Source organism: Asticcacaulis sp. AC402 (assembly GCF_000495835.1).
Taxonomy (GTDB): Bacteria; Pseudomonadota; Alphaproteobacteria; order Caulobacterales; family Caulobacteraceae; genus Asticcacaulis.
On the sequence record NZ_AWGC01000001.1, the window covers coordinates 111,688 to 169,358 of the forward strand.

At 62.4% G+C, this 57,671-nt stretch carries 40 protein-coding genes and 1 pseudogene (1 of these 41 running past the window's edge); 6 read left to right on the forward strand and 35 right to left on the reverse strand.

Features of this window, described 5'->3' with window-relative positions; translation table 11 throughout:
- Positions 1–121: 121 nt before the first annotated feature.
- The 11 genes from ABAC402_RS21710 to ABAC402_RS0119550 all read right to left on the reverse strand — a co-directional run bounded on the left by ABAC402_RS21710 (position 122) and on the right by ABAC402_RS0119550 (position 12,653).
- Positions 122–2,764, reverse strand: coding sequence for a PAS domain S-box protein (locus ABAC402_RS21710; RefSeq protein WP_235079886.1), 2,643 nt, complete (start codon positions 2,762–2,764; stop codon positions 122–124).
- Positions 2,765–2,825: 61 nt separating this feature from the next.
- A complete protein-coding gene (hemN, locus tag ABAC402_RS21715; RefSeq protein WP_023447709.1) occupies positions 2,826–4,202 on the reverse strand; it encodes an oxygen-independent coproporphyrinogen III oxidase in 1,377 nt (458 codons plus the stop codon).
- Between the two features lie 155 nt (positions 4,203–4,357).
- Positions 4,358–6,544, reverse strand: coding sequence for a heavy metal translocating P-type ATPase (locus tag ABAC402_RS21720; RefSeq protein WP_023447711.1), 2,187 nt, complete (start codon positions 6,542–6,544; stop codon positions 4,358–4,360).
- Complete coding sequence (gene ccoS, locus ABAC402_RS21725; protein WP_023447712.1) at positions 6,541–6,690, reverse strand: cbb3-type cytochrome oxidase assembly protein CcoS; 150 nt, start codon at positions 6,688–6,690, stop codon at positions 6,541–6,543. The genes ABAC402_RS21720 and ccoS overlap by 4 nt, the downstream gene beginning before the upstream one ends.
- Positions 6,690–7,196, reverse strand: a complete 507-nt coding sequence (locus ABAC402_RS39025; protein ID WP_023447713.1) for a FixH family protein — start codon at positions 7,194–7,196, stop codon at positions 6,690–6,692. The genes ccoS and ABAC402_RS39025 overlap by 1 nt, the downstream gene beginning before the upstream one ends.
- A complete protein-coding gene (ccoG, locus tag ABAC402_RS21735; protein WP_023447714.1) occupies positions 7,171–8,583 on the reverse strand; it encodes a cytochrome c oxidase accessory protein CcoG in 1,413 nt (470 codons plus the stop codon). The genes ABAC402_RS39025 and ccoG overlap by 26 nt, the downstream gene beginning before the upstream one ends.
- Positions 8,584–8,670: 87 nt before the next feature.
- Positions 8,671–9,567 carry a cytochrome-c oxidase, cbb3-type subunit III gene (ccoP, locus tag ABAC402_RS21740; protein WP_023447715.1) on the reverse strand — a complete coding sequence of 299 codons (897 nt, stop codon included), beginning with the start codon at positions 9,565–9,567 and terminating at the stop codon, positions 8,671–8,673.
- Positions 9,560–9,712: a cbb3-type cytochrome c oxidase subunit 3 gene (locus tag ABAC402_RS39600; RefSeq protein WP_023447716.1), complete on the reverse strand. Its 153-nt coding sequence runs from the start codon at positions 9,710–9,712 to the stop codon at positions 9,560–9,562. The genes ccoP and ABAC402_RS39600 overlap by 8 nt, the downstream gene beginning before the upstream one ends.
- On the reverse strand, positions 9,709–10,458 hold the full coding sequence (gene ccoO, locus ABAC402_RS21745) for a cytochrome-c oxidase, cbb3-type subunit II (protein WP_023447717.1): 750 nt from the start codon (positions 10,456–10,458) through the stop codon (positions 9,709–9,711). The genes ABAC402_RS39600 and ccoO overlap by 4 nt, the downstream gene beginning before the upstream one ends.
- Before the next feature lie 10 nt (positions 10,459–10,468).
- Positions 10,469–11,926 (reverse strand): cytochrome-c oxidase, cbb3-type subunit I, encoded by a 1,458-nt coding sequence (ccoN, locus tag ABAC402_RS21750; RefSeq protein WP_023447718.1) that lies wholly within the window; start codon positions 11,924–11,926, stop codon positions 10,469–10,471.
- A gap of 19 nt (positions 11,927–11,945) precedes the next feature.
- Positions 11,946–12,653 (reverse strand): sulfite exporter TauE/SafE family protein, encoded by a 708-nt coding sequence (locus ABAC402_RS0119550; protein ID WP_023447719.1) that lies wholly within the window; start codon positions 12,651–12,653, stop codon positions 11,946–11,948.
- Positions 12,654–12,966: 313 nt separating this feature from the next.
- Between ABAC402_RS0119550 and ABAC402_RS21755 the strand changes: the two genes are divergently transcribed.
- Positions 12,967–13,617, forward strand: coding sequence for an OmpW family protein (locus ABAC402_RS21755; protein WP_023447720.1), 651 nt, complete (start codon positions 12,967–12,969; stop codon positions 13,615–13,617).
- Positions 13,618–13,901: 284 nt separating this feature from the next.
- Here ABAC402_RS21755 and ABAC402_RS39605 read toward each other — a convergent pair whose 3' ends face one another.
- From ABAC402_RS39605 to ABAC402_RS21770, 5 genes are all read right to left on the reverse strand, one after another.
- Entirely contained in the window at positions 13,902–14,324 is a 423-nt protein-coding gene (locus ABAC402_RS39605) for a DUF2752 domain-containing protein (protein ID WP_031235002.1), read from the reverse strand.
- A gap of 17 nt (positions 14,325–14,341) precedes the next feature.
- Positions 14,342–14,749 carry a CD225/dispanin family protein gene (locus tag ABAC402_RS0119560; protein ID WP_200862113.1) on the reverse strand — a complete coding sequence of 136 codons (408 nt, stop codon included), beginning with the start codon at positions 14,747–14,749 and terminating at the stop codon, positions 14,342–14,344.
- 657 nt (positions 14,750–15,406) lie between these two features.
- The gene (locus ABAC402_RS39035) at positions 15,407–16,927 is read right to left on the reverse strand and encodes a DUF885 family protein (protein ID WP_082179818.1); all 1,521 of its coding nucleotides are present in this window, start codon (positions 16,925–16,927) and stop codon (positions 15,407–15,409) included.
- A 364-nt stretch (positions 16,928–17,291) separates the two neighbouring features.
- Positions 17,292–17,774: a hypothetical protein gene (locus ABAC402_RS21765; protein ID WP_023447725.1), complete on the reverse strand. Its 483-nt coding sequence runs from the start codon at positions 17,772–17,774 to the stop codon at positions 17,292–17,294.
- A gap of 194 nt (positions 17,775–17,968) precedes the next feature.
- Entirely contained in the window at positions 17,969–18,358 is a 390-nt protein-coding gene (locus tag ABAC402_RS21770) for a hypothetical protein (protein ID WP_023447726.1), read from the reverse strand.
- A gap of 118 nt (positions 18,359–18,476) precedes the next feature.
- On the opposite strand from ABAC402_RS21770, the gene ABAC402_RS21775 reads away from it, so the two are divergent.
- The 3 genes from ABAC402_RS21775 to ABAC402_RS21785 all read left to right on the forward strand — a co-directional run bounded on the left by ABAC402_RS21775 (position 18,477) and on the right by ABAC402_RS21785 (position 20,333).
- On the forward strand, positions 18,477–18,779 hold the full coding sequence (locus tag ABAC402_RS21775; protein ID WP_031235004.1) for a YciI-like protein: 303 nt from the start codon (positions 18,477–18,479) through the stop codon (positions 18,777–18,779).
- Between the two features lie 243 nt (positions 18,780–19,022).
- Complete coding sequence (locus tag ABAC402_RS21780; protein WP_023447728.1) at positions 19,023–19,541, forward strand: hypothetical protein; 519 nt, start codon at positions 19,023–19,025, stop codon at positions 19,539–19,541.
- A gap of 96 nt (positions 19,542–19,637) precedes the next feature.
- Positions 19,638–20,333, forward strand: a complete 696-nt coding sequence (locus ABAC402_RS21785; protein WP_082179821.1) for a peptidylprolyl isomerase — start codon at positions 19,638–19,640, stop codon at positions 20,331–20,333.
- Between the two features lie 21 nt (positions 20,334–20,354).
- On the opposite strand, the gene ABAC402_RS21790 is transcribed toward ABAC402_RS21785, so the two are convergent.
- Together ABAC402_RS21790 and ABAC402_RS40765 are read right to left on the reverse strand one after the other, a co-directional pair.
- Positions 20,355–20,807: a response regulator gene (locus tag ABAC402_RS21790; RefSeq protein ID WP_023447730.1), complete on the reverse strand. Its 453-nt coding sequence runs from the start codon at positions 20,805–20,807 to the stop codon at positions 20,355–20,357.
- 337 nt (positions 20,808–21,144) lie between these two features.
- Positions 21,145–25,899 (reverse strand): S-layer family protein, encoded by a 4,755-nt coding sequence (locus ABAC402_RS40765; protein ID WP_023447731.1) that lies wholly within the window; start codon positions 25,897–25,899, stop codon positions 21,145–21,147.
- 315 nt (positions 25,900–26,214) lie between these two features.
- Between ABAC402_RS40765 and ABAC402_RS21800 the strand changes: the two genes are divergently transcribed.
- Complete coding sequence (locus ABAC402_RS21800) at positions 26,215–27,321, forward strand: hypothetical protein (RefSeq protein ID WP_155847260.1); 1,107 nt, start codon at positions 26,215–26,217, stop codon at positions 27,319–27,321.
- A gap of 32 nt (positions 27,322–27,353) precedes the next feature.
- Here ABAC402_RS21800 and ABAC402_RS21805 read toward each other — a convergent pair.
- From ABAC402_RS21805 to ABAC402_RS21855, 12 genes and pseudogenes are all read right to left on the reverse strand, one after another.
- Positions 27,354–29,876: pseudogene (locus ABAC402_RS21805) on the reverse strand (polynucleotide kinase-phosphatase).
- On the reverse strand, positions 29,873–31,264 hold the full coding sequence (locus ABAC402_RS21810; RefSeq protein ID WP_023447736.1) for a 3' terminal RNA ribose 2'-O-methyltransferase Hen1: 1,392 nt from the start codon (positions 31,262–31,264) through the stop codon (positions 29,873–29,875). Before ABAC402_RS21810 ends, ABAC402_RS21805 begins: the two are co-directional and overlap by 4 nt.
- Before the next feature lie 210 nt (positions 31,265–31,474).
- On the reverse strand, positions 31,475–31,705 hold the full coding sequence (locus ABAC402_RS21815) for a hypothetical protein (RefSeq protein WP_023447737.1): 231 nt from the start codon (positions 31,703–31,705) through the stop codon (positions 31,475–31,477).
- 4 nt (positions 31,706–31,709) lie between these two features.
- The gene (locus ABAC402_RS21820) at positions 31,710–33,026 is read right to left on the reverse strand and encodes a TROVE domain-containing protein (protein ID WP_023447738.1); all 1,317 of its coding nucleotides are present in this window, start codon (positions 33,024–33,026) and stop codon (positions 31,710–31,712) included.
- A gap of 890 nt (positions 33,027–33,916) precedes the next feature.
- Entirely contained in the window at positions 33,917–35,071 is a 1,155-nt protein-coding gene (locus ABAC402_RS21825) for a VWA domain-containing protein (protein WP_023447739.1), read from the reverse strand.
- On the reverse strand, positions 35,068–37,314 hold the full coding sequence (locus ABAC402_RS21830; protein WP_023447740.1) for a DUF5682 family protein: 2,247 nt from the start codon (positions 37,312–37,314) through the stop codon (positions 35,068–35,070). The genes ABAC402_RS21825 and ABAC402_RS21830 overlap by 4 nt, the downstream gene beginning before the upstream one ends.
- 14 nt (positions 37,315–37,328) lie before the next feature.
- A complete protein-coding gene (locus tag ABAC402_RS21835) occupies positions 37,329–38,411 on the reverse strand; it encodes an AAA family ATPase (protein WP_023447741.1) in 1,083 nt (360 codons plus the stop codon).
- The gene (locus ABAC402_RS39045; RefSeq protein WP_155847261.1) at positions 38,404–39,816 is read right to left on the reverse strand and encodes a DUF5691 domain-containing protein; all 1,413 of its coding nucleotides are present in this window, start codon (positions 39,814–39,816) and stop codon (positions 38,404–38,406) included. The genes ABAC402_RS21835 and ABAC402_RS39045 overlap by 8 nt, the downstream gene beginning before the upstream one ends.
- Positions 39,813–41,195 (reverse strand): SWIM zinc finger family protein, encoded by a 1,383-nt coding sequence (locus ABAC402_RS21845; protein WP_031235009.1) that lies wholly within the window; start codon positions 41,193–41,195, stop codon positions 39,813–39,815. Before ABAC402_RS21845 ends, ABAC402_RS39045 begins: the two co-directional genes overlap by 4 nt.
- 401 nt (positions 41,196–41,596) lie before the next feature.
- Entirely contained in the window at positions 41,597–42,592 is a 996-nt protein-coding gene (locus ABAC402_RS21850) for a family 43 glycosylhydrolase (protein WP_235079887.1), read from the reverse strand.
- 163 nt (positions 42,593–42,755) lie between these two features.
- Positions 42,756–48,980 (reverse strand): Calx-beta domain-containing protein, encoded by a 6,225-nt coding sequence (locus ABAC402_RS39050; protein WP_023447745.1) that lies wholly within the window; start codon positions 48,978–48,980, stop codon positions 42,756–42,758.
- Between the two features lie 256 nt (positions 48,981–49,236).
- Positions 49,237–51,249 carry a TonB-dependent receptor gene (locus ABAC402_RS21855; RefSeq protein WP_023447746.1) on the reverse strand — a complete coding sequence of 671 codons (2,013 nt, stop codon included), beginning with the start codon at positions 51,247–51,249 and terminating at the stop codon, positions 49,237–49,239.
- Between the two features lie 76 nt (positions 51,250–51,325).
- Here ABAC402_RS21855 and ABAC402_RS21860 point away from each other — a divergent pair, with 76 nt between their 5' ends.
- Positions 51,326–52,315 carry a LacI family DNA-binding transcriptional regulator gene (locus ABAC402_RS21860; RefSeq protein ID WP_023447747.1) on the forward strand — a complete coding sequence of 330 codons (990 nt, stop codon included), beginning with the start codon at positions 51,326–51,328 and terminating at the stop codon, positions 52,313–52,315.
- A gap of 1 nt (position 52,316) precedes the next feature.
- Here the strand turns inward: ABAC402_RS21860 and ABAC402_RS21865 are convergent, their stop codons facing one another.
- From ABAC402_RS21865 to ABAC402_RS21885, 5 genes are all read right to left on the reverse strand, one after another.
- Complete coding sequence (locus tag ABAC402_RS21865) at positions 52,317–52,586, reverse strand: hypothetical protein (RefSeq protein WP_023447748.1); 270 nt, start codon at positions 52,584–52,586, stop codon at positions 52,317–52,319.
- 238 nt (positions 52,587–52,824) lie between these two features.
- Positions 52,825–54,924 carry a PQQ-binding-like beta-propeller repeat protein gene (locus ABAC402_RS21870; protein ID WP_023447749.1) on the reverse strand — a complete coding sequence of 700 codons (2,100 nt, stop codon included), beginning with the start codon at positions 54,922–54,924 and terminating at the stop codon, positions 52,825–52,827.
- The gene (locus tag ABAC402_RS21875) at positions 54,921–55,907 is read right to left on the reverse strand and encodes an alpha/beta hydrolase (RefSeq protein ID WP_023447750.1); all 987 of its coding nucleotides are present in this window, start codon (positions 55,905–55,907) and stop codon (positions 54,921–54,923) included. Before ABAC402_RS21875 ends, ABAC402_RS21870 begins: the two co-directional genes overlap by 4 nt.
- 184 nt (positions 55,908–56,091) lie before the next feature.
- Positions 56,092–57,150: a sugar phosphate isomerase/epimerase gene (locus ABAC402_RS21880; RefSeq protein ID WP_155847268.1), complete on the reverse strand. Its 1,059-nt coding sequence runs from the start codon at positions 57,148–57,150 to the stop codon at positions 56,092–56,094.
- Positions 57,151–57,155: 5 nt separating this feature from the next.
- Positions 57,156–57,671 carry the end of a Gfo/Idh/MocA family protein gene (locus tag ABAC402_RS21885; RefSeq protein ID WP_031235012.1) on the reverse strand. 582 nt of this gene lie beyond the right edge of the window, so only the last 516 of its 1,098 coding nucleotides appear in the window; its start codon lies beyond the right edge, outside the window; the stop codon is at positions 57,156–57,158.

A 57,671-nucleotide genomic window follows, 5' to 3' on the forward strand; every position in this document is an offset into this window, starting at 1 on the left:
TCTCCTCGTCACCGCCAGGGCAGGATGGCTTTAGGTAGAATCGCCATCCCGCTCGAGGTTTTTGTTTTGTCGCGCAATCTATCCGAAACGTGCTGAACACTTTATCGGATTGCGCTGAAGCTTAACCGGCAAGGGCGATTTCGACGCTTTCACGCGGCAATACGAAGGTCAGGCGCGCACCCCTGGGTGCCAGGTTTTCTGCCCAGATCGTGCCGCCGTGGGCGTCAATGATCTGGCGGCAGATCGACAAGCCGAGCCCCGTCCCGCCCGCGCCCGAACGCGTCTGGCTCGACTGGACGAAGGTCTCAAAAATGTGCTCGAGTTCACCGTCCGGGACGCCGGGCCCCTCATCGCTCACAGAACACACCAGCCCATCAGGCGTATCTTCGACGCACACTGTCACATCGCCGCCCTCCGGCGAAAACTTGATGGCATTGGACAAGAGATTGACCAAGACCTGGATCATGCGTCCGCGATCGATCGTCACGACCGTATCGGCAGTCTTCCAGGCCACCGAAAGATTGAGGTGGCGCGCCTTAACCAGCGAGTCCAGTTCCATGCAGCTGTGTTCAATGACGTTGCGCAGATCGTTCGACGCCAGGTCAAACGTCATCTTGCCCGATTCCAGTTTCGCCAAGTCCAACAGGTTGTTGAGCAGGCCGAGCAGGCGCGATCCGGCGGTCTGGATATTGCCGAGATACTTTGCCAGCTTTTCGCTGGCATCGCCCGCCGGCAAGCTGACCAGGCGCTTCTCTCCCATAACGGCGTAGTTCAGAATGGCGTGCATCGGCGTGCGTAGTTCGTGCGACATGTTGGATAGAAATTCCGACTTGGCGCGCACCGAGGCCTCCGCCTGTTCCTTGGCCTGCCTCAAGTCCGATGTCTGCGCCTCGACGAGTGATTGCAGGTGATCACGGTGCTGGGTCAGCTCACCCTCCAGGCGCTTGCGCTCGGTGATGACCTCGGTGAACATGATGATGCCCATGACCATGTCGTCCTCATACCACGGATGGAAGGCGTAGCTGATCCATTCCTCCCCTCCGCCCGGCATGGGCACCAGAGCGCCGGCATTGGTAACGATCTCACCGGACAGGCAACGGCGATGCTCGTCATGCCAGAACTCAGCCTGCTCCGGCGCAACCTGATACAGCGTCCGCCCGATCGGATCGCTGTCGTGCAGGCCGTAGTCACTGCGCCAGCGCTCAGACACCATCAGGTGGCGCAGTTCGATGTTGAAGACGGCGATGGCCGCGGGGGTGTGACGGAAGAAGATCTCGAGATGCTGCGCGGTACGTTTCAGGCGGGTCTCGAAGGCCTTTCGGTCGGTAATGTCGGTGGCCGCCATGATGAAGCCCTCGCAGCGCCCGGCGCTGTTGATGCGTGGTGTGGCATTGGCCAGCATCCAGCGATAGTCGCCATCGACGCGTCTCAACCGGAACCAGCACTGGAAGGCCCTTTGCTGCGCGACACCTTCCGCAAACTTGTCGGCACAGGCTGCGACGTCTTCGCCATGCACGTTCGCCAGCCAACCGGCGTCCATTTCCTCGGTCAGTGTCTGGCCGCGAAAATCAAGCCAGGTCCGGTTGAAGAAAATGCAGTCTCCGTCGAGATCGGTGATCCACAGCAGGTTGGGCGTGCTGTCGGCCAGGGCGCGAAACTGCTTTTCGCTATCAGCCACCTTGGCCTCCGTGGCCTTGCGCAGGGTAATGTCCTGCATGAAGCCCTCGATGGTAATGACGCCATCGCCGTCTCTCGATTTGACGTGGCCGTTGACGCGGACCCAGACCGGCCGGCGCGAACTACCGTCAGGACCAGAGCGCGGCTGGAGGCGGAATTCGATTTCGAACCGGTCGGCGGATTCCAACTGGCGTCGCAACCCCTGAAGCACAGCCGCGCGCTCGGCATCGGGGATCAGGTCGGCGAAATGCCGCTCCCTGCCTTGGACGAAGTCGGAAGCCGGATAGCCCGTCAGAGCTTCGATATGGTTATTGACGAACTGGATGGTCAGATTGTCATCCAGCCGGCATTCGAAAATGACGGCGGATATGTGCGTGATAATCGAACGGTATTTTCCCAGCAGCTCAGCATTTCTGCGGCGCAGAACGGCTATCAGAGCTGAGAAAGCCACAGCAAACAGCCCTGCCAGGGCCAAACCCACCTCAAGGGCGCCGCGGATAAGCGCTACCTTGGCCTGATATTGCCGGACGCTCATATCGACACCGACAATGCCGGCCTGGACGCCATTGCGATAGATCGGCGCATAGGCGCTCAGGAAGGTGCCGTATTCGTCGGTATAGGGCTCACTCTCAACGATGGCCTGCCCGGATCGAAGCGCCTTGACCAGGGTCGGCGAAGGCTCTTCATACACTTGCATGACATCTGATGGAATGACCGTTTCGCCCGCCCGTGGAAGGGCCGCGTCGAGAACGATGCAGGTCGCTTTGCTGCACGGCACGACGGTATAGACATAGATGAGGTCGTCATTCGCCTTGAGGATGCTCAGGTAAGGCGCAATCAGGCGCCGGTAGTCCGCGTCCGCCTTCTGTTCCGGTCGGACCATGGTGGCGTGCAGATCCACATCGGTCATATCGGCTGCCATAACCGCCAGATTGCGCAACCGCCCGTCGACAATCGCGTCGAGTTGCTCGACGGTTTGGTGATAGATAAATCCTCCCGCCACCACCGATCCGGCAAAGATTGTTACCCCGACGCCGAGGGCGAGGGGATCCAGCCAGGACTTCACTTGCTTAAAAAGCCGCTTCACAGGCAATCCCCGATTGATTTTCGCAAAGGATTGCAGCAGCGTCTTAAAAATTCATAACCGGTCACGCCACTCTTGAGTAGCGCTGCGTGCCATCTTCACGGCTGGCGTAGCGGTCAAAAACGCACGCGACCGGTCGCACCAACATTTTCAGCGGATTGTCGAAGGTCACAACCCGTTTGTCGATCGTCACCAGGCCCGCCTCTGCAAAGGGGGCCAGGGCGTCCAGTTCCTGATCCAGATCATCAAGGGCGCGGCCGAGACGGGCGAGTATTTCCCCCAGGTCGACGCGGAAAAAACACATGAGCTGGCTGATGATTTCGCCGCGGACGCGATCATCGCCACGGTACGCCCATCCCCGGACGGTGGGCAGAACGCCGCTCTTCACCGCCGTCTGGTAGCTGGTGGCCTGGGTGATATTCTGGGCCAGACCCTGATCCAGACCGCTGATGGAAGAGGCGCCCAGACCAATGAGACGATCATTGGGCAGGTCGGTATAGCCCATGAAATTGCGCCGCAGCGTGCGGTCGCGGACTGCCCGGGCCAGACCATCGTCCGCGCGTGCGAAGTGGTCGATGCCGACGGCGACATAGCCCATGGCCTGCAGTTGCGAAGCGATCTGAAGATATTGCCGCGCCTTCTCCCCCGTATCGGGCAGCGCGGCCGCGTCGATCAGACGCTGGTGCTTTTTCACCCAGGGAACGTGGGCATAGGAGAAGGCGCTGATCCGGCTGGGGGCCAGTCTGGAAACGTCTTCAAGGGTGCTTTCAAGGGTGGTTGCCGTCTGATGCGGCAGGCCATAGATGAGGTCGATCCCGAGGTCTGCGATATCGTGCGCATACAGCAGATCACAGGCTTTCCTGACCTCGTCCATGGGCTGGATGCGGTTGATCGCCGCCTGGACCTGCGCCTGTGTATCCTGCACGCCGAGACTGACGCGGTTGAAACCCGCCAGGGTGTAGGCCAGAACCTTATCACGGCTGACGCGGCGCGGATCCAGTTCAATTGAAATCTCTGCCCCCGCCTCAATATCGAAGGTCTGATGCAGAACGGTCATCAACCGGGTCAGGCTGGCCGGCGTCAGAATACCGGGCGAACCGCCGCCAAAATGCAAGGCGTGGACGCGCGGTCGGAACGCCAGGACATCAAAGATCAGGCGGATTTCGGCGATGAGGTTGTCGACATAGGCTTCGACCGGGTCGTAACGGCGCGTTATCTGGGTGTTGCACCCGCAGAACCAGCACATCTGTTCGCAAAATGGCACATGGACATAAAGCCCGACGCTCGTCTGCGGTGTCAGAGCCTGCAGCCAGGACGCATAGGTCGTCGTGGTAACGGGCGCAAAATGATGCGCCGATGGGTAGCTGGTATAGCGTGGCGCTTCCCTGCCCAGCCATTGCAGATGATCGTGTTCCTGCCAGGACCGTTCGTTCGAATGCATCTCAGCTTTCCTTGCCTGCACGGGACGGAATCGTGAGTCACAGCCGCCCACAGATCCGCACTAACCCATCTGCTCCGGCCCGCCTTGTCGCAGATCAAAAAAACGCGAAATTACGCCCCGCCGGGCGGTCTTGCCCCGGCGCGGATTGAACCTGTTCATGCCGGCGTCCGCCATTTCAGCCGTAAGGCATTCAACACGACAACCAGCGACGAGGCCGACATGGCGATCGCGGCAATCAATGGCGTCACCAGTCCCAGAATGGCGGCCGGTACGGCGACCAGATTGTAGGCCAGGGACAGGAAAACGTTCTGACGCACCAGTCGGCGCGCGCGCCTCGCGACGTCAAAGGCCGTAACAACCGACGAAAGGCCATCTCCGCGATAGACAAAATCTGCAGCGGTCTGGGTGATGTCGACGCCGCTGGCCGGCGACATCGACACCGTCGCCGCCGTCAGGGCCGCGGCGTCGTTCAGACCGTCGCCGATCATCACCACCCGCTTGCCGGCGTCGGTCATGGCCTGTATTGCTGCCACCTTTGCAACCGGATCCAGTTCGGCGCGGACATCGGAAATGCCCAGACGCGCGGCCAGAGCGGCGGCAACGGGCCTGCGATCTCCCGACAGCATGACGATATGCAGCCCGCGCCCGGCCAGCCTGAAGATCGTATCCTGGGCGTCCTCACGCTCGAGATCGGAGAACTTCAGACGCACGAAGGGCGCGTTGCTGCGCCGGTACCATAGTTCCATGGCGGTGTCGCTGCTGGCCGCAATGTCCAGCCAAGCCGCCTTGCCCAGTTGGATACGTTCACCGTCAAACTCAGCCTCCAGCCCGGCGCCCGGATGATCGCGGACCACAACGGTCGGCAGGTCGAGACCTTCGCCATGGCGGGCCAGCGCCTGTGACAGGGGATGACGTGACTGCGCGGCCATGGCTGTAGCCAGGGCAAGATCCGCACCCGTAAGGACATGGGTATTGACCCATTGCGGCTCTCCCCGGGTCAAGGTGCCTGTCTTGTCAAAGACGACGGTATCGACTTCGGCCAGGGCCTCGAGCGCGTCGCCCGACTTGACCAGGATGCCACGTGAGAACAGGTGCGACGACGCCAGCACATGGACCACCGGCACGGCCAGGCCGAGCGCGCAGGGACAGGTGATGATCAACACGGCCATGGCTTTCAGAAGTGCCTCTTCCCAACGCAGGCTCGACCCCATGAGCGCATCCCAGACGAGCCAGCCGATGAACGTCGTCAGAGCAAGACCGTGGACCACCGGCGCATAAAGCTCGGCGACGCGATCAGCCAGGCGGCGAAAGGGGGACTGCGACTGCTCGGCTTTTTCCATCAGGGCGACGATGTTCGACAGCAGGCTTGAGTCCGCTGCCGCTGCGATGGCAACCGTCAGGGGCGCCGATTGGTTGATCGTGCCGGCATGGAGCTTATCGCCCACAGTCACCGGGCGAGGGACGGTCTCGCCGGTCACCAGCCGCGTGTCCAGCTCGGACGTCCCGGTCAGGACCACACCATCGGCGGCAACCTTTTCCCCGGCAGCGACCAGCAGGGTCTGGCCCGGTTGCAGATCACGAATACGGACGCAGCGGATGCCGGCTTCCTCGATGACACGAGCCGTGCCTTCGAGCATGGCCAATAGCCCCAGTGCTGCGTCTCGCGCAACGGCTCGGGCCTTGACGTCGAGATAGCGCCCGATGAGCAGGAAAAAGAGCAGCATGATCGCGGCGTCGAAATAGACATACTGCCCGTGGCGTACGGTTTCGAACAGCGACAGCGCATTGGCCAGGATGACGGCCAGGGAGATTGGCACGTCCATGTTTGTGCGGCCGTGACGCAGGGCCGAAAGGGCCGACCGGAAGAAGGGGCGGCCACTATAAAGGGTCGCCGGCATGGCAATCAGCCCCATGACCCAGTGCATCAGATCGCGCGTCGCCCCGTTCAGCGAAGCTTCCGGCAGGAACCACAATGGGTCGACGAACAGCATCACGGCAAGGGTGGCAAAACCGGCGACGGCCAGGCAGGCCAGCAAAAACCGTTCCTCGGCCCGCGCTGCCTGCGCCTTGCCGTCGGGATCGAACGGGGCGACATGAAAGCCAAGAGATTCCAGCTCTTGCGCGAAAGAATTGGCCCGGTCAGGACCCGATAGCCTGGGCCAGGTGACGCGCAGGCGCTGGGTCGACATGTTGACGCGCGCCTCGACCCCGGCATGCGCCATAAGCGCCTGTTCGATCTTCCAGGCGCACGTGGCGCAGCGCATGCCTTCGACCTGCATGTAGGTGGCCAGACGGTCGTTCTCGTCGCGAGCAAAACAGCCGAAATCGATCGCCGCCGTCATGACACATCGTCATCCGGCTTCAGGATTCGCGCTGCGTGGTCCTCCAGATCCTCGAACTGACCGTTGTGCAACGCCCACAGGAAGGCCGCCAGTCCAGCCAGGCCGAGGACAATGGCCAGCGGAATGAGGACCAGCATGATAGCCATCAATCGACCTCGATCTGAGCGGCCGCCTGGTACTGGCGATCCTTTTGTTCGGCTGTCACATGGACGTTCCACAGGCCTTTCGTCGGCAGCGGCGCCTCGACTGAATAGGCACCGGCGCCGTCATGGCGCAGATCGAAACCGCGATCCAGCGTGCCGTTGGACGGATGAACGAACCAGGCGCGAACGCGCGCGCCTTCGATTGCGTCGCCAGCGTGATCCCTCAAGCGAAAGATCAGGCGGCCGTCAGCATAGGCGATGTCCGATTGCCAGGCCATCTGAGCCTGAGCATTTGCCTGCGCCAGGGTGTCATTATAGGCCAGGCCCTTTTCATAGGCGTTTTCGGTAACCGCGTGGGGCGGGTGGCTATAGGCGATGACCACGAAGCCAATGAAGGCCGACATGAAGGTGACGTAAAATGCGGCAATCAGCCAGGGCACGATTCGGCCGCGCTGCCGGTCACGTTCGGCGCTCGGGGCCGGGTCAGGGCTGGATAAAATAGCTGACATGCGAGGCTGCCTTTCCGGAGTCGCGGTCCATGAGATGGAAACTGATGGCTTTACGCCCAACCTGGCCCGACCGGGCGACAAGCTGGACGCGGAATTCGCCGACGCTGTTGGCCGGAACGCGAAGTGACGGCACGACGACATCGCCGGCGGCCAGAAGTTCCATCGATCTGACGGCGATGCCTTCCGCCGTCACGACATAGTCACGGTCGAAGTGCGTCTTGTTCAACACCTTGAACTGATACGAGTTGCGGATGTCGCCGTTCGACAGCCGGACATACTGCGGCGACCGGCTATGGATGATATTGAGGTCGGTCTGGGTGCGCGTGACGATGGCCCCGAACATCAATGCGCCGACCAGCGAGATGATACCAGCGTAGAAGACCGTCCGTGGCCGGATCCATTTCATCTGACCGCGCGTGGCTGGCTCGCCACGGGCAATTTGGCCGGCTCGACGTTCCTGATTGGTTTCCGTGTCATAGTGAATGAGGCCCTTTGGCAGCATCAGCTTTTGCATGACGTGGTTGCAGGCATCGATGCACAGGCCGCACGAAATGCACTCGTACTGCAGACCATCGCGGATATCGATCCCCATGGGACAAACCACCACGCAGGAGTCACAGTCGACACAATGACCGCGCCCTTCCCAGCTCTCCCCCTGCTTGTGCCTGCCGCGCGGTTCACCGCGCTCCTGGGCATAGGAGATGATCAGGGTGTCGCGGTCAAACATGGCCGATTGAAATCGCGCATAGGGGCAAACATATTTGCAGATATTCTCCCTGGCGAATCCTGCCATGAAGTAGGTCGACAGGGTCAAGGAGACGATCCACACCCAAACGTCGGAACTGAGTGTTCCGTGCACAATGCCGTCGACCAGCGCCGGTGCATTGTTGAAGTAGAAGACCCAGGCGCCGCCGGTCAGCAGGCCGATGATCAGCCAGACGGCATGGGTCAGGGTCTTCTTCCACAGCTTTTCCAGGCTCCACGGCGCTTCGTCCAGACGTTTGCGGGCATTGCGGTCGCCCTGGACGAAGCGTTCGACCCAGACAAACAGATCTGTCCAGACCGTCTGGGGGCAGGCATAGCCACACCAGGCACGGCCCAGCAGCGAGGTGACGAAAAACAGGCCGATGGCTGCGAGTATCAGGATGCCGACCAGGAGGTAGACTTCCTGTGGCCAGATTTCGATGCCGAAGAAGTAGCCGCGCTGACCTGTCAGGTCGATCAGGATCGCCTGATCCGGGACGTGCGGTCCGCGGTCGTAGCGCAGCCATGGTGCGCCGTAATAGATGCCTAACAGTCCCAGCATCGCCGCCCACTTCAGGTTACGAAACAACCCCGCAACCCGGCGCGGATAGATCTTTGGCGCCTTTTCGAACAGTTGGGCCATTGGACCAGGTTACTCTCGTGAACGGACGTGAACATTAAACGGAGGCGGCGACGCCCGCCTTGACGCGGGTCAAACCGGGCAGTCAGACTATTCCCCCCCGCCCAGACCATGGACATAGATCGACACCATGCGCTGGTCGTCGGCACTGAGACGGTGTTTCCACGACGGCATGACGCCGGCGCGCGCCCGTGTGATGGTTTCGACCAGAGCTTTCTTGTCGCCACCGTAAAGCCAGATGGCATCGTTGAGACGCGGCGCACCCAGGGTCTGATTGCCCTCACCGGCGGCGCCATGGCAGGAGACGCAGTTTGTCGCAAACAGGGCCTGACCGCGGCTCCAGGCGGCGGACGGCGCCGCCGGAACCCCCTGGGGAAGCTGGCCGGTAAAGTCGGCCAGATCGTCAATCTCCTGCGGCTGAAGAATGGCGCCAAAAGCCGGCATAAGGGTAGAATGGGTGTCGGGGTCTACCGACCGAATTCCGACCTGGATCGTCGTATGGATATCGTCGATACTGCCGCCGTATAACCAGTCGTCATCGTTGAGGTTGGGATAGCCACGACGCCCTTCCCCGCCTGCACCGTGACAGGCGGCACAGTTTTCCTTGAACACGACGGCGCCACCTGCCCGGGCAAATTCGTAGAGCGCCGGGTCGTCCTTGACCTGTGTGAAGCTGGCAACGTGAAAGCGCTGCAGATAGACGCCCTGACGCCGGGTGATCTGCGCCTGATCCTGCTGCAGTTTGTTGTACTGAGTCCAGCCCGCTACGCCCTTGCTGTGTCCGTCCAGGGTCGGCCAAGCCGGGTAGACCACCCAATAGCCGACCGCAAAGATGATGGTCATGAGCCAAACGATCAGCCACCATCGCGGCGCCGGATTGTTGAGCTCCTTAAGGCCATCCCATTCGTGACCGGTGGTTTCGACACCGGTCGCCGCATCGATCTCGCCGGCGGGTTCGGACTTCGGGGGTTTGGGAGATTTAACCATTGTCCTTATCGTCCTCCTGCAGGGGAATGAGGCCATGGGCCTTCATGGCCTCACGGTTGCTGGGCCACAGGACCCACACACAGATAGCCGAGAAGCTGAGGGTGAAGACGACCAGCACGGTCAGGCCGATAAAGGTGGTGTTCATCTCACGGTTTCCGCTTTTTTCTTGAGCTCGTAGTCAGGGTTGTAGGTAGTAAAATCGACCTGCGTGCCCAGTTGCTGGAGATAGGCCACGAGGGCGTCCATCTCCGTGGGTGTGCCTGCGCTGCCGCCATACAGTTGCGGCGACACCTTTGGACCGTAGCGCTTTTGCAGCTCGGTAGGGTCCTCATCAGGCATGGTCTGGATCTGCAGGTCGATGACGGCATTGGCGATATGGTCACGGCTATAGGGCACACCGACCGCGGCCAGAGCCTTCATCCGGTCCGCCATGTCCCACGTACGGACTTCGGTCCTGGCCAGGAAGCCATACCGCGGCATGATCGACTCCGGCACAACCTGGCGTGGGTCGGTCAGGTGTTCGATATGCCAGGTGTTGGAGTATTTGCCGCCGACTCTGGCCAGGTCCGGACCGGTCCGCTTCGATCCCCATTGAAAGGGATGATCGTACATGCTTTCCGCGGCCAGGCTGTAGTGTCCGTAACGCTGAACCTCGTCGCGCAGCGGACGAATCTGCTGCGAGTGACAGGTGTTACAGCCCTCGCGCAGGTATATGTCCTGACCCGCCAGTTCCAGAGGCGTCAGGGGACGTACGCCCTTGACCGGCTCGATGGTGGTTTCCATTCGAAACAGGGGCACGATCTCGACAATGCCGCCAATGGAGACAGCGACGACAGCGAAGATCAGAAGCAAGATCGAATTGCGTTCGAGTTTTTTGTGCGATTCCAGCATGTCGCTCTCCTTATTCGGCGGCCGCGAGCGCGGGCTGTGCGGCGGCTCCGGCCGTGGGCGATGGCAGCTTGATCGTACGCCACATGTTGTAGACCATGATCAGTGCCCCGATCAGGAACAGCCCACCGCCGACCGCACGGATGATGTAATAGATGTGCTTGGCCTGGACGGTTTCGACGAAGCTGTAGGTCAGGAAGCCCATGTCGTCGTAGGCACGCCACATCAGGCCTTCCATGATGCCGGCCACCCACATCGAGGCGATGTAGACAACGATACCGACCGTCGATATCCACAGGTGCAGGCTGATCAGGCTCCTGGAATACATGCCGGGCTTCTTCCACAGGTGCGGCACCAGGTAATAGATGGCGCCAAACGAGATGTAGGCGACCCAGCCCAGAGCCCCGGCATGAACATGGCCGATGGTCCATTCGGTATAGTGCGACAGGGAATTGACGGTCTTGATTGACATCAGCGGACCTTCAAAGGTCGACATGCCATAGAAACTCAAGGCAATAATCATGAACTGCAGGACGGGATCGTCGCGCAGCTTGTGCCAGGCGCCCGACAGGGTCATCATGCCGTTGATCATCCCGCCCCACGACGGCATCCACAGCATGATCGAGAAGGTCATACCGAGCGTCTGAGCCCAGTCGGGCAGAGACGTGTAAAGCAGATGGTGAGGCCCCGCCCAGATGTAGATAAAGATCAGCGACCAGAAGTGGATAATCGATAAACGGTAAGAATAGACCGGTCGATCGGCCTGTTTCGGGACGTAGTAGTACATCATCCCCAGAAAACCGGCAGTCAGGAAGAAGCCCACGGCATTATGGCCGTACCACCACTGGATCAGGGCTGATTGCACACCGCCCCAAAAGGAATAGCTCTTCACGGAGACCAGCGAGATCGGCAAGGAGATGTTATTGACCAGGTGCAGGATCGCTACGGTGACAATAAAGCTCAGGAAGAACCAGTTGGCGACATAGATATGCTTTTCTTTGCGCATCGTCAGGGTCATCAGGTAGTTGACGAAATAGACCACCCAGACCACGGTCAGCCACAGGTCGGCATACCATTCCGGCTCGGCATATTCCTTGCCTTGCGTGACTCCGAACAGGTAGCCCAGGCCGGCCATCAGGATGAAGGCCTGGTAGCCCCAAAAGTGAAACCAGGCCGCCTTGACGCTGTAGAGCCGGGTATGGCAGGTGCGCTGGACGACGTGATACGAGGTGGCGAAAAGGATATTGCCGCCAAAGGCGAAGATCACCGCAGAGGTATGCAGTGGCCGCAAACGGCCGAAGTTCAGCCAGGGCTCGAGGTTGAACACCGGCCAGGCCAGTTGCAGGGCCAGCAACAGACCGACCACGAAACCCGCGATCGCCCAGGCCATGGCGGCGATGGTGAAATATTTGATGATGGTTTCATCGTACCGTGGTGCCGCCTGAGGCGAAGCCGGACTGGTTGTTGTCACTGTCGTGCTCCGTTGCGCGTCATGTGGCCGAAAGGGCCAGCAGGACCACGCCGTTGATACCGAGAGCCGCTAGGCTCAGGCCATCGCGCAGTCGCGGATGGCTATTCAGAATTTGACCGCCGGCCAGGCCTATCCCCATCAATGCGGGCATTGTGCCCAGCGCAAAAGCGAACAGGCCGGCGGCACCCAGCCAGGGGTCGCCATGGGCCGCCGATGCCATCAGGGCGGCGAAAACCACGGGACAGGGCAGCAGGCCGAGCGCCAACCCAAGTCCAAAGCGGCCGGCCGTCCCGCGCACCTTCGTCAGGCGGGCCATGGCTGAGACCGCACAGGACGGCCGTGGCAGGGGCAGGGCCGGCAGAGAGAGCCCGGCCTTGCGCAGAAATCGTTCGGCGAAGACCGCCAGAAAAGTAAGGGCCACCAGCACCAGCAGCAGATGGCGAAGGACGACAAAAACCTCACCCGACGCGACCAAGCGCAGGCTGATCCCGCTGACGGCGCCAAGCGCGGCGTAGGTTGTCGCGCGGCCCAGATGGTAGGGCAGCAGCAGACGGGCAAAGCCGCCCTGATCCCGGACCTCAGCTGACTGGCCCAGAACGAATCCCGAGCACATGGTCGCACAGTGGGTGAGACTGCCGCCCAGACCGGCAATAAACAGCGCCAGAACCAGGGGCGTGCCAAGGGGTAAGGCTCCGCCACACGCCTGAATCCAGCCCCATATATCCACGCAACCTCACTCAAGCCTGCCATGACCGGCGTTGAAAACAGCACGCAGGATCAATTGTTGGAAAGCTGGATGACAGGTTCGGGCAGGCGCTGAATTGATCCAGATCAAATTGACATATGGCGGACACAATTTGAATGCTGAAAACTGTTGTCCGACCTAAGCGATATTTCAAGATACGTATTAATACTTACGTATTTTCGCACGTTTTTTTCCTATACATGCGTCAACCTGACGCGCGGCATGTTGTACAGGTGAATCCCGCTTCGGACAGGTCTAAGGACGGCGCATCAACGGCAGCAAAGGAGAGACCAAGATGACCCGTATTGAAAAAACCACATTGTTTATAGGGCTTATCGCCCTGACCGGCTTCGGCGGCGCTGCGACGGCGCAGGAGACGGGCCTCAAGGGTACCTGGCAGGTCACGGCGCGCGTAACCACCGTAGCGCCGGACGAATCGGGCGCCATCCTGACAGCCGCCGGAGTGGACAGCGGACTGGACGTCGCCGTTAATGACAGCACAGTTCCCACCCTTGGGTTTACCTACTTCGTCACGGACCATGTGGCCATCGAGGCGATACTCGGAACATCGAAGCACACCATCAAGGCGGTGGGCCCCGCCACCGACGTCGAGGTGCATGAGACCTGGGTCCTGCCGCCGGTTGTCACGGCCCAGTACCACTTCAATACCGGCGGAAAGGTCAGCCCTTATGTCGGCGCCGGTATCAACTACATGAACTGGTACGGTGGCAAGGACCTCAACGGCTTCAAGGTCCGACTCAAGAATAGTTTCGGAACGGCCGTTCAGGCAGGTGCCAATGTCAAACTGAAGGACAATCTGGTGCTGAATATCGATTACAAGAAGGTGTTCTATGGCACCGATGCCAAAATCAACAACGGTGCTCTGACCTCCGATGTCACTCTGGATCCGTCGGTCATATCGATCGGGGTTGGCTACCGGTTTTAGAGCGCAATCCGATAAAGTGGACGCCAACGTACAGGCGACCACTTTATCGGAAACATTTCGTTACAAAACAAACGCTTAGAGCGGGATTTCGATTCCACCAAACCACATCCCGCTCTAAAGCGGCCAGGTCAAGGCGTGGCGCAGGTTTGGGTTTGAGGCGCGCCTGAAACCAAAACCTGCGCCACGTTTTGATGTGGCAAGATCACCGCGGGTTTGCATCACCTTTTTGAAGCGGGTCCGATTCAACAGGGTGAGGCCCAGGAAGGCCGAGAAAGAGGCAACCGTCAGCAACCCCCGGGCGCGAGGGCGCAAAACGGCAAGACCGGGATATTTCGGGCGATTGTGAACCCTATGACCAGAAGCAAAAAGCCGACCCCCATGGGATAGGCGTAGGTGTTCAACAGGCCGGTCACCTGGACCGGTAGCGGCACCTTTATGGCCAAGGCCGAGGTCAGCAGACTAACGACAATAAAGGGCAGGCAGATGAAAGCCAGGGGGTTATAGCGGAAAGCCGTCCACGGCTGGGCATGGACCAGGTAATAGAGCATGCGTGTGCTGCCGCACCCGGGACAGTGAAGCCCGGTCAAGGCATGAACCGGACAGGGTGGAAAAAATCCCCCCCCGCCCGGCGTCCAGATCGATACGGCAACCAGGGCTCCCGTAAGAGCAACCAGTCCGACCCAGCAGAGGACACGCTCAATCGTCATCACACGTCAGCGGCAGGTCAGGAATTTGACGCTGCCACGCCTATAATTACCACGAACAGGATATACAGAACGACGATAACGACACAGGAAACAACGGACGCGATAACCCAGTTTTTCGCTTCGTTCGCGGCTCTTTTCGCACCGGCCGCATCGCCGAGGCTCTTGAACTTGTCGACGCTGACAGATTTGATGATTGCCACGATACCAAACGGCAGGCAGCAAAGAAGCGTCGCCAAAATCGACCAGACCAGATGGTTGGGAATATCGTGAATACCCGGATAACCGCTGACCGTCGGGCCGTTTCCGCCCGAAGCCGACAGGAAGGTTCCACACGAGACACAGGACTGTGCCCCGTCAACATTTTGCGTACCACATTTTGAACAGAACATTTCACCCTCCGGTTGATCTTTGTAATGAAAACGCAAGCCTAAGCGCGCATCGACGAGTTCGGAAAAAACACGCAGCCATCGTTCAGCTCATGCTGTGTGCCTGAACGCGACGATGTGCCATCCTGTCTTTAACTAACCCCCAGAACGCGGTCCGACCCCACAATACCCCGGCTACCGCGTGAAGACTTCAGTGCGCTGGTTTCTGTCCCGCGCCATCGATCGATGTAAGTCGCTCATTAGAGCGGGATGAGTTTTGATGGAATCAACACCCCGCTCTAAGTTTTTGTTTTGTCGCGCAATTTATCCGAAAAGTGCGTCACACTTTATCGGATTGCGCTCTAATACCAAGCCTCATAAAGAATGACGCTTGGTATTCGCTTTTTTTTCAGCTCAAACGCCGCATGGCTCCTCGCAAAAGCTCGGGCGCCCGAAGTACGTTCTCTGGCGCGCTTGCCAACCCACGATGAGTCAAGATTTTCGCGGGTTGGTATAAACTATGAGATTTAAGACAAGGATGCAACCTAACGCTTCCGGCCGGGTCGCGGAAACCATGGCTGTTACATTTGGGCGACAGAGAGATGGACGTCCGGGCCCGTATCTTGCGATCACGATCCAGCAGGACATCCCCCAACGACCCAGGGCGCCGCCAAGGTCTCGCACAAGCCGAAACATCAGTGTAGTGGCCGGCAGGAGTCAGGCTTTCAGCGCCGCCGCAAAGCCGTCCGGTGACAGCGGGCCCCAGGCCATGGCGGCACGGTGGAAGGCCTTCACATCGAAGCCAGGCAGCTTTGAGGCCGCCGCGCGTTTGGCAGAGAAGTCCAGCGTCGACAGGCCCTGGGCGGCATTGACGCCAGGCGCGAGGCACATGCGGTCAATGTCTTCGTCGATGGTGATGAAATAGATCGGCCCGCCCTGCAGTCGCGTCAGGGTGCGCACCGCCTCCGCGCGCGACCAGTTCTCCGTATGCAGGCCGATATCGGCGACAACCCGCGCCATACGGAAAGCCTGCCAGTGCAGGAAACCGATCCGGGCCAGGGGCCAGGTGTCCAGTGCACCGATTTCGGCCGCTACGGTCTCAGCATAAACTGGCCATCCCTCGCCATAGGCCGCACCGCCGTACCGCCCCTGCAGGGCCGATAGTGGCGCCGGACGAACGGCCGGCGGCAGCATGTGCCCGGGATAGAGCTCGTGGTGAACGACGCTGGGCAAGGTCCAGGACGGACGGTCGCGCATGCGGCGCTGGTCGATAATGTAGCTGGTGCCGCTGCGCTTGCCCTGGACGCCGGCGGCCTCATCGGCGGCCGACATGCGCTCAACCTGCGACGGCGGAACCGTCTCGGGATCGAAGGCCTGGGGCAGCCGTGCGATACTGTCCACCAGCATCAGATTCATGTCGGCGACCATCCTGTTCCGACCGGAATCTGACTGTGGATAGAGGTATCGCGGATCGCGGGCAAACCGCTGCAGACGTTCATGCGCCGGCCCGGACTTCAGACCCTGGGCCTTCAACGACTCGTCGAGTTCATCCCAGATAGCGTCGATCCGCTTCCTGGCGGCCTTCATCGCGGCACCGGTGTCGATGGAGCTGCTGAGGGCCAGGCCCAGTTGGGCCGCATAGTAGTCGCGCCCGCCCGGCAGGCGCGACACGCCCGGGCGATCACCGGCGACAGCCAGTTGCGCCGTGAGCGCTACGATCTGGCTTTCCAGCGCCGCCTTGACGCCCCCCTGGGCCTGGGCGTGCGCGGCCTCGACCGCCAGCAGGGCGCGACGCAACAGGAAGTCCGGCTGGGCAATGCCATTGGCGGTATCGGCGGCAATGCGGCCGGTCTCGAAGTCGATCTCGGTGACCGAGGCCTTGCCGGCGGCAACCTGGGTGTGCTGGCCGGCCCGGTAGGTCACCGGATAGACGCTGTTGCCGTCGCCCTGGGCAAAATCGGCCAGCGTGGCTTCGCTGCGCGCGCCGTGCAGCACGCTGGCCAGGACGACACCGGTGTCACGGTCGAGCGACTGCAGTGACAAGGCCTCAAGGGCCGCCACTCGCGCCCTCGCCGCCTTGCGCCGTTCCTGGACCGAGTCCGGACTGGCCGAACCGGTGGGGTCCCTGGCCAAAGCTTCCCATTGCGCAGGAAGGCCGGCGCGCGCCGTTCCGGCCAGGCCCACGGCGGCTGCGCCCGTCAGCACCATTCTTCGGTCAAATCCACCTTGTCCACTCATGGCGCGCTTCCTGTGATTCGTTTTGAAACTACTATCTCACGAGCGCGGTAAAGCCGCCATCGATGTAAAGGATCTGGCCGTTGACGAAGTCCGAAGCGGGTGAGCCAGGAAGACCACCGCGCTGGGACGCTCCCCTGGAGCGGAATGTGTTTTGATGGACTCAAAGACGCGACCTAATCATCTATTTTATAGAGTATTTTTTCCGACAAACGGCGTCTGGCTTATCGGATTGCGCGCAAACCGGATCGCGTCTCTTGCCGGCCTTCTCGCGTTTTGCGGCGCGCTGAAAAGCCCAAACTTCGCCCTGACACGATCTGAGCGCTCCGTATCTCAAAGGTGCGGATCGAGGCAGCACGGATTACGCCTACGCTTGCAGAACGGGGCCCTCGCGCCGGGCTTTTTGTCTCGCCTGGCGCGCAGCGATGGTGCCGATCAGCAGGGCCAGCACCACACCCCAACCCACCGTCGTTGCGAGGGTCAGGTAGGCGCGTTCGCCCAGCCCCAGGTTCAGAAGCATGGCACCGTGAAGCGCGACGCTGATCAACTGGCCCAGCATGGCCCATTTCGGCCAGGGGTGCGGCGACTTCCAGGCGATGACACAGAGGCCCTGCAAGACCAGCATGTCGGTAACCAGCAGGTATAGCGCTGTGTAATTGCTGAGCAAATATTTCGACAGATACAAGGGATTGCTGTCGAGCGAAATCAGGCCAAAGCCAATGGTCAGGCCGTAGGCTGCGAGATAGATGATCGCACCGAAGCGCTCACGCCAGGTGCCAACGATCAGGGCGTAAACGCAGACGATCACCAGCACAAGGGCGCTCAGTTGGGTTATCCAAGACTGCAGCATGCCGGTCCGTCCCCTGATCAGCGCTTACGATTCGTGGCAAGCTGATAAAACAGGAAAAGACCAGCATGGCAAGACGAACATGGTTCTTCAGAGGGGACTGGGCTTTGATGGAATCACAACCCAGCCCGCCCTAAGCTTTTGTTTTGTCCCGCAGTATATCCGAAAACGGGGACGCCCGTGCGGTGGCTTCCACTTTATCGGATTGCGCTCTGGCCGGCAGCCAGCTGGCGGCGGCGGGCAAGTCGCGACTGGGTCACACCTTCCTTCGGCGGGTCCTCTGGTGGCTTATCGAACGGCGGCGGCATGAGGGTATCGTCAAGCCCGAGCTGGTCCTGGATTTTTGTCAGGGTGCGATGGGCCTGCGCCATATGGGTCTGGGCGGTGTGCAGCGCCTTCATGGCCTCGATAGTGCTGTCATTGACCTCGGTGGTCAGCAGGGTCGACATGCGGATCGCCCGCCGCGAGCTGATGCAGGTTTCAAGCAGGTGGGCCGCTTCCGCCAGGGCGCTGTCGATTGCTTCCTCGGTGACATGAAGCTGGCTGGTGACCGCCTTGGCGACATTGAGAGTTCTCTCTCTGGACATACGGTATTCCTTGTGGCTTTACACAAAAAGTCCCGGAAACGCCGGACCGTGGACCAAGTCTTGCCTGCCAATTAATTGTAAAACGTAAATTTACACCCTTAACGTGATTTTTACCACAATGAAGCACTTCCTGCTCTTGTATGAGTTTATTGACGATTACCTGGATCGCCGGGCGCAATTCCGCCAGGATCATCTTAGCCTGGCCTGGGATGCGGCCGGGCGCGGCGAACTGCTCCTGGCCGGGGCCCTGGTCGATCCGGTCGATGGTGGCGTGCTGCTGTTCAAGGCGGGCGACCGCTCCGTGGCCGAAGACTTTGCCCGAACGGATCCTTACGTGGTCAATGGCCTGGTGCGCTGTTGGAAGGTCCGCGAATGGACCACGGTTGTCGGCGACAGCGCAGCAACGCCCGTCAGGCCGTAAGCGGCTCGGCTTTTCGCCATCTTTACAGCCTGAGTCACTTTTTTGATCAGGACCGGAGGCTGGAGCAGGATGGCTTTAGGTAGAATCGCCATCTCGCTCTAAGTTTTTGTTTTGTCGCGCGATTTGTCCGAAGAGTGGCTTCCACTTTATCGGATTGCGCTCTCAAACGCACCTACCCCTCACAGACACCTTATTCGGCAGAGCCTATCCTATCGCTTCCTCCCCGCTTTATGAGCAACCGATATGACCTCCGCTTCCTTCCCCTGGACCGATCAGGTCGATTTCCGCTCCGCCCCCGATGAGCCCGACCCACTGCGCAACCTGTTGAAGGCCAGCCTGGTTGCCGGCGCACTCTCGCTTGCCCTCGGCCTTGCCGTTATCGGCGGCAAGCTGGCCGCCCTCCCCGAGATCGATCCGATGGCCGATCCAAGCCTGGTGGTCGATTACGCTGCCCGCTCCCCGGCCGAACGCGGTCTGTTGGCCGTCGCTCCGCAGCAGCCAGACGACGCCAAAAATGCCCTGACCGAGGCCGCCGCACCTGTCGTCCGCGCCCGTCAGGTCACGGACGAAATCGAAACAGCCGACCTGCCGGAACTGCCGCTCTATTTGGTCAGCGATATCGCCGCCCCCTTGCTCACCGGGGTCGCATCCGTCAAGGTTGCACCGCCAAACCTCCACACCGGTCCGCGACCCAACGCCTCGCTGGCCATCGGCGATGAGCCTCTGGCTGTGGACATCAAACACCCAGTCGTAGCAAACTGACAGCCATCTCAGGTGCCGATTTCGCACAGCGGCCGCGTTGACACCAGGCGTTTGGCGGGTCAAGGTCAGTCATTGATCTGCTGCGAGATGGAAAGTATGAGACGTCAGTTCCTTATCGGGTCTTTGGCCGCCACGACTGCCGCCCTCGTGGGCTGCGACAAGCCCCAGCCTGCACCGCCTCCACCACCACCACCGGCGCCTCCGCCACCTCCGCCAGCATCGGCCGATCCGGAAAAAATCGACTGGATGGAGAAAATCACCCCGGAGAACGTCCCCGCCAAGGTGCGGGTCAGCATGGTGACCAGCAAGGGTGAAATCGTCATCGAGTTGAACGGCAAGGCAGCCCCGATCACGGTCGCCAACTTTCTGCGCTATGTCGACTCGGGCAAGCTTACGGGATCGGAATTCTGGCGCGCCACGGGTTATTCGGGCACAGGTTTCATCCAGGCGACCATGCGCGGGCCGACCTTCCCGCCGATCAAGCACGAACCAACCAGCAAGACCGGCTTGAGCCACACCAGCGGCGCTATTTCGATGTCGCGCTTCGATCCGGGCACGGCGACAGCGGACTTCGTGATGTGCGTCGGCGACAATACCTCGATGGACGCCGGCCGCGAAGGCTCGGACGACAAGCTGGGCTATGCCGCCTTCGGCCGGGTGGTCAAGGGAATGAGCGTGGTCCGCGCCATCATGAATGGCAAGATCAGCAAGGCCAAGGCCAAGCCCGGTCAGTGGGAAGGCCAGATGCTGGACGAACCGGTCAAGATCATTGAGGCCAAGCGGATCGACTGACAGCGCGAGCGCTGAGGGGCCTCATTGCCCGCCGAACAGCAAATCAGCAATGGCGTCCATCAGCACCGCCGGGGTAAACGGCTTGGCGACATGGCCATCCATGCCGGCGCGGCCGCATTGAGCGACCTCGGCCTTCGACGCATTGGCCGTCAGGGCCAGAATAGGCACCTGGGCGCACGGTCCTTCGGACTGACGGATGCGACGGGTGGCTTCGAAACCACTCATGACCGGCATGTTCATATCCATCAGGATAATGTCGAAGGTCTGAGACTGCGCCAGTTCCAGCGCCCGGGCACCGTCGGTGACCGTGGTCAGGACCACCTTTTCACGTGTCAGCAGAATGGTCAGCAAATCGCGGACCATCTCGACATCTTCAGCGACCAGGACACGCAAACCCGCCAGCGACGGCCGGTGGCGAGGACGCGTTTGCCGATTCGCCAGATCATTGTGGCCAAAGGGATTCGGATTACTCATGGGTGACCCCCCAAACAGATACCGAAGCCACCATAACCGGAAATGGTTACATAGGTGTTTGCGCAGTTGGTCTTCGGGCAGAGCCCGCGACAGGCTTATACCAAGCCTCATAAAGAATGACTCTTGGTATTCGCATTTTTTCAGCTCAAACGCCGCCTGGCTCCTCGCAAAAGCTCGGGCGGCCAGTCGGCCTTGCCAACCCGCGGTGTGTCAAGAATTTCGCGGGTTGGTATTACATGAACAGCGCAGGTGGGGTGCCCTGCGCGGCGCCCTCGGTCAGCATTTATGCCGGCGACATGAGGCGGACGCTTAACGCCCGCCCCAAAAGTCACACGTCTTACCAGACGATATGCGAGAGGACGTCGGCCGTATTGGTGTTCAGCACGGTGATGACGTTTCCGCTTCCCAGGTTGATGATGACATTGCCACCCGATTGCGTCACCAGGCCGGCATTGGCGATACCCGCCGTATAGGCGTTAACATTGATCCAATCATTTTCCGCAGCGCTGAAGTCGGTGATTGTATCCGCCCGGCTGTTGAGGCTGAAGGCAAAGATATCTGCCCCCAGACCGCCCGTGAGGTTATCGGCCCCGCCGCCACCGTTGAGGATATTGTTGCCGCTGTTGCCGATAAGCGTGTTGATACTCCCGTTACCGGAGCCGTCGATATTGCCCGAGCCCGTCAGTTGCAGGGTTTCGACAACCTTCCCGTTCAGAGAATAGGAGACCGACGCCATGATCACGTCAGTGCCTTCGCCGGTCAGTTCGGTAACCTTGTCGGACACGTTATCGACGTAGTAGGTGTCGTTGCCCAGGCCACCAATCATGATATCAGCGCCGCCCGCTCCATCCAGAACATTGTTGCCGCCCGTGCCGGTCAGGGTGTTGATTAACCCGTTTCCGGTTGCGCTGATAGCGCTACCCGTCAGGGTCAGAGCCTCGACGGCCCGGCCAAACAGGGAGAGGCTGATCGACGAGATCACGGTGTCGTTGCCTTCCAGGTGGTTCTCGCGAACGAGGTCGCCGGCATTGTCAACATAATAGGTGTCGTCACCCAGTCCGCCCGTCATCAGATCGCCGCCCGTGCCGCCATCCAGGACATTGTTGCCGCTGTTGCCGGTCAGGGTGTTGTTCAGCCCGTTGCCGGTGGCATTCAGGTTCGCGGCGCCGGTCAGGATCAGGGTCTCGACCGCCCGGCCGGCCAGCGAGTAGGTGACGGTCGAATAGACAGTGTCCGTGCCCTGGAGATGCCGTTCGACGACGTTGTCGCTCGTATTCTGGACGTAGTAGGTGTCGTCGCCCAGCCCGCCCGTCAGGGAATTGATCCCGGTATTGCCAGTCAGTACGTTGTTGAGCGTGTTGCCGGTGGCGGTGACGTGATTGATCCCGATCAGGGTGAGGTTCTCGACATCTTCGCTGAGCGTGTAATTGACGGACGACCGGACGAGGTCGATACCGCCGTCGACGGCTTCGACCACAACATCGCCTGTGGCATCGACGACATAGGTGTCGTCACCGGCACCGCCCGTCAGGGTGTCGACGCCCTGGCCGCCATCCAGCAGATTGTTGCCGGCATTGCCCGTCAGGGCGTTCCCAAAACCGTTACCCGTGGCATTGAGGCTGGCCGAACCGGTCAGGATCAGGTTTTCGACCTGGCGGCCGGACAGGCTGTAGGTGACGGACGACAGGATCGTATCCGTGCCCGACGACGAGAGTTCAACGACATTGTCCGCAGCATTGTCGACGACATAGGTATCGTCGCCCAGACCTCCGCTCAGAAGATCGATACTGGCGCCACCATCCAGCAGGTTGTTGCCGCTGTTGCCGGTCAGGGTATTGGCAAGGCCATTGCCGATGACGTCGAGGTTGTTCTCGCCGCTCAGGATCAGGGTTTCCACCGCCCGGCCAAACAGAGAGTAGCTGACGGTGGAATAGATGGTGTCCGTGCCGTCGCCATGGGCTTCGACAACATAGTCGCCGGCGTTCTGGATGTAATAGGTGTCGTCGCCGGCACCACCGCTCAAGATATTGTTGCCCGCATTGCCGGTAAGCACGTTGTTCAGGCTGTTGCCAGTGGCGCTGAGATTGGCCGCGCCCAGCAGGGTCAGGTTCTCCAGGTTGGCGCCCAGGGTCAGGATGACCGTGGTCTCGACGGTATCGATACCCTCCCCGTCCAGTTCGACCACAAGGTCGCTGGTCGAATTGACGCGGTAGGTGTCGTCGCCCAGGCCGCCGGTCGCGGCGTCGAAACCCGAGCCGCCATCCAGCCAGTCATTGCCGACTTCACCGAACAGGGAGTCGTTGCCGAGTCCGCCCTTCAACGTATCGTTACCGTCGCCGCCGCGAAGTGTACGCTGCAGGGAAACCGTCGTGCCGCTGGTATCATAGGCATCATCAAATGCCGAGCCGAGGAAAACGTCAAAGTCGTCGTCTCCGTCAAGCGCTGCATTGACACCTATACTCGCCAGTCTGGCGTCGATAGTGTCGAAACCGGCGCCACCTGTGAGATCGATATCTTCGCCGTTGAGCTCCATGGCCATGAAGACGTCATCGCCATCGCCACCCAGCGCCATGTCGCCGCCACGGATGATAAAGGTATCGTTGCCGAGACCACCGGTGAGTGTGTCGATCCCCAGGCCGCCGGCACCATCCAGGACATCGTTGCCCGCTGCGCCGTTCAGGGCGTTGGCGTCGTCATTTCCGGTAAAGTCGTCATTGCCGGCACCACCGACAATGTTCTCGACGCCAGTCACGGTAAGCTGATTGAAGCCGGTGTTCTGCTGGAGGGCCAGAGACAGGTCGACGATCAGGTCGCCGGTCAGTTTCGAGTAGTCCAGCAGGTCCGTTCCGGCGCCGCCATCGACATTGTCGGCGCCATTGCCGATGATGTCCACCGGTGCGCTGGAGCCGTAGTAGACCGTGTCATTGCCGTCACCGCCCACCAGGGTTTCGTCTTCGAAACTGGTATTGTAGAACAGGTCATTGCCGTTGCCGCCATCCATCAGGTTGGCACCGCTGCCCGCCGACAGGATGTCATTGCCATCCCCGCCGTAGACGCTGTCATTGCCGCCATTGCCATCGAAGGGCGCCAGATCGAACAGACGGTCGCTGCCCGCCGTGCCCACGATGTAGTCGGCATAGATCGAACCGAAAACGCCGATTTCCTCGAAATTGGTGTAGGTACCGCCGGCGGCCGCGCCCAGGGTGGTAAAGGCATTGCCTGTCGACAGATCAAGGTTGAGTGCCGTGGTGCGGCCAAAGAAGGAGACAAAGACCCGGTCGATGATATTGACCGGTTGACCGCCGCCATCGGCGGTATCGCCCAGGCCGATATAGATGGTATCACCCCCCATGCCGCCAATGACTGTATCGGTCGCGAAATCTTCGACGGCCAGGCCGGCAATCTGGTTGGCGGCGTGCCAAACGATACTGCCGCCAGTGCCGACGTTGATGTAATCGGCGCCACCACCACCGTAGACGCGGTCAAAGCCGTTGCCGGTGTTGATGACGTCGTTGCCATCCGCGCCGTTGACACTGTCGTTGAAGTTGCCCGTCGTAATCGTCACCGCTTCGATATTGGCAACAAGCAGGTTCTGGCCCGCCCAGTTAAGGTTGTAACCATTGGGCGTGGCCCCGGCCGACACAGCCGTCGACGCAGTACCCAGATCGATTACCAGACGGTCGCTGCCTTCGCCACCATCAACGCTATCGCCCATCCCGGCATTGAGAACATCATTGCCGTCGCCCCCGTTCAGGCTGTCATTTCCCGCGCCGCCAGACAGTGTGTCCTGACCGGCCAGGCCTTCGATCGTGTCGTTGCCGCCCAGGCCTTCGATCAGATTGTCAAGATGGTCACCCGTCAGGAGGTTGGCATTGTCATCGGCCGGTGCTGACGTGTAGAGCTCAAAGGTTCGCGTAAAGAGATTGGTGTCACCCTCGGCATCAACGCTCGACCAGGTGAGGAAAATCGTATCGCCGTCCGATGTGACCTTGGCCGCAAATTGATTGCCGATCGTTTCGTCAGCGATCTGGATTTCGCCGCCGATCAATGCGCCCGTACTACTGATAATCTGCAGATAGCCGCCCGTGCCGGAACCGTCTTGCCCGTTGGATTGCCACACGACGGCGAAATTGCCATTATCGAGGGCGGTGATATCCGGCACGTTTTGCGAACCCGCCGTCGTCGTATTGATGCGGAACTCAACGCCCACGCGGGCACCGGCGCCGTCGAAGACCTGGCCGTAGATGCCATAGGACCCGCCGTCCTGACCATTGCTGGCCCACACCGTCATAAAGCCGCCGCCATCGATTGACGCGACCTGGGGCAGGTATTGTGTCGAGGTGGTGTAGGTGTTGATCAGGACCGGGGCACCGACGGCGACGCCGACCGCGTCGAAGATCTGGCCATAGATGTTTAGTCCCTGGCCAGAAGCACTATTCATGTAGATCAGCATGGCGCCTGACTGAAGGAGAACCAGGGCCGGCGTCATGTCGGTGTGAACTGCGGCGTGGAAGGTCGTGGCCGCGATGGCTCCGTCTTCGTCGACATAGGTCAACTGAAAACCGTCAACGCCACTAACCCGAGTTTGCCAGGCCATCAGGAAGCTGCCGTCAGCGCCTTGCGCAAAGACCGGCGTCCAGCCCGACGGTGCCAGGACGACTTCACCTGTGTCACCGAGCGCATCACCTACCAGGTTGACCCGGTTGCCGTTGCTGTCGAAGCGTTGCGCCATGATGGACGCACCAAGCACGACAAACTCCTGAGTTGGGATGGTCGCCGGGTCATAGATCGTCGACTGGTACATGACGATAAAGCCACCATCATCCATCGGAATGACGGAAGAGCCGCCCTGATCGTGGTAGGTGGTCGTATTGACCACGAATTCTTCGCCGACCTTGGCGCCATCTGCGTTATAGATCTGAGCATGGACGTCGGCCCAATACCAGCCAAAGTTCAGGTTGGGTTCCAGGTTGCCGGTATTCCAGGTAATGACATAACCACCGTTGGACAGCAGGGTTATGCTTTCGGCACTATTGGCATCGCTATCCTCGGTATTGACCTGTGACTGATCCTGAACGTCTATCGACAACATGACAAAGCACCCTGTAAAATTCGGGCCGGTGTTTGGGATCCCGGCCGCCTATGATTGATGTGGTATATCGTTAACGCGCGATGGCCCCCACAGCAGCGCGATGGTGACGGAAGAAATCATTTTTAGCGCCCTGAGCGCATACCCAATATTGGGTATGCGGGCAAGAAAACGGAATGGATACGTCCATCAGGCGATCAGCCGACAACCTGTGGGCGACATTTCCAAGATATTGAGCCGGTTGACATTTCTTCGCATTATGACAATCCTGAGACGTCCCATTCCGGCACAAGGGGTGGACACTCAGGGGATGGGGTTGTGGCAATCGACGAAGCCGGTGTAACAGCGGCCATAGACTCGTTTCAAACCGCAGGCTTGGGCGGGTCATGGACCACAGCTTTGGAACACCTGGCCGCGGCGACCCATGCGCCGGTCGGGCAACTGATCGGACTGGGCGATAATGCCGCTGTGCCGTTCAACTGGATGACCGGTCTTCCGCCCGAAGCCGGACCGGCTTTCCTGGAGGCCGGCGGCGGCGACAGCCGGGTCAATTCACGCGTCCGCATCGGGGGACGCGCGCCGGAACTTCTGGTCCTGAATGAAACCGCTTTCACGACGCAAGAGGATTGCCACCGTTCGCCGGCCTATGGTGCCTGGATCAAGACGTATGACGTCGGGGTCTCCTGTCTTAGCCCCTTGCTGCGGCGTGACGACATGCTGGTTGGCATGGCCGTCGGGCGGGGCGATCGCTACGGTGTATTTTCGGATGCGGAGGTGCGTGCCTACACCGCCATTGCGCCCCATGTCCGCGCCGCCGTCCGCACCCAGATGGCCATGGAAGGCCAAAGCCTGGGCCTGGTCAGCGGATTGCTTGAGGCCTTATCGACGGCGGCCTTTGTCTGCGATGGCGCCGGCGCGATTCGCGCCATGTCGCCGCGCGCCGAGGCCCTGCTCGCCGGTGGGAAATGGCTGAAAGTTTCACGCGGCCGGCTAACCTCACGCCAGGACGGCGACGCGCGTCGCTTCGAACTGGGTCTGGCCGGGGCGGCCACCCTGAGCCCCGGTGCGGCCCATGGACCTCCCGAAGCGTTGGTGATGCGCGATGAGGCCAGCGGGGACTATCTTCACCTGGAATTCGTTGCTTTGCCGGGCGAGCACCGCCGCTTTGGCCTGGCGGCTATGGTGATTGCGCGGGCGGTGCGCAAGGAAACCGTCCGCACCGCCGAGCTTGCCCGGCAGCTGTTCGACCTGACACCCGCCGAGGCGATGGTGGCGGCGCATCTGGCCGCCGGCCGCGGCCCCCAGGCCATAGCTGAGGATACCGGAAAATCGGTCGGCACCATTCGCAGCCAGATCCGCAGCATCTTCGAAAAGTCTGGCGTCCAATCGCAGCTGGAACTGGTTGCGACGCTGGCCCTGGAATAGGACAGCCTTGCCGGAGCCCACTAACGAGCGGACTACAACCTCGGATCCACTGGCTCACTTTCCAGCGCCAGGACGCCGAAGACCGCTTCGTGGACACGGTACAGCGGCTCCCTCGCCACGAAACGTTTCAATGCCTCATGGCCCAGGGCATATTCACGCTGAGCCAGGGCGCGTTTGCCGCTGACATTGCGCGCCTTCAACCGCGTCAGATGCTCGGGCGCCGTATATTCCGGCCCGTAGATAATGCGCAGATACTCGCGCCCGCGGCACTTCACGCCCGGTTGGACCAGACCCTTCGGCCCTTTGACGGTGAAGGCCAGCGGCTTGACCACCATGCCCTCCATACCGGCGGCGGTTTCGGCTTCCCACCACGCCGTCGCCGCGGCGACCTGAGCCTCATCCGACAGGTCGACGACCTTGCGCTGCGTCGTTTTGACGAACACCGGATCGGCGGCGCACAGCCGGTCGATCACGCCCAGATGCCACAGATGGTCGCGCTCCAGGTTCAATGATCCTTCATGCGCCAGCACATGGAAAGGCGCTACGCGCAGCCCGTCCAGGCCGTTGACGTCTCAGCAATAGCGGCGATAGGCCGCGCGATAGGCGCCGGCCATCTGTGCCCGCGCTGTCATCTTCGCCGCCAGCTCGGTTTGACCGGCGCGCGCCAGCAGTTCTGCTGCGATCGGCAGGACATGGGTCGCCGCCGCGCCGACCGGCGCATATTGCTGCTCCAGCAGGGCCATGGCCTTGGCCGACCACGGCAGAATTTCGGCGTCCAGGCAAAGCCAGTCGGTGGCCAGCTCCTCCCATAGGCCGGCCTTGGTCACAGCATCGGCAAGGCGCGAGAGGAAGGCCTGTTCCAGCACCCGTTCATTGAAAAAAGCGCGGCCGGTGCGGGTATAGACCGTGCCCAGGCCAGTCGCGATACCGAACCGCTGTTCGACCGCGGCGGCATCACGGCCGAGCACCACGACGGCGCGCGAGCCCATATGCTTTTCCTGGGCGATGACCTGGGTCACACCGTTCTGGCGGTAGTACTCGAAGGCCTCGATGGGATGCTCCAGCCAGCCGTCAAGCTTCGAGGTCTCCGGCGGCGACATGGTCGGCGGCAGATAGACCAGCAGGCGCGGATCGACGGCGAAGCGGCTCATGACTTCGAGCGCCGCCATGGCGTTTTCGTCGCGGATGACGATGTTGCGCGACAGGGCGGTTTCGACCACGCGCTTGCCGGTGACGTCCTCGATATCGATCATGTCACTGTCGCGGGCGTCGCGGCCATGGCCGATCGGCCGCACCGGCTCGCAGTAAACCTGGGCCGCGTCGACCTGGACGATCTCTTTTTCGGGATAACGCAGGGCGGTCAGCTTGCCGCCAAAGACGCAGCCGGTATCGATGTTGATGGTGCGGTTAAGCCATTCGGGCTCAGGCACCGGGGTGTGGCCATAGACGAGCATGGTCGAACCGCGATAGTCGCGTGCCCAGTTGTAGCGCACCGGCAGGCCGAACTCATCGATCTCGCCGGTGGTTTCACCGAACATGGCGAAGCTGCGGATGCGGGGTGATCCGCGTCCGATATAGTGTTCCTTCAGCCCGGCGTGAGACACGGCCAGTCGGCCGCCGTCGAAGACATAGTGGCTGATCAGGCCGTCGAGGAAATCGACCACGCGGCTGCGGAATTCGGGCGTCTCGTGGCTCAGTTGCTCCAGGGATTCAGCCAGGCCGTGGGCGATTTTGACGTCGCGTCCGCTGAGCGCCTTTTTCAGCTTTTCGTCATGGTTGCCGTTAACGCAGAAGGCCACGCCGGACTCGACCATGTCCATGACGATGCGCAGAACCTCGGGCGTTTTCGGGCCACGATCGACCAGGTCGCCGGCCAGGATCAGACGGCGGCCTTCGGGGTGGTGCACGCGGTAGGGTTCGCGGCCTTCGATGACATAACCCAGCGTCAGCATCAGGGCATGCAGTTCGTCGAAGCAACCGTGGACATCGCCGATAATGTCGAACGGGCCCGTCTCCACCTTTTTGTCGGGCCACAGCGGCGCGCGTTCGATGCGTACGGCGTCAATCGCCTCAACCGAGTCGAGCACGGTAACGTGGCTGAAGCCCTCCTTGCGCAGGCCTTTCAGCGACCGACGCAGCGAATCCGACTGGCCCCACACAACGCCCTTGCCGAAGTCGCGATCAGTTCGGGACTGGTTGCGGGCATGGCAGACCTCGCGCGGCAGGTTGAGCACGATCGCCACCGGGATGACGTGATGGCGGCGTGCCAGGTCGATCAGGCTTTTACGCGATTCCGGCTGGACGTTGGTGGCGTCTACCACGGTCAGTCGGCCCGCAGCCAGGCGCTTGCCGGCGATGAAGTTCAGCACTTCGAAGGCGTCCTTCGTCGCCGCCTGGTCGTTTTCGTCATCGCTGACCAGGCCGCGGCAATAGTCCGACGAAATGACCTCGGTCGGGAGGAAATGCTTGCGGGCAAAGGACGACTTGCCGGAACCCGATGCGCCGATGAGCAGCACCAGGGACAGGTCGGGAAGGGTAATCAGGGTCTGCGTCATGACTTCACAAAAATTCCGGCCTGGGTGGGGGCGCCGAGTGTGTCGTGGCTATAGCCGACCCCAGCAAATTCGACGGTATAGCCGTAGCGCGCGGCGGTTTCGTTGGCCCAAGTTTCGAACTGCGCCCGCGTCCACTCGAAACGGTGATCGTGGTGGCGGAACTGGCCCACCGGCAGGTTCTCGAACAGGGCGTTGTACTCGGCATTGGGCGTGGTCAGAATGACCAGGCCGGGCGCCGCGTCCTTGAAGATTGTGCGTGTAAAGGCTTCCAGCCGTTCGGGCTCCAGATGCTCGATGACCTCGATGACAGTGGCGGCGTCATAGCCGGTCAGCCGCTTGTCGCGGTAAACCAGCGAGGTCTGTAACAGTTGAATGCGCTTGAGCTGGAACTCGGGCAGGCGGTCGAAGTTCAGGCGGGCGCGGGCAATCTCAAGCGCCCGCAGCGACACGTCGCAGCCGGTGATCTTTTCGAACGCCAGGTCCTTCGACAGCATGCCGACCAGCCGGCCTTCGCCGCAGCCCATATCGACGACCGTTTTGACCTCGCGCGCCTTCAGCGTGGCGAGCACCCAATCGAGGCGTTGCTGGTTGAGGTTGATCTTTTTTTCGAGTGTCGCTTCCTGCTCGCCTTCGGTAGCGGCATCGGGTTCGGGCTCGCCGTCAGACAGGCGTTCCATGGCCTGAGTGGTCAGGCTGCGGAAGCTCTTGAGGTAACGCCGGACGATCAAATCCTTGTCGGGATGGGTTTCCAGCCAGCCCTCGCCCTGGCGCAGCAGCTTGTCGACCTCGTCGTCGCCGACCCAGTAGTGCTTGTCGTCGTCCAGCACCGGGATCAGGACATAGAGGTGCTTCAGCACCGACGCCAGACGGGCGGTGACGGTCAGAGTCACATCGAAATAGGCGCTGTCACCCCAGGCCGGAAAGGCTTCGTCGCGCGCCAGTCGGGAGGCCGCGACCGTATAACCCAGCGGTTCGAACAGCCGGCGCAGGGTGATTTCGCCACCGCGGCACGGCAGGACGGGAATGCGGACTTCGTAAGGAATATCGGCGTAGGCCAGGTCCTGGCGGTCCTTCGACCGGCCGGTCATAGCGGTGCGGAAGAACTGGCCGATGGCCACGCTCAGGAAGGACGAGGCGGCATAGGGCCGGTCGTTGACATACTGGTCCAGAGCGAAGCCGTCATGGGCTGCCCCCTTCTTGCGGATCAGGCCGACGGGGTCGATGTCGAGCACCAGCGCCGCCGTACACAGGTCATCGCGGACGTCGGGATAGAAGACGTAGGCCTCGCCGAACGTAAACTCCTGGCTGTGCAGGCGTTCGGGATGCTTGTGCAGCAGGAAGCCCAGATCAGTGGCGGGACGGTGGGTGGTCGAGAGGGTCAGGAGCATGGTCGGTTCAATTCTGGAGCTAGGCCTCTTTATCCTCCACCGCTTGCGGGGGAGGTGTCGAGCAAGCGAGGCCCCTTGTGGGCAGAAGCGCGTCGAGACGGAGGGGGCGTCACAAGCTCCGAGCTTCCGGCTCCCCCTCCGCTTCGACGCGCTGCGGCCTTTGGCCTCCGCTTGCTCAGCACCTCCCCCGCGAGCGGTGGAGGATAAGCGTTATTCCTTCGGATCGATCAGCCCCTCTATCTCGTAGGGCCTCTCCCCCGTCAGTTCGTACAGTTTGAGCCAGGCCGCAACGGCAGCGCCCACCGGTCCAGGGACCGGCAGGCCTGAGAACCACCGGGAAACCGAGGAGCGGTCCACTCCCAAGGCTTCGGACAAACGCGACATCCAGCCGCGTTCACCGAACAAGAGAATGGCCGCCTGCCTCAGTTCCTCGGCGCTCATGCCATCAGACCCTTTCCGCGTTCATGAAATCTAACGACTCATGTTCGCGAATATAGCCCAGCACATTCTCGGAGAAACCGTCGATGTGCGTCCAGCGGCCATAACCGACGCCGTTCCGGTTAGAAGCGACGTTGATCATGTACGCCTTAGCCGCGACAGGATCGGGCACGCGGTCCTGCGACTGTTCGTCGGTGATGACGATCAACCGATCATGGGGGATCTTGTTGATCTTCGCCACCGCCTTGCCCAGTTCAGTTCCGCCGTGCGGCTGCGACCGGACGATCGCATCGACACCGGCTATACCGCGGCGCGCCGGGACCTCCACCACCTCGTTCGAGAAGGTGTAGGCCCGGATGTCGCCGGGGACGACCGCCGCCAAAGTAGCGGCCGCGTCCAGCCGCGTCAGGTCCGAACGCTGCGACAGCTTCCAGTCCATGGAACCGGAAACGTCGACCAGGATCAGGGTCCGCCCCTTGAACATCGGCTGAGCCAGCACGGTCTCCATCAGGGCCTCATCCAGCCACCGTTCGAAACGCGGCGCCGCCCGAGCCGCCGCCACGTAACGGAAGGGCAAGACCCGCTCCGCGCCGCGACGCGCGAGGATGGCTTCCGTCACCAGGGCCTCATCGACACCGGCCTGGTCCATGTTGCGCAGGTTACGCAACAGGGCCAGGTAGCCCAGCTTGCGCTCGGTCAACAGGCGGGTGAAGGTTTCAGCCTTGTCCGCCCCGCCCGACAGCGCGACCTCCCAGGTATCCGGAGACGCCAGGGTGCGTTCGGCCAATTGCTTCCAGATCGCGGCTTGCGCCTCGTCCTTCGGCTTGGCGTGACTGAGGAACAGCACGTCGCGCAGACGTACGGGACCGTCGCGATCGTACTTGGCCAGGGCGTAGGCGTCGAACTTGACGAAGGCGCGGGCCAGGCCCAGCTTCATCTGCTTCGACAGCGGACGCTTGCCGTTGCGCCAGTAGAGCGCGACCAGTTCAGTCAACTCGTCGGCGCGCTGGACGACGCGTTCGATGGTCGGCGCCACCAGAGGCCCGCCGGCCTGGATCAGGGCGACGAGCAACATCAGCGGCGCGTGACGCAGCTTCATCTGTTCGCGCGCCTCTATGGCCAGGGCGGCAACGGTTTGGGGGCCGGCCTCGGCGGCCAGGCTCAGGATACGGTCGGCGATGGACTGACCGTCTTCGTAGAATTCGTTTTCCCACAATAGGCAGGACAGGACCGAACGGCGCAACTTTTGTTCGGCGGTCAGCTCCCGCGCGGGGGCGCCCTCATGCGTGATGCCGGGGCGTTTTTGGAAAAAATTCAACCGCATGGTTGCACCTCTTCTGGCATCTGAGCGTGACAAACCGGTCCCCGGACCCATGTCCGGCGGCATCACGCGTGAAAATTATGGCTGGGGCGCCTCGCCGACGGAACTCTCCGGCCAGGGCAGTGGATATAAGGCGCCGGGCGGGACTAAACGCGTCCAGCTGCTGCCGGTTAAGCAGATCCAGGGGAAAAGGCGAAGGCGGACCGGAGTATTCGGCTACCCAAAGTCTGCATGATGCATTCGCTTCATGGCGGGACGACCCGCGTGGCTGGGTAACGAAGTAACCGCCTCCAGGCGCCACCTGGATCTTAGGGTTCCGGATGGTTCCCTGATCGGGCCTGTCCGGAGGTTAAAAGTTACTACAGAAACTTGTTGCGTAATGCACCAAGAAAATTGGGTAGTCAGTCTTCCGGGAACTCCCGGCTACGGTTGGCAGGCACTTCCGCCGGAACGTTGCTGCGTCCGGGCCACGTTGGCTTGATCCGGAAAACCGAACCATCCAGGGCTGCCATCTGCCGTTGGTGCGAAGGAACCGCGGCCACCACCACGGAAAACTGATCCCCCAATTCCCCCAATATGCCTTCGGGGAAAAGACGATATCGCACTGGGCGTTTTCAAGACGAAGTAAGCGATATCTGCGCCACCGAAGGCTCACCGCAGGGAAAAGGCGACAGCGATGTTTACATCTGACGTTCTATCCAATTGAACTACGGGGAAAACCCCGGCCGGATTCGAACCGACAACCTTCAGACCCCGATGAATTCGCTGTCTGCGCCACTGCGGCGCGTCCCGGCCGAAGCCGCGACAAGGGCGGAATAGTTAAACGTGTTGCACAGTGCAACAGGAAAATTCGCACCTATGCATCGCCGCCACACAGTGTGTTGCATTTGCAACTATTCTGCCGACCCCCGGATCAGGGCGATATCGTTGGCGGCGGCCCACTGAGCGATGTCCTGCCGTGTCAATGCGGTCGCCATCAGGTCGGGAAACTGATCTGGCGTACAGGCGAACACCGGACAGCCAAAACCGGCCATGATACCGGCATGGCGTGCGTCGTAACCCGGCCGGCCGTCATCGCTCAGCGCCAGCAGGACGATGACATTGACGCCCGCCTGTTTCAGCGTCGCCACCCGCGCCAGCATGGACTTGGCGTCCCCGCCTTCAAAGAGGTCGCTGATCAGCACCAGGTGGGTCTTTGTCGGATGCTCGATCTTCTTTTCGCAATAGGCCAGCGCCGCATTGATGTCGGTGCCGCCACCCAGTTGCACGCCGAACAGCACCTCGACCGGATCGGCCAGTTGTTCGGTCAGGTCGATGACCGCGGTGTCGAAACAGATCAGTTGCGTCGACAGCACCGGCAGCGAGGCCATGACGGCAGCGAAGATCGAGGCGTAGACGACCGAACTGGCCATCGACCCCGACTGATCGACGCACAGCACGACATGGTCGAGATCGGCACGGGTGCGGGTCCTGCGGGCAAAGCCGATCAGGGTTTCGGGCACCACCGTGTTCAGCTCGGCCTGGTAGTGGCGCAGATTGGCCCGGACGGTGCGCGGCCAGTCGATATCGTTGTGGCGCGGCCGGCGGGTGCGCTGCGACTTGTTCAAGGCGCCGCGCAGGGTCTCGATCGTCTTGGCCTGCAACCGCTTCAGCAGTTCGTCGACCACCTTGCGCACCACCATGCGCGCCGTATCGCGGCTTTTCTCCGGTATGGCGCCACGCAGCGACATCAGGTCGGCCACCAGGTGGACATCGGCCTCCAGGGTCTCCAAAAATTCCGGTTCCAGCATCAAGGCCTTGAGATTCAACCGTTCGAAGGCGTCCTTCTGGATCACCTGGACCACTGGCGTCGGGAAGAACTCGCGGATATCGCCGAGCCAGCGCGACACCTTAGGTGCGGAGGCGCCAAGGCCGCCCTTGCCCTTCTTGCCCGAAGGTTCGTACAGTGCTGACAAGGCCTGGCTCAGGCGCTGGTCGCGCGACGACAAGTCGCTCATGTCGTCGTCGCCGAGCGCCAGTTTCCAACGGCGGATGCGGTCTTGTGTCATGACACCCCCAGAATCTGTTTCAGCAGCGGCAGGGCGCGCTCGAAGGCCGGATTGTCCCCCTCTTGCGCTACCGTCACGCCAACCTGGCGCCCGCCTTTGAGCCGGTCCATCAACCGTTTGCGCCCGCCGGTATCGAACCCCGACAAGGCCCGCCGCAGCAGCGGCAGGCTTTCGGTAAAGGCCTCCTCCTCCAGATCGCACAGCCAGGCGTCGATCAGTAACAGCAGACCCTGGTCCTGGATCAGCACCTCGGCCGAGCCGGTCAGGAAGCTCTCGACAAAAGCGCCGGCCCGCGCCGGCGTCTCACCCAGGATATGGCGCGAAAAAGCCGCGGTCACGGCGGCCTCGTCCCAACTCGCCATGTCGTGCAGCCGGCGTAGCGCCAGGCCGGCGATCGCCGGCGCCACCTGATCGTCATCGACCAGCCGCGCGAGTTGCCGCTGCCACTCTTCCAGAAGCGCAAAATCGCCAAACAGTCTGAGTGACTCGTCAAATGCACGCATAGCCGCGACCCGGTCGGCGGCGGCGGCATCGTCCAACTGATGCGAACCGGTCCGCACCCCGGCATTGATTTCGCCGCTCAGCGCCACGATCAGGGCGCGCAGGGCATCCTCGGGCAGCTTCCGCGCCGTGCCGTACCGCACGATCCGCACCAGCGGCGGCACCGCCGTCATCAGGTCGCTCATGTCGCTGAGATGGACGGCGGCGGCCTGAAGCTGGTCGATCACGAGGGTCGCCGCGTCGGGGAGATCGGCGACAAGGGCGGCACGGACCAACTCGGCGAGGTCTCCCACCGAGGTGGTCTCGGCGGCGCGGCTGATCGTCGCCCCGGCGGCAGCCTGTTCGACCGTAACGCCCCAGACCAGGGCCTCTGCCAGGGCTATGGCCAGCGACGGCGTCCACGCCACCGTCCAGATTTCGCGGAAGGTGCCGCGCCCGGCCTCGGCATCAATCAACTTGCCCCACGGGACGCGGATCAGGTCCAGCCGATGCAGGAAGGTCGACTTCAGCAGCCCGGCCTCGCTGCGCAGGTCGAGCTTGACCTGGGCATCCAGTTCCTCCGGCTTCAGGCGCGTTTTGCGGCACCACAGGTCGAAGTCGCGCTGCAACGGGTTCTGCGGCACGGCCTTGTCGATGGCGCCGATGCGCTCGCCGATATAGAGCTTGCGTTCGATCAGGCCCAGGGCCACCTCGTCACCGTGGCAGAGGGCCGACAGGGTGGCGTCGCGCATCTCGGTCAGGCCGGGAACGCTCAAACCTCGCAAAGACGACAAACCCAGCGACAGCCGCGCCGCCTCGATGGCCGAGGCGGTCGAGGCCGGATAGCCTTCGTCGCGCAGCAAGGCGGCGGTGCGGGCCTGCCAGCGGGCGGCGAACGGCTCCGGTCCATCGTGACGTTCGGCGCTGTAGAGACCCCACAGGTGGCGGTACCAGCCTGGCGAGATCACCCCGGCGCCGTAGCCCGAGGCGTAGGAGAGACGGCTGTCACTCCACGGCGCCCAGGTGGCTTCGACCTTGATTTTGGTCAGGTCCTTCGTGATGGCCTTGTCGTCGGCCGCGGTGTGCGCGGTCAGCAGGCCGCCGATATGCCAGGCGCCGACCACAACGGCGATATCGCCATCGTGGCGTTTGACGGCGTCGCGGATGTTCTGGCGCATGAAGGCTTCGCGGCGCTGTTCGCGCAAGGCCCGGGCCGGCGACATGGGGGCGACCTGCGCCTGGTGGGCACGGGTTTCGGTCATGGCCTGGGCGATGGCAGCGAACACCTCCAGCGGTGCCTGGCCGGTGCCGCCGTGATGTTCGATGAGCCCGTTCCAGAAGGCCTCGCCGTCACCATAGCCGGCGGCCTGCGCCAGCATGTCGAGCGGATCGAGGTGGTCGACGCCTACCTCGGTTTCGTTGTCTTCGGGCGGGGCATCGTGATGGGCCAAAGAGACCGCCGCGGGCCAGTCGATGAACTTGACCTCGCGTTTGTGCGCCAGCGCCCACTGTAAGGCCACCCATTCCGGCGAGAACTCGGCGAAGGGGTCGAACATGGCGTTCGACGCTTCGTCGGCGGCATAAAGCAGCATGGCCACTGGCGGCTTCATGCCGGCCAGGGCGGCATAGGGGATCAGCGCATCGCCTTCTGGCGGTCCCTCGATCAGCACACACACCGGGTCGAGCGCCTCAAGCGCGCCCTTCAGCAGGGCGGCCGAGCCGGGACCATGGTGGCGGATGCCAAAGAGGTGCGCACTTCCCATGTTTTTGGCCAAACCTACATCACCTCGCGGATGGCGCCGTAAAGGTCGCCCCAGCCGTCACGGGTGCGCACTACGGTTTCAAGATATTCCGCCAGGGCGACGCCGTCCTGGACCGGATCCTTGACCACGGCGCCGACGATATTGCCGGCCAGGGCCTGGGCGTCGATACGGCCAGTGCCGAAGTGCGCGGCCTCGGCCCAGGCCGACACCCCGACCGAGATGGCTTCGGCGGTCGACAGCGAGCCGGTCGGGGTCTTCAGCTTGGTCTTGCCGTTCAGCGTCTTGCCGTCGCGCAGTTCGCGGAACAGAGTGACGATACGCGCCAGTTCCTTGTCGGCCGGCTGGATCGGCGGCAGGCTGAGGTTCGTGCCGATCTCGGCGACGCGCTTGATGACGATCTGGGTTTCTTCCTCCAGGGTCGCCGGCGACGGCAGCACCACGACATTGAAGCGCCGTTTCAGCGCCGAAGACAGGTCGTTGACGCCCTTGTCGCGGTTGTTGGCGGTGGCGATGATGTTGAAACCGCGCCGGGCATCGATGGCGATGTCCAGCTCCGGCACCGGCAGGGTCTTTTCCGACAGGACGGTAATCAGCGTGTCCTGGACGTCCGATCCCATCCGCGTCAGCTCCTCCAGACGCAGAAGCGTGCCCTCCTCCATGGCACGGACCAGGGGCGTCTTGACCAGGGCTTCGCGCGATGGCCCCTTGGCCAGCAGCAGGGCGTAGTTCCAACCATAGCGGATCTGGTTTTCGTCGGTACCGGCGGTGCACTGGATCAGGCGCTGAGACGATCCGGAGATGGCGGCGGCCAGGTGCTCCGACACCCACGACTTAGCGGTGCCGGGCAAGCCCAGCAGCAACAACGCCCGATCGGTGGCCAGGGTCGCCACAGCGGTTTCGATCAGGCGGCGGTTGCCGACATACTTCGCCGAAATGGTCGTGCCGTCCTTGGCCGTGCCGCCCAGCAGATAGGTGACGACGGCCTGGGGGGACATCTTCCAGTTCTCGGGCCGCGGCCGGTCGTCGCCCGTGGCCAGGGCGGCCAGTTCGCCGGCATAGATGTCCTCGGCGCTGCGGCGCAGTTGGGTGTCAGACATGAGAAGCCTCCAGGCTATCCAGGATATCGAGAAAGAGAAGGGCTTGCGCCGTCTTGGCCGGCTCGGCCTGACTCAGTTGGCTGCGCAAGGCGCCACGCTGGCCCGCCGGACACAGGGCGGCCATCAGGTCGGCGTGGTCGACCTGGAAACCGGCGTCTTTGGCTATGGCGCGCCACGGCCGCGAATTCATAAGTTCGCGCATCAGGTCGTCCGACACCGGTCCGTCAAGCAAGGTGGACAGGCGGCCCAGCGGCCAGATCGGCATGTCGTTGACCCAGGTGCGCGGCTGGACGACGATATCGGCCCAGCGGCGGCGTTCCTCAGGCGTGTAGCCGTCGAGGTCGTCGAGGCCGGCGCGCAGCATCTGGTCGTAGAGATCCGGTATCTGGTCGGCCAGGAGGCTAAGGAGGTCAAAGCGTTTGTCGGCCGTGGCCATGACGGCGAAGGCGAACAGCAGGTTGGCGTCCTTTTCGGCTGCCGGGATCAGCTCGGTCTCCGGAACATCGACCGCCCGGGCCAGGCTTGCAAAGTCCAGCCCGCCGAAGGTCTCGCGCAGCCACGTCCCGGCGCTGTGACTTTGCACAGTTGCCGGCAGGGTCAGGGCCAGGGTCGGGCGTTTCCTGAGCAGGCCGGTCTGGCCGCGTTTCAGCCGCTCGACCACGGCGCGCAAGGCTGGATCGTCGCCGTCATGGCCCGGCAGACGCGCCAGCAGGCGCTGCGCCAGTTCGCGGACGCGTGGCGCCCGGTCCTTGTCGAGGGATTTCAGAAACTCGGCGTCGTCCGACCCTAAGCCTTCGCGCAGGGCGGTCAGAATACGAAAACGGTTGTCGGCGTTTTCGGCGGCGAAGGCGGGCTCGACCAGAGCGCGGGCGGCGGCCGGATCCTGGCGGCGCCGGGCCTGGAGCCAGGCCTGTTTGACCGCCGGCGTGGCCAGGGTCCAGGTGGTGTCGTCGATGGCGTCGGCATCGAAAAAGCCGCGCGCCTGTTGCGGCGGGGCTTCGCGGCAGGCAAAGGCCGTGGCTTCCGCGCCCAGTTCGTCGGCATGGGCTTTGACAAAAGCTTCCAGCTTCGGCAGGTCGAACGGATGCAGGCGCAGCCTGTTCACCGCCAGGGTGCGGGCAATCGCAGCAGGAAAAGCATTGGGCGCCAGGCCCTGCTGTTTGGCCGTCAGCAACCGCAGCAGAGGCCGGCGGACCGTCTCAGGCACGATGGCGCGTGTGTCCGCCACGGCGTCTTCGACATGAAATTGCGCCGGCCCCACCGGCCGCTCGAAGCGCAAGGCCTGACCGGTCAGGCTGAGCGCCTGCAAGCCGTCGCTCAATCCGACGCGGTCCAGCGGCAGACCATTGCGAGCCCCCGACAGCAGGCCGTGCAGGAGGTTGTGCTTGAGATCGTTAGCCGTCATGCCGCCCACCGTCCCAGAGCCGTCTGGGCCCAGCACAGGGTGATCCCTTCTCCATCCCACAGGCCCAGCCCATCGAACCTGTCGAGTCGCAGCAGCGGCCAGGCCACGGCGGATTGCTCCGGGCAGACCGGCAGGGCCAGGTCACCGTCGCACAGATACAGCCGCTCACCGGACCGGCGCAGGCGTGCCCCCCGAAACACCAGCGGGTAGTCGTCCAGCCACGGTTTCAGCGCCAGGGCCTGTTCGTAATGGCCATAGGCCGCGGCCAAGTCGCGGTCCGGCAAGAGGATGTCGCCGCCGGCTGCCGCACTGCTGGTCTGTTGCACCAGCAGGGCGCGCAACGGCAACGGCGACGGGTAGAAGACCAGTTCGGCGGCAAAGGTATCGCCGGGGCTGTAACCGCCGGCCGCCGCGCCAGTAGCGACCGGCACGAAGTCGATCAGAACGGCAAAGCGCGGCCCCCCGCCCTCCAGCATCAGCCAGGTTTCCAGCCGCCGCAACCGGTCGGGCTGGATCTCGCTGCGCGTCGCCCACACCCGCCAGGTGCCGCTCACCCGCAGGGCCTGTGCGTCCGACAACAGGGCTTCGCGCGTGAGGTTCCAGCCGGTCATCTGGCGGACATCGTCCTTGAGTGCCGGTGGCAGGCTGTCCTGGCGGCGATAGGCCTTGGCGAGGAGGTTTAATACGCCCAGTTCCTGCAGGGCAGCGCGGGGGCGGGCGGTTTCGGGCAGGGCGAACAACCGCGCCGGCAGGGCGTCCAGCCGGGTGGCCAGGCCGGAAGCCTTGGCGTCGACCAGGCGCTGCGCCATGATGCGGCAGGCCTGGGCGGGATTGGCGGCGAAGGCTGTAAGGCCGGCCTCGACCTGGTCGTTCAGCCACAGGTCCAGTTCGTCAAGTCCGCCGGCGATGGCGGCTTCGCGGTCCTGGCGGTTACGTTCGCGCGCAGCCGCGGCGCGGGCTTCGGATTTCGGGTCGGGAGCATCCTCGGTTTCGGTGACGGCGGCGATGGAGGCTTTGGGCTTATCGGTTGCCGGTGCGGCGCCGGAGGGGCCGCGGCGGCGGCCCAGCCAGTCCTTGACCCAGTCCGGCGGGGTGCCAGCCGTGAAGGTCGCCTTCGCGTCGGCGCGCAGCCACATCAGGGCCAGGGAATGTTTGCAGGGGAATTTGCGGCTGGGGCAGGAGCATTTGTAACCGGCGTCGGTTTCGGTGACGCAGACGCGGTAGGGCGTGGCGCCGGACCCCTGGCATTCGCCCCAGATCAGGCCGGAGCCGTCCTGGGCCAGGGTCGGCCAGCCGGCGGGTTTGAGCAGTTTGCGCGCGGCGTCCAGCGAGCCCTGGTCGGGCGCGAGCGCTTCGATCTTGTCCAGGCTCAAGCTCACGGCGTTATCCCTGCCCTCGGAGGTTGACTAAGGTGCTTTCCGCGTGAGCGTCAAGGGGGGAAGATGAGGGGATCGACGAAGAATGCGGAACCACGGATTTCCCGCGTTTTGTGTTTCAGGCTAAGGGGCTTCGGGAAGCGTTACTTATACCAACCCACTTTGACTCTGACATTCTTTCCGCAAGGGGACCCCTCCGTCTCGACGCGCTACGATCTTCGATCTCCGCTTGCTCGCCACCTCCCCATCAAAAGGGATGGGGAGGAGAAAGAACGAACGCCGATGAGCGAGCGTCATTGGTTGGCATTACTCTGAAGATTCAGTAGAAGCCCCTCACCCGATCGCCCGCGCTTCGCTCGGCTCTCGTCCTCTCCCCGTAAACGGGGAGAGGTAATTTTAGGCCGTCAGCTAAGCGGGCCGTTCTTAACGGGTTCGCCGAAATCGGGGGTGCCGTCTGGCCGGTACTGAACCACCTGCAGGCGGGTGTGGCGGTTGGGATCGTGCAGCGGATTGCCCTCGATCTTCTGGTAGTCGCGGGCATGATAGACTAGGATGTCCCTGCCCTGTTCGTCGACCGTGAAGCTGTTGTGGCCTGGCCCCCAGACATTGTTGGCGGGCGAGCTTTTGAACACCGGCACCGGCGACTTGGTCCACGAGGCCGGGTCCATCAGGTCGGCATCTTCAGAAGCTGTCAGCATGCCCAGGCAGTAGTTTTCGTCCGTGGCGCTGGCCGAATAGGTCAGGAAAATGCGGCCCTTGTGGACCAGGAAGGCCGGGCCTTCATTGACCTTATAGCCGATGATTTCCCAGTCGAGAGTCGGCACGGCCAGGCGCGCCGGCGCCGCTGCCAGCTTCAGCGGCGAAGCCATCGGGGCCAGGTAGATGTTGCTGTTGGTATGAATACCCGGTTCGCCTTGCGCCCAGCACAGATAGCGCGTGCCGCGGTGTTCGAACAGGGTGGCGTCCAGGGTGAAGGTGTCCCATGGCGTCTCCACCTGGCCCAGCAGGCTCCAGTTGAGATTCAGGGGATTGGCGTCACTGTTGGTCAGGACGTAGGTGCGCACCCGGAAGACGTCGCCCTTGTCGCCGGCGCCGAAATAGATGTGCCACTGGCCATCGAAATGATGGATTTCCGGCGCCCAGATATAGCCGCCCATCTTGCCTTCAGTTGGACGGTTCCACAACAGCACCTCTTCGGCCGTCGCCAGGCCGGCCAGGGTCTTGGCGCGGCGGCCGACCAGTCGGTCGAACTCCGGCGCCGTCGCCATCAGGTAGTAGTAGCCGTCGCTGTGCTTGTAGATCTGCGGGTCGGCACGTTGCAGCACCAGGGGATTGAAAATCCTGGGCGATTCCCCGGCACTGACTGAGGTCGCGGCCAGGCCGCCTCCAGCGATGGTCATTACAAAGCTCCGGCGCGAAAAGGTGGACATGGATTAGGACGCCTTAATATTGTCGGACAATTTCTCCATAAACGTGCGCCGGAGCCTTTGTCAAATCACAGCGTCAAAAAGAAGACGCCCGGCGGGTTGCGCCGGGCGTCACAGTTTCGCAAAGACTGTCCGCTTACCAGACGATGTGAGCCAAGACATCAGCCTGGTTGGCGCTGGTCAAAGTAATGACGTTGCCACCGCCCAGGTTGATAACCGTATTGCCGCCGACTTGCGTGACCAGGGCCGAGTTCTCCGTACCCAGTGTATAGGCGCTGATGTCGATCGTGTCGTCTGTGGTGAAGTCGGTAATCGTGTCGGCACGGCTGTTCAGGCCGAACAGGAACAGGTCCGATCCCAACCCACCGGTCAGGATGTCAGCACCGCCACCGCCATTCAGCGTATTGTTGCCGGCATTGCCGACCAGGGTGTTGACCTGGCCATTGCCCGTCGCGTTGATGTTGTCCGTGCCCGTCAGGGTCAGGGTTTCAACGTAACGGCCGGTAAGGCTGTATGACACGGTCGAGAAGATGATGTCCGTGCCCTCGCCGATGGCTTCCACGACGTTGTCGGCCGTGTTCTGCACGTAGTAGGTGTCATTGCCACCCAGGCCGGTCAGGATGTTGGTACCGCTGTTGCCGGTCAGGATATTGCCAAGGGCGTTGCCGGTGGCCTTGGTGTTGCCCGTTCCGGTCAGGGTCAGGTGCTCGACCTCGGCGCTCAGGGTAAAGGTCGCCGAAGCAAGAACTGTGTCGCTGCCTTCGCCGGCGTTTTCGGTGACGACATCGCCGGTGGTGTTGACGACATAGGTGTCGTCGCCCGCGCCACCGATCAGGCTGTCGACGCCCGTACCGCCGTCCAGCAGGTTGTTGCTGGCATTGCCGGTGATCGTGTTGGCCAGGCCGTTGCCGGTGCCGTTCAGAGCCGAACCGGTCAGGGTCAGGGTCTCGAGCTGGCTGCCCGACAGGCTGAAATTGACCGATGCGACGACCAGGTCAGCGCCTTCGCCGGTGGCTTCGGAGACAGCGTCGCCCGCGGTCTGGACGTAATAGGTGTCGTCACCGGCGCCGCCCGACAGCGTATTGATGCCGTCATTGCCGGTCAGCGTGTTGTTGAGCCCGTTGCCCGTGCCCTTGATGTTGCCAAGGCCCGTCAGGACGAGGTTTTCGAGGTTGGCAGCCAGGGTAAAGGTCACGGACGACCGCACCGTGTCACTGCCTTCCGCCGCGGCTTCAATGACGACGTCGCTGGTTGCGCCGACGACATAGGTGTCATTGCCCGCTCCGCCGGTCATGGTATCAGCGCCCGAGCCGCCATCGATCAGATTGCTGCCGGCGTTTCCGGTCAGCGCGTTGAACGAACCATTGCCGGTCGCATTGATGTCGGCCGAACCGGTCAGACCCAGATTTTCGATGTTCTGGCCGGACAGCGAGAAACTGATCGACGACAGGACGGTGTCGATGCCCTGACCGCTGGCTTCGACCACGATGTCGCCGGCAGCATCGACCGTGACGGTATCGTTGCCCAGGCCGCCGTTCAGCGTGTCATTGCCGGTGCCGCCCAGCAGGTAGTCGGCGCCGCCGAAGCCTTCCAGCAGATCCGCACCGGTCGTGCCGGTCAGGACTTCGCCGAAGTTGCGGAAATCAAAGCGCGCCAGGGTCGGGTCGTGGTCCGAGATGGCCGGGTTGGTTGCGCCGGTGCGTCCGTTGTAGCCGGTGTTGAGGTGGACGATGTCGTAGTCGGCGACGGCCGCCAGTTCTTCGTCGCTGAGGATGTGGTCGATGGCCTGGCTGCGGCCGTCGAAGGCGTAGGTATAGCGTTCACCCGGCGCCAGTTCCGACACCGTCAGGTTGACCAGGCGGGTTTCGGAGCCGGCGCGCGCCACACCGTCGGCATCGACTGAGCCGGTGGCGACTTCCATCGGGCGATAGAAGTAGAAGTCGTTGAAGTCTCCGCCTTCGATCAGGCGGGCGTCGGCGTTATGATCGGCGATGTAGTCGAGCACCGACCAGACGTCTTCGGCGACTTCGTTGCGCTGGGCCCAGTCGCTGTTGGTTGGGTTGCCGTTGCTGTTGTTCTGGTCCAGTTCCCAGAAATTGTCGGAACCGCCCTTGGACGGGAAGTGGTTGGCGGTGACGTAGACGGTGTTGCCGTTGAAGGTGAATTCGGCCATCAGCGACTTGCGCGTCGTGGTCCAGTCGGCCGAATTGATCTCGCCGGCCACATCAGCGTCGGTGTAGGCGATCAGGTCGCCCGAGGTGCGCACACCGTCGCCGATGCGGTCGGTATAGGCGCGGCGCTCAGTAATGGTGGCATCGGCGGCCAGATTACCCAGTTGGACGCGGCCCGTGTCGTAAAGGAAGCCGACGCGGATATTGCCACCCGGTTGTCCACCTTCGGCGCCGTTCGACGGCAGTTCGTCGACCCACTGGTAGGTCTTGCCGGTGGCCAGGTTCAGGGCTTCGACCAGACGCGTCCAGGTCGTCGAGGCGTCGACGGTGCCGTCATTGGTGGCGCCATTATTGTCCTGGACTTCTTCGATACAAATGATGTCGGGCGACAACAGGTTATCGTTGATGGCCGCGGCGATGGCATCGAAACGTGACTGGGCGTCGTTACCGGCCAGGTTTTCGACGTTGAAAGTCGAGACCCTCAAGGACCGCGCGTCGTGGACCAGGTTGGTGACATCCTGTTGCGGCGTGGTTTCCGCCAGGTCTTCAACGGCTTGCGCCGAGGGACCTTCGGTGACGTACAGCTTGACCTCGGTGAAGTCGAAGTCGATTACGCCCGAGATGTCGCCCAGGGCGTCACCCATATCGAGCTGATTGTGGTAGCCGGCCGTACCGCCGATGCCGGCGCCGGAGAAGTCGAGCTCGACGATGTCGGGGTTGGTGTCGCCATCGGTGTTGACGCTGCCGCCGTACTCGACGTCGTCGCCGGTCTCGGTGGTGTCCGGACCCGACAGCAGCGGGTCGCCGTTGATGGTGTAGCCGCCGCGTTCATTGATCTGGTCGGCATTGGCGTTGGCTTCGGAATAGGCCTTGAAGCGGACCTCATTGTTGGAACCTTCGACAAAGCCATCGGAGACCACCATGTCGGGGATGGTGACGTGCATGCCTTCAATCGTCTCGAAGAAGTCGAGCGCGTCGTTTTCAGCGTCGAAGGTGTCGCCAACGCCGTCGAAGGCATCGGTGAAGTCGGGGTTGTCGTCGCTGAGGGTTCCGTTCGGGATGGCGCGGTTGGCACTGCCGTCCAGAACCCAGGTCGGCACCTGGGTAATGGTGTTCGACTGAATGATGGCGGTCGCGCCGGTCAGGAAGGTGCGCGGCAGGTTCTCGAAGGTCTGGTATTCGATGACATAGGCGGTGACCTGGACGATTTCGCCGATTTCCAGCCCGGGGGCGGCGGTATCAACGGCCGTGCCGCTGTTGGCGTCGTTGCGGGTCATGACGAAGATGCCTTCCGACGTATGCCAGTCGAGATCCCAATCCAGTTCTTCTTCCATCACGAAGAAGCCCTGAAGCGCGCCGGCATTGTCGATCGCTGTAACAACGGCTTCGATGGTGACCGTGGTGATCGACTGGACATTGTAGGACGAGATACCGGCATCGGCCAGGATCGGCGAGAAGAAGGCCGTGCCCTGAATCTCGTGGATGTAGTTGACGTCGTCGTTCTCGATGGTGCCGGTACCGGTGCCGTCGGCGATGACCGCGCCGCCTTGCGTCGAAACCAGGTTCGACAGGTTGACGGTGAAGGTTTCATTGACCTCGGCCGACAGGTCACCGTTGATGGTGACGCTGATGGTCTGGGTCAGATCGCCGCCGGCGGCAAAGTTCAGGCCGCCCGAGGCCGCGACATAGTCGCTGCCGGCCGAAGCGGTGCCGTTAGCCGTGGCGTAGTCAAGCGTAAAGCTGCCGAGATTATCCGAGCGCGTCACGGTGAAGGTCAGGATGGTGGTGCCGGCATCGCCTTCGGTGATGGCAACGTCGTCGATGCTGACATTGGCGGCGTCGTCATCGGTGACGACGATCGAATCGCTACCGTCGATGTGGCCCGCTGCCGTTGCGGTTACCGTGACGGTGTTGGAGCCGTCAAAGTCGACATCGTCAACCGCGGTGACATCGAAGCTGGCCGAGGCCTGGCCGTCGAGGATGGTGACTGTGACAGGCACCGTGCCTTCGGTGGTGTCGTCGCTGGTCAGGGTGACGACCAGGTCGCCTACCGTCGAGCCCGAGCGGGTAACGGTGGCGGTTGAGAGGCCGCCATTTTCGGACATGCTGGTCGCCGCGATGGCAACTGTCAGGACCGGCGTCGGATCATTCGATACGCCGGGCGTGGGTCCTTGCGCGACAAATTCGCCACTGCCGTTGGGCGTGCGGGCCAGGGCGTGGGCCGTGCCGTCGCCGCCGCCATTTTCGTTGTATTGGGTGGTTTGACCGAGGCCCGTCAGCAGGCCAGTGTCGTCGGTATCGTCGGTGTCATAGACGATGGCATCGATCAGGGTGTTGGCCGGGCCAAAGCTGCTGTTGTTGGGGAAGTCCGAGGCGTTGCCCCAGTAGATGGCGACCGCGTCGGCGCCGTTCTGAAGGACGTTGCCATTGAAGGTCAGGTCGACATTCGGCACGGCGGTATTGCCGAGGACGAAATAGCCGTTGGCGTCGGTGGTGTAGCCGTCCAGATCGAAGGCTGCGTAACTCTGGTCATTGGAGCCGTTGTAGAAGACGACAACATAACCGTCGAGCGAAGTATTGCCGGCGCCGCCATCGAACAGTTCGACGAATTCAGCAACGTCCGAGCCCGGCGTGTCGGAGTCGATCTCGTTGATCACCAGGGTCGATTCCGGAATGTCGGAATCGGTAACGGTCACCGTGGCCTGGTTATCGATGATGGTGGCCGTGCCTGTGGCGCCCGACAGATTGACGTAGAAGTATTCCGGCGAGGTGCCTTCGAAGGTGGTGTCGCCGTTGAGCGTGATCGAGATGACCTTGCTCAGTTCGTTCTCGGCAAAATTCAACGTACCGGTCGCAGAGTCATAGTCGGAGGAGGACACAGCCGTGCCGTCCGCGGTGGCAAAATCGACGCTGAAGGCCGCCGTGCCACCACTGCGGGTGACCGTAACTTCGATCGTGCTTGTGGTGTTGCCTTCGGCCACGGTGATGTCGGAAATGGCGACGTCGCCGGCGCCTGGCACGTCGTTATTGGTGATGGTGCCGATGCCGCTGGCGTCGCTGAACGAGGCCGTGCCCAGGGTGTCGACGATGTTCGACAGTCCGACCGTAAAGCTTTCGTCCAGCTCGATATCGGTATCGCCGTTGACGGTGACGCTGATGGTCTGGGTCAGGGCGCCACCGGCCGTGAAGTTGAGGGTGCCTGAGGCGGTGACATAATCGGTGCCGGCTTCGGCCGTGTCGTCTGCGGTCGCATAGTCGACCGAGAAGGTACCGGTGTTGTTGGAGCGGGTGACGGTAAAGGTCAGGACCTGGGTACCCGAATCGCCTTCGGTGACAGTGACGTCATCAATTGAGATCGTTGCCGGAACCGTCGCGCCGCCGACAGTAAAGCTGGACGGGGCGGTCAGGTTGTTGTTGTCATCGCGCGTCCAGTTGGCCGGGTTGACGATGGCGGCCAGCAGTTCGGCCTTGGTGCCCGAGGTGATGCCGCTATAGGCGGCATTATCGACTTCGTTCAGCGCCACAGCGTTGGTGCCGTTGGTCAGCCCGGTGGGCAGGGCCGAGGTGTTGGAATCGGTTGCCGTCGCCTGCCACACCGTATTGCCTTCGTTGTTGATGGCAAAGATGAAGGTCGGCGTAGCCTCGGCGCCTTGATAGGCCAGGATCTGGTCGCCGCCCGTCGAGAAGTTAACGTCGTTGCTTTCGCTGACCGTGCCGGTCGAGGCGGAGACAGCGCCAGTTGTGTTGATGGTCACCACAGTGCCGGCGGTCACCGCACCACCTGCGGTCCAGGTGATAATGCCTTCGTTTGCGCGGAAGGCATTGCTCGATAGCCAGCCGTTATCGGTGAACTTGATTACCGTGCCGGCTTCGAGTTCGACCAGGGCGACGAAGGCGAAGATCTTGTTGGTGTCGGCATTCATCGAGACGATGGCGATGTCTCCGGCCGTCAGGGTCGAGCCAGCGCGCATCGGTCCTGCCGTAGCGGGAGCTTCAGCCACAGGCGCCGCTGTGACAGCCGGGGCGCCGTTCACGGTCGCCTGGCGAGTGACGGCGGTCAGGCTGCCCCATGCGCCTGACTGGCCAGCGCCGTTGAGGGCCGATCCGTTGACGGAGGTATCGCCGATCGTGCCGCGGGTCAGGCCGGAGGCAAAGGCGTCGTCGCCGAGGCGCTGGGTCAGAAACTTCATGAGAGGCGATCCTTTTCTTGGAGAAGCATGACGGTGTCGGCAAAGCTCCGCCGGCACCGTTTATGAGACGGCATTCACCGGAACAGCCTGTTCCGGCGTGCAATTGGGGAAATCGGCAAGGCTCAGGGCGCTGGTCAGCGGGTGTACGAACCGCAGGCGCAAAACAAGAACTGCAAGCGTTTGGCGGCCGGGTATAGTTTCAATCATTAACAGCTTGATGACACTATTTGCGATTTGGTAACTAATCGCCGCAGGCCTATCGGCGCCAGGTCAGGGCCACGGAAACGCGGCGGCCGGTGTCGAATTGTATGGTTCCGTCACCGCTGCGGGCGATCTGCGTATCGCCGTCGAGGGCATTGGCGATCCGGCCCGACACCGTCAAATGATCCGTCAGCGCATAATCGGCACGCAGGTCCAGGCGCTGCGACGGTTCCAGCACAAGGGTATTGAGATCGTCCTCAAAGGCTTTACCATCGAACACCACATCGGCCGACAGCCGCACCGGTGCCAGGTCAGCGTCGATGCCGATCGCTGCGCTGTAATCCGGCGCCTGGGCAGGGCGGCGCCCCTCCCCGGTTCGGGCATGGGTCCAGGTTGCCGCCCCAGTCATGGAGACACGCCGTGTCAGTGAAAAATCACTGCGCAGCTCCAGCCCGTAAGCCGTGATCTTGCCGCCGTTTTGCCTTTGCCGCAGAACACCGCCGGCCGGGATGAAACCAGCGGTCGGGAAGCTGCCCGGTCCGACGCCAAGGGTGACATTGGTCACCGGGTCGTTCAGCACATTGTAGAACAAGCCGATATCGACGTGGCGGCTGCGCATCCCGACCTCGACCCCGCTCAGGGTTTCGGGTTTGAGATCAGCATTGGCTTCGGTGACGTCATTGCCGACACGGAACGGCCGGTACAGTTCGTTCAGCGATGGCGGCCGAAAACCGTTATAGACGGCGGCGCGCAAGAGCTTGCCCGGGGTGACGTCCCAGGTCGCCCCCAGACGCGCCGATACCACCGTGTCGCTGCGGCTGTCCGGCCGCAGATTGAGCACCGAAGCCCCGCTGGTCAGGTCGGTCTCGCGGCGATGGCCGTCATGGCTTCGCCATTGGTCGATGCGCACAGCGCCGGTCAGGCTCAGGCGGTCAAAATCGCGGGTCGCCTCACCGTAGATGCCAGCCAGGGAAGTTTCACCCCCGGCCAAACGGAACCGCGTTGGCGCACCGGATATGTAACGGTAATACTCCTCCGACCGGCCCTTGTTGAAGCGGGCATCAAGACCGATTTCCCATTCCAGCGCCGGGCTCTGATGACGGATGGCGGCCAGGAAACCCGTGCCAGAGGCGGGAGTCGCCACCTGGTCGTTGGCCAGGGAGGTGGTCGCCCTCCCCGCGCCGACCGACACCGAACGGTTGGCCAGGTCCGAAGTGCGGTGCCAGACCTGAAAGCGGACGCCGTTGTGCTCGTCAGTTGCCGGGCGGGTAAAGCCAGCCGACAGGTTGTCGCCGGTGGACTTGGCAACGGCGCCGTCCAGGCCGGTATCGCGGCGGCTGTCGTAGTGACCGGCCAGCAGGTCGAGTTGGCCACAGACGCCGGGACAGATCTCACGGCGATAATTGGCCAGGATTGCCGTATCTTCGCCGAAGGTCGGTCGGTCGGCCGCGCCGCGCTGCGGTTCGTGAACCGCCGGATCGCCGTTCAGGGTTTGAACGGTATAATGCAGGCTGACATCACCTGCCGCCCCGCCCAGCGCCACCTGATGACTGCCGCGCTCGCTGAACTGCAGGCGGACATAGTCGTCTTGCGCCCGCGGCGAGGTCAGTCCGAGGTCAATCACGCCTGTCAGGGCGCCGGCGCCATAGGCGCCACCGCCGGCACCGCGGACGACATGGGCACCGCTTAGGGCGTCCTGGGGCAGGCCAGCCCAGATGACCCAACCGCCAAACGGATCGTTCTGCGGCACGCCGTCGAGGGTCACCAGGGCTCGGCCTGCGCCGGACGGGGCGATAGCGCGCAAGGACATGCCCTGAACGGTCGGATTGGCAGTCAGGGACGACGAGCGGCGAAACAGGGCCGCCTGGAGGCTGCGTTTCAGGCTGAGATCAATGGCGGCCGAGCGATTGATATCAGCGCGGCTGAGGTCGACGGCCGAGAAGGCCTGGTCCCCGCGATAAACGGCAAAACGATTAGCCTGGATAACGACTTCGACGGGTGGTTCGACGGTATTCTGAGCCTGGGCGGCCACCGGGAACAGCATTATGGTGAGCAGCAACAGGCGCATCGGCGGCTCCAGCGGATTTTATTGGATTGCGTGCACGGAAAGTCCTAGGATTTCAAGCTTGATTCCGGGGATTCTTATGGCAACCATTCAGGATGTGGCCAGTATGGCGGGGGTTTCGACCGCGACGGTGTCGCGCGTCCTGTCCGGCTACACCCATGTCTCGCCGTCGGTGCGCGACCGTGTCGCCGGCGCGGTCGAAAGACTGGGCTACGAACCCAACTATGCCGCCAAGTCACTCCGGACGCTGAAGACGTCGCGACTGATTGTGACCGTGCCGGATATTACCAACATCTTCTTCGCCAACATCATCCGCGGCGCCGAGGAAGCTGCCCACGCCGCCGGCTACGCCGTCCTGCTGGGCGACACCGGTACCAATACCGACAGTGAAGAAGCCTATGCCGGCATGCTCAAGCGCAAGGAAGCCGACGGTTTGATCTTCCTGGGCGAGGCCTTGCCGCCCGCGCTGTCCAGCTTGGTCGAACGTCCGGGCGCGCCGGTGGTCAATGGCTGCGAATTCAGCGAGGACCTGACGGTCAGCAGCGTCCATATCGACAACCATGCCGCCGCCGCCGAGGCCATGGACCATCTCTACGACCTGGGTCACCGCCGCATCAGCGTGATTACTGGCGCCATTGACCGGCCGATCAGCCGCCACCGCCTGGCCGGTGTGCAGGCCGCGGCGGCGCGCCATGGCGGAACTGTCGATGTCTTCACCGGCGATTTCTCGATCCGAAGCGGCGTGGTGGCAACGGTCGAGGCGCTGAAGGGCGAAAGGCCGACCGCCATCTTCTGTTTCAGCGATGAGATGGCGATCGGCGCGATGTCGGCGCTTCGGCAGGCGGGCCTGCATTGTCCGGACGACGTTTCCGTGATCGGCTTCGATGATATCCACATGGCGCCCTATACCTGGCCAGCCCTGACGACGGTACGCCAGCCGATGCACGAAATCGGCCGCGAAACCGTCGAACTGCTGATCGGGATTATCGAAGGCCGGGTGACCGAGCGGGTCAACCTGACCCTGCCGTATCAGCTGGTTGTGCGCGACAGCACGGCGGCGCCCAGGTAAATCAAGCCGTGACGTTAAGCCGGCGTCCGGGCTCTGCGGCTTGCAGTGACGTAGCCGACGCGGACGAGGATGACGCCTCCAGACTGCTCAGCCGGCCACCCAGTGTAACGGCCTGGTTGCGCGACGGATCGGTATCGGCATTGACGCCGAACGGGCCGGATTTCGGATGCGCCGGGTCGATATGCTTCCTGGCATTCTCAACGTCCGTGCAGTTCTTGCAACTGAACCCATTGACGTAAACCGGTTGAGGATAGTCGCTGCTGATCGCCATGGCCGTGGTCCCTGTTGCCTTCAGGGTAATACGACGGGGTGAAGAAGAAGGTTACAGCTCTTTATCCTCCACCGTTTACGGGGGAGGTGTCGAGCAAGCGAGCCCTCTTGGGCGAAGCGCGTCGAGACGGACGGGGCGTTACAGGTTCCGAGCTTCCGGCTCCCCCTCCGCTTCGACGCACTACGGCTTTGCCTTCGCTTGCTCAGCACCTCCCCCGCGAGCGGGGGAGGATTGGAACTTACGGCAAGCTGTAGACGATGATCTCGCCGCCGGGCTTGACCTTGGGATTCTTGCCGCCGCCGGCCGCCACCGCGACATACTGCTTACCGCCCACCGAATAGGTCGCCGGGGTCGCGATACTGGAGGTCGGCATGGTCGTCTCCCACAACAGCTTGCCGGTCGTCTTGTCGAAGGCGCGGAACTTGTTGTCGAAGATAGTGGCGCCGATGAAGAGCAGCCCGCCCTTTGTGACCACAGCACCGCCATAGTTTTCGCTACCGGTCGTCTTGTCAGCCAGTTCAGGATATTCGCCGAACGGAATCCGCCACAGATATTGCCCGGTGTTCAGATCCATGGCGTTCAGAGTCCCCCACGGCGGGGCGACCGCCGGATAACCGTCCGGATCGAGGAAGCGGTGATAGCCGTCAAAAGCATAGTCATCCTCCGCCGTCGACGGGTATTCCGGCGCCGGTTTCGCCGTGTCGTCGCTGATATAGGCCACGACCGCAGTCAGTTCCTCGGGGCTCAGGGCGGCGCCGAAGGCCGGCATCCGGCCGGCCCCATCGCGGACCTGTTTGGTGATCTGGTCAGGCGTCAGCCGCTTCGACACGCCGAAGACGGCCGGGAATTCCGGCGGGCTGCCCTTGCGGTCGTCGCCATGACACGACGCGCAAACATTGGCATAGACGGCGGCACCCGAGACCTCGCCGTTGGCCGCTTTTACGCGCGGCTTGAGCTTCATCGTCCAGGCCATCTCATTGGCGTTGATGTATAGCACGCCGCTGTCCGGATCCCAGGCCGCGCCGCCATATTCGCCGCCGCCATCCATCCCCGGAAACAGGATCGTCCCTTGCAGCGACGGCGGATCGAAGGCACCGCGATTGCTGGATTTCGCCAGATGCGCCCGCGCTGCCGCGTTGGCGGCGGGTGTGCGCCGCGTCAGCATATCCTCGGTCAGGCGCTGGCGCGCAAACGGTTCGGGTGCTGCCGGCAGACGCTGGGTCGCAGCGGCCTCTTCACCCGGCACGGTCGAAGGCAGGCCGGGAATGTCCCGGATCGGGTACAGGCTCTCGCCTGTGGTCCGGTCCAGCACCCAGACGACGCCGGCCTTGGTGATCTGGGCCAGGGCCGGGATATCCTTGCCGTCGCGGCGCACGGTGACCAGGGTCGGCGGGGTCGGTGGATCACGATCCCACAGGTCGTGTTTGACCAGTTGGAAGTGCCACAGGCGCTTGCCGGTCCTGGCGTTCAGCGCAACGATCGACGTGCCGAACAGGTTATCGCCGTGGCGGTCGGCGCCGTAAAAGTCCTTGTCGCCCATACCAGCCGAGGCCAGGGGCAGGTAGACGATGCCGCGTTCCGGATCGAGGGTGAAGCCCGACCAAGCATTGGCGCCCATGGCGGTCTTCCAGGCGTCCTCGGGCCAGGTTTCATAACCGAATTCGCCGGGATGCGGGATGGTGCGGAAGGTCCAGCTCAGCTTGCCGGTGCGGACGTCATAGGCGCGGACATGGCCGGGCGTATTACCCGTGCTGCCAATGACAATCAGGTCCCTGTAGACCACACCTGGTGAGACGACATTGACCGAAACGCTGTTGGGATCGCGGTCGAGATTCTGTCGCAGGTCGACGGCACCTTTGGTGCCAAAGGTATGGAACGGCTTGCCGGTGGCGACATCGACGGCGATCAGCTGATTGCGGAAGGTGAAGAGTATGCGTTCTTCGCGGCCGTCGGTCCAGTAGGCCAGGCCGCGCAGGCGGGCGCGCGTGACCGGCTCGCCATAGGCGGGGTCAAACACCCAGGTCTGCTTCCCCGTCTCGGCATCGAGGCAGAACAGGCGGCCCTTGGGCGAGACGAAGAATAGCCGCCCGCGGACGATCATCGGGTTGCCTTGCATGTCGCCGCCCTGGAAGCCGTCGCCGGACTCGAAGCGCCAGGCGACCTTCAGGTTCTTGACGTTGTCTGTATTGATCTGGTCCAGAGTCGAATAGTGGGTGCCGTGCGGGTTGCCGTGATAGACGGGCCAATCTGCGCCGGAACGATCGGCCGACAGGTCCAGTTTCGGCGACTGGCACGACACCAAAGCAGCACAGACCAGCAGGGCGGTAAGCTTCGTCATCCGGCCAGCCCTTCGCGGTTCAGGAAGGCCGCCAGAAGCTGCGACCAGAGATGCCACGGCTGGTCCAGCTCCGGCTTCATGCCGAAACCATGGCCGCCGCGGGCGAACAAGTGGGTCTCGACCGGGATGTTGCTGGCTTTCAAAGCGTCACGGAACAAGGTGGAGTTGGCCACCGGGACGGTCGCATCGTCTTCGGCATGGCACAGGAAGGTCGGCGGGGTCCGGTCGTCGACATTCAGTTCCGGACTGTGGCGGGCAACCTGTTCGAGTGTTGCCGGGCCGCCGAACAGGGAGCCGAAGACCCCGTCATAGGCGACCTTGGGATCCAGGCTCAGGACGGGGTAGATGGGTGCTGAGGCAAACGGGCGGGCGTCCAGTTTATCGGCGCCGTCAACAGCGGGATAGAGGTTCTGGGCATGGCGGGTGGACAGCGAGGCGGTGATAAAGCCGCCAGCGCTGAAACCCGTGACACCGACACGGGCCGGATCGATTTTGAAGGTGGCGGCATGGTGACGGATGACCCGCATGGCGCGCTGGGCGTCGATCAGGCCGATCTCGGCGCGGTTGTTCCAACCGTCATTGGCCAGGCGGTAGAACAGGACGAAGCAGGTAAAGCCCTGGCTGGTGAGGAAGTCCGCCAGTTGATAGCCTTCGTGGTCGAAATAGTTCCAACTAAAGCCGCCACCCGGGATGATCAGCATGGCCCCGCCATTCGGATTTTTCGCCGGGAAGACGGCCAGCCGCGGCGTGGAGATGCCCTGTACGCGGCGCAGGCGGATGGCGGGGTCGGTCGAGACCTCTTCGACGATTTCTGTTAGCGCCGGACCTTTAGGGGGCGTCGGCCAAAGGTCGATCGTCGTCGCCGGCGTCGGCCACGCGATCGGCTTTGGGGTGGCGACTTCCGGCGCGGCGGTCTGAGCCACAGCGGCGCCTGCCGTCAGGGCCAGGGGCGAAAGGAGCAGCGAGCGGCGCAGAGTGTCCATGACGAAATCCCAAGCAGTAAAGGTCGTCTTTATCTCCCTCTCCCCGTTGAAGGGGAGAGGGTTGGGGTGAGGGGTATATCCACGACAGCCCGTGCGAGCGGAAACAACCCCTCACCCTGCCCTCTGGGCATCCCTCTCCCCTCAGGTGCGGAGAGGGAAACAGCGCAAACCGCGCCTCTTCCTGTTAGTCCTTCAGCCCCAGCACACGCAGGTTGAAGTCGCCCGACTTCTTGCCGCCGGCGAAGTCGTCGAAGGCTTTTTCGGTGACGTGGATGATGTGGTCGCGGATGAAGGTAGCACCTTCGCGCGCACCGTCTTCCGGATGCTTGAGGCAACATTCCCACTCCAGCACAGCCCAGCCCTCATAGCCATAACCCGCCAGCTTGGAGAAGATGCCCTTGAAGTCGACCTGACCGTCACCCAGGCTACGGAACCGGCCCGGACGGTCGACCCAGCCCTGGTAGCCGCCATAAACGCCCGAGCGGCCGTTCGGCAGGAATTCGGCGTCCTTGACGTGGAACATCTTGATGCGATCGTGATAGATGTCGATATAGCTGAGATAGTCGAGCTGCTGCAGCACGAAGTGGCTGGGGTCGAACAGGATGTTGGCGCGCGGATGGTTGCCGACCTCGACCAAAAAACGCTCGAACGTCGCACCGTCGTGCAGGTCTTCACCCGGATGGATCTCATAGCAGCAGTCGACACCCGCGGCGTCGAAGGCATTGAGAATTGGACGCCAGCGCCGGCCCAGTTCGGCAAAGGCCTCCTCGACCAGGCCCGCCGGGCGTTGCGGCCACGGATAAAAATAAGGCCAGGCCAAGGCACCTGAGAAGGTGGCGTGGGCCTTCAGGCCCAGGCGTTGCGACGCTTTGGCGGCCAGCTTCAGTTGTTCCACCGCCCAGGCCTGGCGCTCTTTCGGCTTGCCCTGATAGGCCAGGGGCGCGAAACCGTCGAACAAAAGATCATAGGCCGGGTGAACGGCGACCAGTTGCCCCTGCAGGTGGGTCGACAGTTCGGTCACTTCCAGGCCGTGCGAGGCCAGCATGCCCTTGACGTCGTCGCAATAGGTCTGGGACGCGGCTGCCTGTTCCAGGTCGAAGATATGTGGCGTCGAGGTCGGGATCTGCAGGCCACGATAGCCAAGGCCGGCCGCCCACTTCGCCATGGTGTCGAGTCGGTTGAACGGCGGGTTGTCGCCGATGAACTGGGCCAGGAAGATGGCCGGGCCTTTGAGATTGGTCAGTTTGGTCATATCAGGTCTTTCAGGGCCAGCCATTGACGCCGGTCGCTAGATTGCACTGCGGCGGTGACAAAGGCCATGCCGCGGACGCCGTCCTCGATGCCCGGAACCAGGGTGGCCCGGCCGATCATAATCTGGTTGGCGAAATCTTTGTAGAGATTGGCGAAGGCTTCGACGTAGCCTTCGGGATGGCCGGCGGGCAGACGCGTGCCCGCCTGGGCTACGGGCAGCAAATAAGGAGAGCCGGCATGACGTACCTCTGTCGGCCCGTCATGCCGGTTAAGCGTCAGGGTGTTGGGGGTCTCCTGACGCCAGTCGAGACCGCCGGTTTCGCCGTAGACCCGTAAACGTAAGCCGTTACGGTCGCCGGCGGCGATCTGGGAGGCGATAAGCACCCCGCGGGCACCGTTGTCATAGCGCAGCAGGATGTTGCAATCATCATCGAGCGCCCGGCCCGGGACTACACGGCCAAGGTCGGCATACAGCTCGGTCGCCTTGAGACCCGAGACGAACTCGGCCAGCTG

Coding starts and splice junctions, on each gene's coding strand:
- ccoG (WP_023447714.1), bottom strand. CDS start 8,583: ATGGCCCAACTGTTCGAAAAGGCGCCAAAGATCTATCCGCGCCGGGTT.
- ABAC402_RS21865 (WP_023447748.1), bottom strand. CDS start 52,586: ATGGCGATCAGCAGCGACTATCCTCAACCGGTTTACGTCAATGGGTTC.
- ABAC402_RS21775 (WP_031235004.1), top strand. CDS start 18,477: ATGAAGCACTTCCTGCTCTTGTATGAGTTTATTGACGATTACCTGGAT.
- ABAC402_RS39035 (WP_082179818.1), bottom strand. CDS start 16,927: ATGAGTGGACAAGGTGGATTTGACCGAAGAATGGTGCTGACGGGCGCA.
- ccoS (WP_023447712.1), bottom strand. CDS start 6,690: ATGGCTATCATGCTGGTCCTCATTCCGCTGGCCATTGTCCTCGGCCTG.
- ABAC402_RS21810 (WP_023447736.1), bottom strand. CDS start 31,264: ATGCTCCTGACCCTCTCGACCACCCACCGTCCCGCCACTGATCTGGGC.
- ABAC402_RS21770 (WP_023447726.1), bottom strand. CDS start 18,358: ATGTCCAGAGAGAGAACTCTCAATGTCGCCAAGGCGGTCACCAGCCAG.
- ABAC402_RS39050 (WP_023447745.1), bottom strand. CDS start 48,980: ATGAAGTTTCTGACCCAGCGCCTCGGCGACGACGCCTTTGCCTCCGGC.
- ABAC402_RS21830 (WP_023447740.1), bottom strand. CDS start 37,314: ATGGGAAGTGCGCACCTCTTTGGCATCCGCCACCATGGTCCCGGCTCG.
- ABAC402_RS40765 (WP_023447731.1), bottom strand. CDS start 25,899: ATGTTGTCGATAGACGTTCAGGATCAGTCACAGGTCAATACCGAGGAT.
- ABAC402_RS21870 (WP_023447749.1), bottom strand. CDS start 54,924: ATGACGAAGCTTACCGCCCTGCTGGTCTGTGCTGCTTTGGTGTCGTGC.
- ABAC402_RS21765 (WP_023447725.1), bottom strand. CDS start 17,774: ATGCTGCAGTCTTGGATAACCCAACTGAGCGCCCTTGTGCTGGTGATC.
- ABAC402_RS21755 (WP_023447720.1), top strand. CDS start 12,967: ATGACCCGTATTGAAAAAACCACATTGTTTATAGGGCTTATCGCCCTG.
- ABAC402_RS21835 (WP_023447741.1), bottom strand. CDS start 38,411: ATGTCTGACACCCAACTGCGCCGCAGCGCCGAGGACATCTATGCCGGC.
- ABAC402_RS39045 (WP_155847261.1), bottom strand. CDS start 39,816: ATGACGGCTAACGATCTCAAGCACAACCTCCTGCACGGCCTGCTGTCG.
- ABAC402_RS21780 (WP_023447728.1), top strand. CDS start 19,023: ATGACCTCCGCTTCCTTCCCCTGGACCGATCAGGTCGATTTCCGCTCC.
- ABAC402_RS21860 (WP_023447747.1), top strand. CDS start 51,326: ATGGCAACCATTCAGGATGTGGCCAGTATGGCGGGGGTTTCGACCGCG.
- ABAC402_RS21850 (WP_235079887.1), bottom strand. CDS start 42,592: ATGACCATCGCTGGAGGCGGCCTGGCCGCGACCTCAGTCAGTGCCGGG.
- ABAC402_RS39605 (WP_031235002.1), bottom strand. CDS start 14,324: ATGACGATTGAGCGTGTCCTCTGCTGGGTCGGACTGGTTGCTCTTACG.
- ABAC402_RS39600 (WP_023447716.1), bottom strand. CDS start 9,712: ATGAACACCACCTTTATCGGCCTGACCGTGCTGGTCGTCTTCACCCTC.
- ABAC402_RS21875 (WP_023447750.1), bottom strand. CDS start 55,907: ATGGACACTCTGCGCCGCTCGCTGCTCCTTTCGCCCCTGGCCCTGACG.
- ccoO (WP_023447717.1), bottom strand. CDS start 10,458: ATGCTGGAATCGCACAAAAAACTCGAACGCAATTCGATCTTGCTTCTG.
- ABAC402_RS21785 (WP_082179821.1), top strand. CDS start 19,638: ATGAGACGTCAGTTCCTTATCGGGTCTTTGGCCGCCACGACTGCCGCC.
- ABAC402_RS21815 (WP_023447737.1), bottom strand. CDS start 31,705: ATGAGCGCCGAGGAACTGAGGCAGGCGGCCATTCTCTTGTTCGGTGAA.
- ABAC402_RS21790 (WP_023447730.1), bottom strand. CDS start 20,807: ATGAGTAATCCGAATCCCTTTGGCCACAATGATCTGGCGAATCGGCAA.
- ABAC402_RS21825 (WP_023447739.1), bottom strand. CDS start 35,071: ATGACACAAGACCGCATCCGCCGTTGGAAACTGGCGCTCGGCGACGAC.
- ABAC402_RS21720 (WP_023447711.1), bottom strand. CDS start 6,544: ATGACGGCGGCGATCGATTTCGGCTGTTTTGCTCGCGACGAGAACGAC.
- ABAC402_RS21820 (WP_023447738.1), bottom strand. CDS start 33,026: ATGCGGTTGAATTTTTTCCAAAAACGCCCCGGCATCACGCATGAGGGC.
- ABAC402_RS21855 (WP_023447746.1), bottom strand. CDS start 51,249: ATGCGCCTGTTGCTGCTCACCATAATGCTGTTCCCGGTGGCCGCCCAG.
- hemN (WP_023447709.1), bottom strand. CDS start 4,202: ATGCATTCGAACGAACGGTCCTGGCAGGAACACGATCATCTGCAATGG.
- ABAC402_RS39025 (WP_023447713.1), bottom strand. CDS start 7,196: ATGTCAGCTATTTTATCCAGCCCTGACCCGGCCCCGAGCGCCGAACGT.
- ccoP (WP_023447715.1), bottom strand. CDS start 9,567: ATGGTTAAATCTCCCAAACCCCCGAAGTCCGAACCCGCCGGCGAGATC.